Below are 57,671 nucleotides of genomic sequence, written 5' to 3'. Positions count from 1 at the left end.
GCAGCACCAGGTCAGGCTCCGGCGAACCGGTCGACCAGCCACAGTCGATCATGTGGCCGGGGCCGCCGCCGGGGCGGTCGTAGAGGTTCTCGTTCCAAGCGGCCACTTCCATGACGTTCAGGGTCACGGGGAAGCCCTGGGCCTGAAGCATCGCCGTGATGACCTCGCCATACTCCTTGGTCTTGGGATAGAAGCCCACAGAGGTGATGTATTCGAGATCTGGCAGGCCCTGACCGCCCGGGAAGCCCGCCTCGGCCAGCAGGCGCTGGCACTCATCGGGGTCATACTCGGGATAGTTGTCCAGATCGATATAGCCGAACTTGATCGGCGAGATGAAGTTGGCCGACGGATGGCCCGATTCGCCCAGCACCTCGTAGATCAGTTCGCGATCGATCGCGTGGCAGGCCGCGCGCCGCAGAAGCGGATTGTCGAAGGGCGGTTTGGAGCAACGGAACCAAAGATATTTGTTCTCGACCGAGACGAGCTTGGAGATGCGGATGTCGTCACGGCCCGACAGCGTTTCGATTTGCTCGGGCTCGAGCCGCTCGATGATCGAGGCCTGGCCGTTCATCATCGACAAGAGCCGGGTGGTGGCGTCGCCGACGAAGGAAATGGTGACGCCCGGAACCTTGGGCGCGCCCTTGAAGTAGCCGTCAAAGGCGGTCAGCACCGTATCGTTGCCGCTCTGCTCGGAAAAGCGGAACGGGCCGGTGCCGTTGAGGCGCTGGGTCAGCGCGCCACTGGGGCCTTCGGCGATGTCCTTGGCCGATATCATCGGCAGATATGCGGCCAGGAAAATGAAGAGGCTGGCCGAATAGCCGCCCTTGCTCGTGTCGACGATGACCGTCAGATCGTCGGGCGTCGTTACCTCGAAACTGTCGGTGGGGCCGGGATACCACTGCGCCGGACGGTCGGGCTGTGCGCCATATTCGAAGGTGGCCTTCACGTCGGCGGACGTGAACGGGTGACCGTCATGGAAGGTCACGCCGTCGCGCAGCTTGATCTGAAGCCTGCTGCCGTCCAGCAGTTCCATGGATTCGGCCAATTCATAGACCATCTCGCCCGGATCGTCGGGCCGCATCGGCGCACGGGCCAAAAAGCCCATCACGAACCCCTCGATGATCTTTTGCGACAGGGTCGTGTGCGCGGTCGGGTCCCAGTTGCCGGTGATGTTTTCCGCCGACAGGAACGTGATCGGCTTGCCGGTCTGGGCGAAGGCCGAAGAGATGAAGAAGTCCGGGTTGAGCTGTTGGAAACCGGCAAGCGCCCCCGCGCCTGCCAAGAAAGTTCTGCGCTTAATCATGTTGTAGCCTCCTGTCATTTGTCCGTTTCTGGGGTGCTGGATGGCATCTGCGCCGTTCGGCGCTCATCATGGGTTGGTGCCTTACGGCGCGCGCAACAAAGCGCAGATCTCCTCGTGCAGTTCGGTGCTGGCGGCGGCCACCACGTGACCCTCGGAATGCAGCGTCAGCGGCGCTCCCTGCCAGTCGGTCATCACGCCTCCGGCCGCTTCGATGATCGGCACGATGGGTACGAAATCATATGGCTTCAGACCGGTTTCGATCACCGCATCGAGATGGCCGGCTGCGACCAGTCCGTATGAGTAGCAATCTCCGCCCAGCCGGGTGATGGCGGCTCTTGCCGCCAACCGGTCAAAGGCCGCGCGCGCCTCGGGCGCATAGGCATTGATCGCCGTGGCGCCGATCGACGCCCGTGCAAGACGCGTGCACCCGCTTGTCCGGCAAGGTCTTTCGTTGAGCCAGGCTTCGCCGCCCGCGCACCCGATCCAGCGCTCGCCGGTAGCGCTTGCCTCGATGGCGCCGATCGACGGAACACCTTCGTTCAGCAACCCGAAGAGCGTACCGAAAAGCGGTGATCCGGTGGCAAAAGCGCCCGTGCCGTCGATGGGATCGATGACCCACAGGCGAGGCCGGTCGAGACCCGTCGGCGGCATTTCCTCGCCGAAGACGCCATCGTCGGGCGCGTGCAGGGCAAGCATCCGGCGCAGATGGTCTTCGATCTCCCGGTCAGCCCGCGTGACGGGAGAAGCGTCGCTTTTCATCGTCAAGCCGATGTCTTTTCGAAAGTAGCGAAGCGCGATGGCGCGCGCGGCGTCTGCCATGTCGTCCAGCAGCGTGAGATCGGCCTCCATTGCCCTGCCTGCCGACTTTCCCGCCGTCATCGTCACGACCGCATCTCCTAAAACACTCGTTATTCCACAATTGCCACAAAAATCCACTTGGTCAACAAAAATCAGCACGGCCTTCAGTTTCGGCTTTGAATCGCCGCCAAACCCGACTAATCGGTGCAAAAAAACACAGCACTGGCCTGTGAAAATCTGCGCAACGCGGACCCCTGTTTGTGGTATGTGGGTTATGCAACCGCGCCAAATGCCCAATTATCGGGCAAGTTGCAGAAAGGAATTGCAGTTTTGTGGCATACTCAAAGGCGCGCAAAGATTCTCGCGATTCTGCGGGAATCGGCCAATGCGCGCACCGCCGCCATCGCCGAGGAACTGGGCGTTTCGCGCGAGACCATTCGGCGTGACCTGTTGGCCATGCAGGATGAGGGGCTGCTGGCACGCGTTCATGGCGGCGCCATTACGGCGGACCAGGAATCCGAGGCCGATTTTCAGAAGCGCAAGACACTCAACTGGGCGGAAAAAAGCGAGATCGGACGCAAGGCGCTGCAACTGGTCGAGCCGGGGATGACGGTCTTCGTGGATGCGGGCACGACAACCATGGCGTTTGCCCGCGCGCTGCGAGACGGCCCCGATGTGCAGGTGATCACCAATTCGGTCGACGTGGCCCAGACGCTGAGGCGGCACAGCATCCTGGTGGGCGGCACGATCTTGAGCGATGTGCCGGCCACCTTCGGTGAACTGACGCTGGCCGAGATCGGCCGTTTCATGGCCGACCTGGCGATCCTCTCGCCCACCGCCGTCCACCCCAAACACGGTGTGATGTATTATGAGTTGCATGAGGCGGAGGTGGCGCGCGCCATGGGCGCCAAGACCAGCAAGGTGGCGATCCTTGCAGACAGCAGCAAGCTCGACCGCACCAGCCGCGTGCTGATGAGCGAAGTCGGCAACATTGACTGGCTGGTGACCGACGCAAAGGCCGACCCCGGCGTTCGCCAGACGCTGGCCGACCTCATTCCCGCCGTTCTTTAGCTGAGCTGGTAGTCGAGCCGGTTCAGTGCGATCAGTGGCTGCCGCCGGTCCGGCATGATGTCGGAGAAAAGCTGCAGCGAGAAGCTCAGAAGCGCCGTGTTGGCCGGCTGTGGCGAATGGGTCGAGAACCAGTCATCGACCGCATTGCCGGTGTCCGACGGGATCGTGCCGGCATAGGCGAACAGCGGACGATAGAACATCGGCACCAGCGACACGATGTCGTCCGGCGACAGAGGGCTCGACGGGCCGTTGGCGGCCGCCAGCCGATAGCCATAGCGGCCCGACAGCTTCTGCTGGGTCTCCGCGCCCGTCGGCGGCTTTCCCAGCACATCGGTAAACAGGGTCGTCAATCCTGCCGGCAGTTGCGCCGTGGTGCCGGTGCCGAACAGGATCGAGCGATCCCAGGTCAGTTCCGGCACGGCCAGATTGGTGAAGTTCAACTCCGGCGTGCTGTAGACGAAGGCGTCGGCTGTCTCCTTGCCCGGAACCAGATTCTGGTTGCGCCGGATCGACAGGCTGGCGCGGGCATTCTGGTAAACACTCACATCGAGATCGTCATACCAGATCACATAGGTGCGCCGGCCACGATCCGGCACGGGCTCCTGGAAATTGTAGAAGATGTCCTGCGGCGTGCCCGAACCGGACGTTTGCGGCTGCAGCGGCTTTACCTTCCCGTCCGTATCGATATAGCCGAGCGACGGTATCTGCCCGCCCGGTCCCCATGTGTTTGTGCCGGGCGCGCGGATCAGAACGATCGCATCGAGCAGCGATTCGCCGTCGGCGCCCGAGCGCGTCCGCTTCTGCAGGCGGAAACGGTAGCTCTCGTCCGGGACCAGACCGTCTCCGGCACCCGATCCGCCGCTGCCATCGTTCTGCACAAAGCCCCAATTGTCGGCGACGTTCTTGGCGATGTCGGCGATGGCCGCCACCGCCGACCGGGCGGGCGCCGCGGCCGCGCCGCCATCCGTCAAAAGCGTTGCGAGGTCCGCCTTGATCGCCGCTGCATTGGTCGCAAATTCTGCGAGCGCTTGGAACGGGTCGGGCGGACCGACATCGAACATTGCCATCATTGGCGGACGGCGGAAGTTGAGGCCAATCGTGATGTTCGCCGTATCTTGCGCGGCGAGCTGCATCTCCAACGAAGCATAGTAGGACCAAGCCTTGGCCTTGGTGATCTGCTCGTCAACCGGCAGGTTCGGATCGACATCGCCGGGCGTGTAGGTGGCAACCGCACGCTGGTTCACCAGCCGGGGACTGGACGGATAGGCCCTGAGCGGGATCGGTATGTCCAACTGTCCGATATCGGTGCTGATCACCGCCCCGCCCAAATCCGCAGGCGTCTCCGGAAGCGGGTCGAGAAAGTGCAGCCATTTGGAGGTCTCATAGCCGTCGACATAGGCGGCCTGCTCGACGGCGAATTCCAGCGCGGTGATGTCGAACGCCAGATTGAGGAACAGGCGCCGGTAGTGGGCCCGGTTCTTGACGCTCAGCAGCATGGTCAGCGCACCGTCGCCGGAGACGAGATCGATCTTGCCCGGTGTCAGGCTGTATTCGGGCACCCAGCGCGCCGTGTGCATCACGGCGCCATCGGCCAGCACCGCCTGTTCGGCAATCATGCCGGCCAGTTCTTCCACCGTCAGCGATTCCGCGGCGGCCAGTTTCGACAGGCTCGATGTCTGCGGCGTCACCGTGACGGCCCGGCCCTTGAGATAGACGGTGCCGGTCAGAAGACCGTCCACATCCATGTTGGCAATCGCCAGATAGCGCAGGCTCACATCGAGCGCGTCCGCCATGGTGGTCAGCGTGTCGCCGAAACCGGCAATGGCGGAGTAACCATCGATGGTCAGCTTGACATCGTCGCGGAACAGCGGGGCCTGTGTCGCAAACGCTTCGGCAAAGCCTTCTGGCGTCGTCTGCAGCGTATCGATGCCGGTCGCCAGCGTGTCGTGCGCACCGATCTGCCAGTCATGATTGTTCAGCGTCAGCGTCGTGTCGGTCGCCAGAATGTTCGGCGTGGCGGCCACCAGTTCGATGACGCCGACGACGGAAATGCCAAAGCCGGTGGCCAGCGCCTGAAGCGTCGTGGTGGTCGACAGGCTTTTGCCGGGCGCATTGGTCTTGCCGGTCAGCCGGTGGCCGCCCGCATCGCTTCCCGTGCTGGCGAAGTCCGCCTCGACATCGGTCGGAACCTGGACGACCGCATCGGTGCCGAAACCCTGCGACAGGTTCTGCCGCAATTGCTGACCAAGCAGGGTCTGCGCCTCGGTCAGGTCGATCGCATTGTCCGACTTTTCGATCGGCGTCAGTTGCGCGGCGATTTTCTCGGCGAGACTTTCCTTGGCCGCCACCAACCGGTCGAAATCGGCCGAGCCGCCGCCGGCGGCCGAAGTCGCCTGATAGGCAGGCGCGGCATAGTTGGGCGACAGCACCATGTCGACCGTCGCCAGGAAATCGACGGCCCAGTCCATCACGTCGACCGCCTGGAACATGGTCGGTGCTGTTTCCGAAAAGGGCGGCGACGCTCCCGACTGGTAGGTGCGCACACTGGCTTCGCGCGAGACCAGCGCGTTGGCGAGCGGCGGCAGCGCCAGATAGCTCGGCGCGGTGGCCGACTGGCCGATCTCCACCTTGCGGATCGCATTGGTGCCGGGCGACTGCCCCGGCGCGTCGAACCGGACGCCATACTGGCGCTGGTTGCCGAGGTTGGAGAGCGTGCGCTCGGCGGGTCCCGTGCCGCCCCAGAGCGCACCGGAATAGGCCGTCGCCAATGCCGAGCCGAACGCGGCGAGCGTGGCAGGCACGCCGCTCGAACGGGGCGGCACCGGGCTGGTGGCGCGCTGCACCTCGGGCACGCCCGCAAAGTTCGTGTCGATCTCGTTCGTTGGACGCGCGAGTGTGACGCTCGCTGAAAGCTGCGTGATCGTGTTGGTGACCGCCGGCGCTGCCGGCAGGGCGGCACCGAAGACGACGTCGGGCGGCGGCAGGATAATCCTCGCCGCCGGATCGATGATGGGCTGTGTCAGCAGGGCCTTGAGGAAATCGTCATAGGCGAGCGGCGCATCAAGCACTGCATTGACCGGCGCGAGAGAGTTGGCAAGCGTCTGCGACGGGCCGACCGTGAAAGTGTGGCCGTCGACGGTGAACTGCGCGCCCGCTTTCAGGAACCCCGAAAGGGCGGCATTGGCCTTGCACAGGCGCAAGGCGTCGCTCTGCGACGTGCTCAGGAAGGCGGTGGCGACCGCGTTCGGTGCCACCGCGCCGGTCGAGCCGGCCGATGCCGCAGGCGCCGGGCAGATCAGCACCGCACCGGCAAGCAACAGGCCCTGCTGATCGCCGATGGCGGCGATCAGCGCCGCCAGGTCCGGCCGGCTCTGGGCCGGGAATTTCAGCCGAAGGCTCGCGATGGAGTCCTCAGCATCAGTCGTCACGCTGCCCGATCCGGAGACCGTCACCGTCTGGCCCGGAACGAAGATGCCGGGAATGTCCTGGTTCTGCGTGCCGAGCGTGTCGGCGGTCGTCGCAAACAGCGTGGCCACATCGTCCAGTGTCACGCCTGGCTGGATGCCGTAGGCCACCGCGGCAAGCGGCGAGGGGTCCAGAAGCGCCGGCAAGAGAAGCACCGACCCCGTGGTCATCGCCGTTTGCTGATTGGCCGCGGCAAAATCGGCGATCGTGATGCCCGACAAATGGCCGAGGAAGCGGCGCAGGCTCTCGCCGTCCGGCACCGGTTCGCTGGAGCTTCCGGTCTGCATCCGCGTATTCTGAGTGATCAGGCCCGGAAGGGCGCCGTTCAGCGTGATCAGGCTGTCGACGTCGCCGCCAAACACCGCCGTGACGGTCTGCGCGACGGTCGCCGCCTCGGCCGTCAGGCGCCGGTCCACTGCATAGGTGGTGATCGTGCCGCCGACCGCGAAGAGATCGACGATCGACTGGTTGGCGACGGCGATCGCCTCGGGCGTCGTGGTCACGCCCGCATTGGCGAAATCGGCGACCAGCGAAACGAAGGTCGAGCCGTTCGTGTTGATGGAGACGCCGCCGGCGGCAAGCGTCAGATTGTCGGCGATCAGCCCCGGAACGTCCTGGTTGGCCCGACCGATGTCACCGGCCGTGCACTGCGATTCGGCGGCATAGGCGGCCAGCGTCTTGCCGGCGCTCAACGTGCCCGTGACCGGGGCGATGATAAGATTGGTTTGCGCGGGAACGATGGCGGTATCGGCATTGTGCCACTGCGTCAGAAGATCGTGCGCGCTGACGCCGACGCGCGTTGCGAAGGCGTTGAGCGTTTCATTGTGCTTGACCTGCGCAAAGGTCGGCACGGTGACCGGGCCCGGGAACAAGGCCGTTGCCGGGCGGTCGATATTGTCGCGCAGAAGATCGTCGGCGGGGACGGAATGCGCGCCGGTCACGTCCGACAATGTCTGCCCCGATGTCACCGAGTGGGTTGCGATGGGCAGCGCGGCGATCTGGCTGGTGAAGATGTAGGACGCCGACACATAGGCGATCAGCGGCGCGAGCGGCGGGCTCAGCGCACCGCTCGCGAGGCTCGTCTCGATGCTGACCGTAATGCCGGGCCGGCTGATCTGGTAGAAGGCACCGGCGAACTTGAGCGCATGGGCGCTGGCCGAACTGACCGCCTTTTCCGACGGCAGATCCGGTGCCGGCAGGTAGGAATTGATCTGCAAGGCACCGTCGATCTCGATCATCGCCGCCGGCGACGCGCCGCTGAGCGTGTAGGACCAGCTCGTTCCCGGCCAGTCGCCAATGGCGGACATGCGGTCGGTGTAGCGGTCGGCCAGCGTGACGTCCGACAGCGGATCGGAAACGGTCGCCTTGTTGCCGAAAATGTCATGCGCGGCAAAGCTCAGCGCCGCGCCCGAACTCGCCGAAACGCCCGCATAGGGGTCCTCGGCCGCGGCCGGCAGCCAGGGATTGTTTTGCGCGATCCGCCCGGCCGGCTCGGCGCGGGGAAAAAGGCTGAGCACCTGCTTGTAGAGGACGTCATCGCCGGTGCCGTGCACGTCGTCATCGGTCGGCGCCGGCCCCTGCGGCACCGCTTCGTTGCTGCCGGTGAAGCCGGAGCCGGCGCCGATCTTGTAGCCGATCAGCCCATAGAGCATGCCCGAGAGCTGCGCGGGCGTCGGATCGGTCCCGGGCAGCGGTGACGGATCGGTGCGTTCGATGGTGAAACCGGCGGTGCCCGGCGGAATGGTGGCGAGCCGCGTCGTTGGCGCGCCGGCGCCGGTCTGTTCGGCATAGATCTGGGTGGCGCTGGCATCGACATTGTCGCCGACGACGGCAATGTTGTTGAGCGCCAGCAGCGGCCCACCCGAGGTGGCACCGCTCGTCTGGCTGTTCAGAAGACAGACGATTTGGATGGTGCCGCGCCCGTTCTCGTCGAAGACGAAGTCGGGCAGACCGGCGCCGTCGGCGTCATAGTGCAGGTAAAAGCCGCCCTCGACGACGACGGAGGCCTCCCAGAGAAGCGTCAGGAAATCGGTCGCCTGCGAAAGGGGCGCGCTGTAGGTGGCCGCGCTCGGCGGATCGTCCTCATCGAGTTCGATGCCCTCGACAAAGACGTCCATCGTCAGCATCGGATCGCGGGTGACGGTCGACAGGTTCGTCTTCAGCAGCACGGTCTTGGTCGTGTCGACCGCATCGGACGCATAGCCCTTCGGCGTCGCGCCCGTCGCGTTGGGCGGATAAAGCAGATAAAGCGCGCCCGAGTCGCTGCCGGCCTGGACGGCCTGCGCCAGATAGGTCCAAAGATCGTAGAGCCGCTCGATGTCGCCCGCATCGGTGCCCTTGCACAGATAGAGCCCGTCCACCCAGTCACTGCCCAGTTCCGAGCCACCGCCGGGCGTGTCCTCGGCGGCGGCAGGCGTCGGGTTGGCAACACGGTGCAAGACGATCGGAAGCTGGATGGCCCACGCATAGGAGACCAGCGGATCGCCCTCGGCGTCCGGCGGCGCCGTCAGCGCGACGCCCTTGAGCGCGAAGGGCTTGTCGCCACCCGCATCGGCCAGCTTCTGCAGGTTGGACGGCAACGGCCAGAGGCTCGGTTCACCGGGCGCGCCGCCTGCGTTGGAGGCGGCAGCCGGCAGCGCCGGGCGCGCGCCGGCCTGCCAGTGCTGGGTGACCTGCATGTTGTAGTGCACCGGCGTGTCTTCGAAGTTCGAAAGCACCGCAGGCGCCTGCGCATTGAGAGTCACCGTGGCCGAGGGCAGCGCGGTCCCGAAGGTCGCCTGATCGACCGTCAGCGTGATGTCGGTGATCGTATTGGTCGCCAGCAGCAGGCCCGGCGACGGCGCGGCGTTCGCGAAGAGGCGCGGATTGCGCGGTGCGTGCACGGCAAGTTCGGCGCCGTCGAGCGCTCCGGCGACGGTCGCATCGGTGAAGCTCAGCCAGCTCACCGCCGCATGGCTCAGCGTCACGTCGATCGGCGTGGTCTGCGGATCGGTCCATGGGAACTGCTGACCGGTCAGGTCGGCGATTCCGTAGAGGGTACCGGTGAAGTCGCCCGCCAGCACCTGCGCCGGCGTCAGCCCGGTGAAGCTGGTGTCGTCGGGTGCCGGCGCGCGCAGTCCGTGCGCCAGGAAATTCGAGACCTGGGTGGCGATCGTGTTCAGTTGCGCCGTCGCCTTGAGGTCGGTGACGAACTGGTCGACCGGCAAGGCGGGCACGTCGCGGATGGTCAGATCGGTTCCACCTACGAAGATCGCATCGATCCCGGCGACAATGTCGACGAGATCGGCCATGCCGAGATCGTAAGCCGACGCCAACGATTGAAGCGACTGACCGGACGGGATCTTCGCGGTGAACGGCGCGATGTGCAGCGCGGTCAGCGGTGTCAAAACGTCCTTGTCGGTGTTGGCCGTGATCAGCGCATCGGGCGCCAGTCCCGGAAAGACGGTGCCGGCCAGTGCCGCGAACGTGTCGGTCGAGGTGATGGTGTGGTCCATCGCCGGGATCGGCGTTGGCGCGGTGACCGGCGGATCGTTGGAATTGTCCATCGCCTGATAGCGGGCGAAGGTTGCCGCGATCGTTGCCAGGCTGTCGCCGGTGTGGATCGTGTAGGTCGCGCTGGCGGCGGTGGAATTCAGATAGGCGGTCGGCACGCCGATCGGGGGCGAGGAGGGGCCGATCTGCGACCAGTCGACGGACGGATTGAGCGTCGAGATCGCCTGCTCGTACCAGTCGAGATTCGGGGCGCCCTCGATCCCCTCGTTGCGCACCTTGAAGAACGCGGTCAGGAAGTTCTGCGTATCGCCGGCGACCGGCGAATAGGTGAAAGCCGGGATCGACAGCGTCGTGCCCTGCCGCAGCAGGCTTTTGAGGTGCTGGCTGGCCGTGCCGATGGCAAGGCCGGTGAGCGGCGTCGACGCATCGACAAAAGGGATCGCCGCCGCGATCTCGTCGAGCGACTGGCCGGACCGGACCTGGTAGGCGAGCGCCGGCATGGCGATCGACAGATCGGTCGCGAGCGGCGCGGCGGGATTGTCCTCGGCGATCGACAGGGCCGTAACGCCGACCGGCACGTCCACGTCGCGGCTGTCGCCGCGCGCCGCCAGCGGGTTGGCGGCGGCCAGATGGCGCGGATGGTGGCCGGTCTGCAGTGCCAGATCGAACAGCGTTTGCCCGCGCGCCAGCGTGTGCCGGGCGGTCAGGACCGGGAACTGGCCGGCCAGCGTGTCGAGGCTCGGCCCGCCGGTCGCCGGATAGGTGTAGGGGTAGTTCTGCAGAAGCGCGAGCGCGCCCTGTACGGCGGCTTGCGTCATCAGCAGGAAGTATTCGCCGAAGATCAGTTCCGCCAGGCTGGCCGTGCCGCCGGGTGCGGACGGTGTGTTGTTCACCTGCTGCGCCGTCGTCGTCGGCATGCTGGCCACGTCGCGTGTCGCATTGGTCAGCAATTGCTGGAAATAGGCGGCAAGGTTGGTGGCGTAGGCGGCGCTGACCGGGTTGTAGCCGGCATAGTCCCGGTTGGTGGTGTCAGACCCCTGGACGATCTGCGCGGAGATGGCCGGACAAACGGGCACGAAGGTGCCGCTGGTGGTGTCGATCTGCGACGGCGGCGTGCCCTGCGGATAGGCGGCGATCTCGAAATGCAGGCTCTCATGCAGGAAGTTCGACAGATTGTCGTAACCGAACGTTGCCTGCTGGAACGCCGGGTCGGCCATTTCGTTCAACAGGTCTTCGAGCTGCAGGCGCGTCAGCCGGTCGGTCCCCGTCTTGCCGGCGCCGGCCGCCGCCGCCCAACGGAAGAACGCCTCGGCCATCGTGGCAAGCGGCGGATCGCCGGCGGCATTGACATGGTGCACATGGTCCGCCGTCGGGACCGCGCGTTCGGCATGGCCGTTCGCCTCGGGATCGACCGTGTTCTCGGCCATGAACCCCAGAACGAGCTGGGTCTGGTTGCCACTGCCGCTGCCGGTTGCGCCGTAAAGGCTCGCCGGATCGGCGACCGAGAACATCGGCAGGAACTGCAGTCGCGCGCTTTCCGGCGTGCCCGAACCGAAGACCGGGATCGGCGGCCAGCTTTGCGGTGTCTGGTCCAATCGGACCACGGCCGGATGCAGCGCGCGCATCTCGGCCATCCGCGTCACATGCAGGCTGCGATGGTCGGGGTGGGCTGTCAGGGACGGCAGGTGATGGCGGGCATGGCGCAACCGGGTCAGGCGCGTTTGCGGCCGCTGGCCGCGCTGCTGGCGCAAAAAGGGCTGAATTCCGCCGTCCGCCGGTCCGATCATGGCAAGGCGCGTCTCGGCGATCATCGCGCTCATATGGGCGTGCGGCACACGCTTTTCGCTGTTGCTGCCCTCGATCCACGGCGTCGCCGTCGCCGAACCGATGGTGAAGCTCTCCTCGATCGTCAGGCTGAAGCTGAAATGCACCCGAACGAACAGGATCTTGACGCTCGCCTTGGCGGTGACATCGACCTTCAGCTCGACTTCCGTCGGCTTGTGCGCCTCCAGAACCAGTGTCGCGCTCGCTCGCGCCACGATGCTGACCGACGCCTTGATGACGACGAAATCGACCGAGCCATATAGCGTGCCGACGATCCCCGCCGTGCCCTGCACCCAGAAGTAGAAACCCGGCTCGACGGCCTTGTCATAGGGTTCGAACGGCGCAAACACGCCCTCGAATATGCCGTAGACCTCGACCTTGAGCCCGGCCTTCAGGGGCCCTGCCTGAAAGTCCTTGCCCAGACCGACCGACAGGCCGATGCCGGCCTCGATCACCGGGTCGAAATCGCCATTGGTGATCTGCGGGACCCGGTCGGAAGTGGCGCCGGTCAAATAGGCGAAATAGAGCCCGCCCTCGCCGATGAACGGAAACACCTCGACGGCGAACGAGACCGAAAAATCCTCATTGTGCGGAAAGCCCAGATCGACCCGGAAATTGCCGTTGGTGAAGATGTCGACATGGATCATGCCGAGCGTGACGCTCACCTCGCCGAACTCGAGATGGCGGAACATGTCGGGTATGCGCAAATCGACCGACAGTTCGCCGATATCGTCGCTGATCTTGCGGTAGAGGAGTTCGAAGCGCAGCCCGTTGAGCGCGCCGCCGCGCTCGCCGGAGACCGCGATCAAACCGCCATAGATGACCGGATCGAAGAACACCGCCGACAGGGAGAACGTGCTCAGAAGCGTGGCGTCGAGCCCGAACATCCAATTGCTGTTGCCGTCATAGCGCAGGCTCGCCGCCGCCGGATCGGTCAACGGATTGCCGCTGCCGGATACCGGCTTCATCGACGCCTTCAGCGCGGTGATGACCTTTTCGACGGTGTCGAGATCGGCGACCGGCACCGACAGCGCGATATGCTGGCCCATGCCGACGAACCGCAGATCGATCAGTTGCGGGCCTTTGCCGGGCACTTCGGGCGCGTCGTCGTTGAGCACGTCCCAGGCCAGTGGCTCGTCGTCGTCGCCGAAACTCTGGCCCAGGAACTCGCCTTCGAGTTCGACAAAGACGCGTCCCTCGCCATTCACGCTCTTGTAGATCAGGCCGATCTTGTCGAAGCGGGCAAACTTCAGATCGAGATCGAGCCGGTAGGCGACGGCCACGTCGGACGTCGTCAGGTTCACCTCCAGTTCGAGGTTCTTGAAATTGATCTGGTAGAGAATGTCCCACGGCGCGCCGAGGCGCCGGTTCTCGCCCGGCAGCGCCAGATTGATCAGATATTCGAGGATCTCGCCGAACGACAGATCGCCCAGCCGCACGGTCAGGATGGTCTGCTTGTCCGCGCTGCCGGCGACCGTCTTCTGCGTCACCGTCGCCTGGATGCCGCGCTCCTTGTACCAGATGCCGAAGCTGAGCGCCGAATTGTCGGGCGAGAACTCGTAACCAGCCGAGATCAGAAGGTTGAACAGGCTGAACGTGCCCTGCACGTCGCCGGAGATCACCCACTCGCCGGCGGCATTCTTGCCCGCCTCGACGACCGGTCGTCTCGCCGGAAGATGCAGACCGCCATGCACGCCCGGGCCGGCGAGCTGCCTCGGTTGGACGGCCTGACCGATGCCTTTGGTCCCTTTCAGAGAAAGGGTCGCCGTCAATTTGAAGGTCGGGCTGCCCTGACCGTCGAAGACCTTGAAGTCCCAGGCGAGCGACATGCCGCCCTTGAAGGTGAACTCGACGGGATTGTTGGACGTGTCGGTGGCCAGCGTCGCCTGCAGGAGGTCGATCTGGAGCTGCGGAACGCCGTAGCTGCCGCCGGGAATGTTGCCGTCCGGGTACATGAAGGCGGTCAGGAGATTGGTGACGCTCAGCGTGCTGCCGCTCATCAGCCCGCCGCTGAACCCCCAGCCGGTATCGTTGCCCGGCGAAGAACCGGAGAAGTACAGCATCGCCTCGTTTATATGGGTGAAGGCGGTCAGGTCGGCCTGCAGAAGCTGGCCGTCATAGTCGATGTCGAAACTGATGCCGTCAAAGCCCAGCGAGATCAGTGAACCGCCATTGGCGCTGCCAAGATCGATGCTCCAGTCGGTCAGGATGTCGGTGCCGAAGCCGAAGGTGCGATTGAGGATGTCGGCGGAGAATTCGAGCCGCGAAATGTCCATCTCGATGGGCGGCTCGTAGCGCTTGCCGGTCAGCTTCTCCATCACCGAAGCCATCAGCGCCGAGACCGAAACCGTCACGCCCGGCTGCAAATGGGTCGACAGGTTCAGCGTCGGGATCGACAGTTCGGCCAGCATCGGCACTTCTTCGACGATGTCGAAGGCGGTGTAGAGCGAGCCCTGCGCCGCCGGCACCAAGCCGTCGCCGAAGCTCAGCGTCATCAGGCTGCCGATCTCCGAGACCGTCAGAATGTCGTTGGGCAGCAGCGGCCAAGAGCCGACATCCATCGCCACGTTGAAGAAGATCGCGTCGACCGTGGGAAGGGCGGCGCTGTCGGGGAAATAGAGCGAAAAGCTCAACTGCTTGAGCACCAGCGATGTGGCCGCCGGCACGGTGTCGGGAACCAGGGTGCCAAGATCGATGCCGCCGGTCAGGCTGTCGAGCTCGTTCCAGGAGGCGAGCGGCACCGTCAGTTCGCCCACCGAAAGCGTATGGAACTCGCTGGCCGGCAGCAGCGTCAGCGACAGGTCGAGCGTCTGGCCGCCAAAGGCGAGCGTGGCGATCAGGTCCGCCCGCGAGAACGGCCGCTTGATCGTCGTTTCCGACGGGTTGGCGGGGTCGTAATAGGGCAGTTCCTCGTAGAAGCTTGCAAGCGAAGCGCCGAATTCGAGTGCAATGCCCGCAAGGGTGATCGGCGCGGCGCCGGCCGGCGCGAGCGCGATGACCGGCATGTCGCCTTCCGACAGGTCGATCGTTCCCGCCACCGTGCGGCTGTCCGGTGTCGGCAACAGCGTCGCCCCCACCGCAAACGGACCCGTCGCCGACAACTGACCCTTGAAGTTGGCGAAGGGTTCGGCGGTCCCCGGATAGTCGCTGATCGACACCGCCGCACTGGTCAGCAGGAAGAACCCGTTCTCGAACGCGACACCGGCAAGGTCCGTGCCCTCGAGACCGTGCAGGCTGTTGCCGAGCGTCCAGCCTCCCGCCGGGGATGGAACCTCCGCGCGGATGTAGAGTTGAGGACTGCCGCTGGAATCGACCGAGAAACTGGCGGTCACCGGCAGGACAGTCTGCTGGCCCGATCCCGACCAGGGAAACAGCGTCGCATTTCCCTGATAGCGGATGATGTTGGCGCTCGGCTGCGACGGAAAGCTCGTTATGCCGGTGAGCGTGAGCGTGTCGCTCGCCAGAACCTTGTTGAACAGGGTCGCAATGTCCGGCCAATCGAGGCCGGACGGGTTCGAGATCGACGCGACGGGGATCGTCAGCGTGCCGGCGCCCGTGTCCTGGAACTGCTGAAGATCGGCAAAGAGCTGTTGGATGTTCATGCCGCCCTCACGTCGGAATCGTCGCGACCAGCGGCAGGTGGTCGCTGATGAAGATGTGTGTGAATTCGGCGGCGCGCCGGGCGTCCGTCACCGCCCCCGCTCCGAACTGCGCGCGCGTGGTCGCCCAATTGGTGAACGTGCCGCCCCAGGCGCCTGTGATGACGGGAAGCCACTTCTTGTACTTTGGCCGGTGCCTGGGCTTGAACTCGACATGTTGCTCGGGTCCCGTCGCCGCCATCCGCTGCGGCCAATAGTTGAACGGATTGGCGACCTGGGCCTCCATGTGGGCGAGGTACGCGTCGGTTTGCTCCAGCGGATCGCTGTAGACCCGGTTCGCCGGCAGCCGCGCGCCGTCGACCAGGAGCTCGTTCAGCAGATCGATCCGCTGCGCGGTGATCCCCGAGCCGGTCGGGTAGAAGACCAGATCGATCTTGTGGCGCAGATAGTCAGCCGTGTTCGGCCCGGTGATCGGCTGGTCGTGCGCGACACCTTCGACGATCTGAACGGTGGTGCGCCGCGCGGCGTCGCCTGCGGTGTGAAGCGGCCTCTCGGAGCACTGGGCGCCACCGCGGTAGTTGCGGTTGCGGTCTCGCGTGAAGTACTCGTACTCACCAGGCCAACTCGCCTGAGATTGCGACCAGTTAAAATCGCCACCGAAGACACATTTGGTCAACGCAACGAGTTGGTCGGCTTCCGGGAGGTTGTGTGCGTCAATGCCGTTGACCGCATAGAGCTCGCGCGCCAGCCCGCTCATGAACGCGCCCCATGACGACCGGACCTGGTTGCTCGGCGCGTGATAGACCCCGACCGGGCACAGCGTGTCGTGCGCATCGGCGAGTTTGAGCACCACATAGGCGGGACGCCGCGCCTTCTCCCACTGGATCCCCATGGCGTCGTACTTCGAAGTCGCCGGATAGTTCAGCTTCGGCCATGCCGCCATGAGTTGGTAATCGTCGGTGCCATCGTCATAGTCGTAGGGGAGCGTATGGACGCGGCGAAAACCGCCGGTTGCGCTGAACTTCTCGCGGCCGCCGCCGATGCGATTGTTGCCGGTCGGCCGGCCGCGCTGACTGATGTTCAAGGGAGAGCGGACGTTGGAGGGCGTCGTGCCGTCCGCAATAGGATAAAGCCCCCTTATCATCCGGAAAGTGGCGCGGGCCGCCCGCCACACCACGGCATAGCCCTCGGTGCGTGCACCGGTCCGGTAGATGATATCGGCGGCGGTTGTCGCCTCGTCGGTATCGCGGTGGGCGATGGCCGATCCGCACCAGCTCACCCGCCAGTCGCGCTGGCCGGCGGCATAGAGCGCATTGAGCTGCGTGCGCAGATCCTTGAGCGCCGTTTCCGGTGCTTGGTTCACCTCCTGAATCAAGAGAACGTCAATCGCATTGGCGTGCACGAACCGGGCGATGAACCGGTTGCGCAACGCATTGCCCACAGCAAGGCCCGCGCCATTGTACCGCCCCGATTCCTGGCCGTAATTCTGGATGTTCCACAGACAGACTTTGACGTTTGGCATCGCGCGGTCTCCTAGGTCGGGACCGTCGCGACCAACGGCAGATGGTCGCTGACAAAGATGTGCAGATATTCGGCGGCGCGCCGTGCATCGGTCACGTCGCCCGCGGCGAACTGGGTCTTGCTTTCGTCCCAATCGGTGAACGTGCCGCCCCAGGCGCCCGAGATGATCGGCACCCAGACCTGAACCCTCTTCTTCTTGCGTCTCTTGGTGACCTGGACCTGCGGCCCCGTCTCGGCATGAAGCCGTTCCGGCCGATCGTCGGGCGCATCGTCAATGCCGTCCTCGACCTCATCCATGTAATCGGCCACCGACTCCAACGGATCGGAATAGGTGCCGTCCGCCGCATCGTCGATCAGCTCGGTCAGGAGGTTGACGCGTTCCGCCCGCACTCCGGTTGCGGACGTATAAAAGATCAGGTCGATCTTCCATTTCAGGTAGGCGTTGGGGTCGGCGCTGTCGATCGGCGTGCGGTGATTGTCACCGAGAATCTGGATCGTCGTGCGCCGGGCATTGTCGCCTTCGGTCTCGCGCGGCGCAGCCCTGCGGCTGGCGCCGCCGTCATAGGACCTTGAGAACGGTGCGGTGAAGTACTGGTAATCGCCCGGCCAATCGTCCTGGTTCACCGACAGGTTGAAGTCGCCGCCGAAGACGCCCTTGCGGACGTAGACCAGATCGTCAGCCTCCGGCGCATCCGCGCCGTCGACCGTGTTGATCGCATAGATCTCGCGGGCGAGACCTGACATGTACGCGCCCCACGACGCGCGCGTCTGCTTGCTCGGTGCGTGATAGACGCACACCGGGCAGAGCAGCGTTTCGGCGTCGGCAAGCTTGAGCACCACATAGACCGGACGCCGAGCTTTCGCCCATTGGATGCCAAGCCGGTCGGCGCGCGCCGTCGGCGGGTAGCTGAGCCTGGGCCAGTTGTCCATCAAGTCGTAACCAGGCGGCGGATCGCGCGGCTGATACGGGTACTTCTGGTGGGTCATGAAGCCGCCGGTCGCACCGAATTCACCGTCCGTTTCCCCGGTCGGCCGGCCGCGCTGGCTCATGTTCAGCGGCGATGCCACCGCCGCGCCGCCCGGCCCGTTCGTGCCGGCGGCAATGTCGTAAAGACCGCGGATCATGGTGAAGCGCGCAGCCTGCGCATTGCGCCACAGAACGGCATAGCCCTCGGTGCGCGCACCGGTCCGGAATGCGACCTGCCGGGGCTGCTGGACCTCGTCCACATTGCCGCGGGCGATCGCCGATCCGCACCAGCTGAAGCACCAGTCCTGCGTCCCGCCCGCGTTCAGCGCGTTGAGCTGGCCCTGCAGGTCGGTGAGCGCGGCCGTTGCCGAACTGCTCACCTCCTGGATCAGCAGGACATCGATGGCGTTGGCGTGAACGAAACGCGCGACGAACGCATTGCGCATCGTGTTGGCACGATCGGTCACGTCGTAACCGTTGTACTTCTCCGAGTTCTGGCCGAAATTCTGGATGTTCCACAGACACACCTTGACGCTCGGCATCGCCTATTCCTTCTTGGCGTAAGCGGCATACCAGCCCAGCGCCCCCCGGTCGGTGGCGATATCCTGGGTGGCGGCATCGGGATTGCCGAAAAGGGCGATCGTGTTCTGGCCGGGCGGGAACTTCCAGCCCAGAAAGCGCAGATAGAAGTCGCGGAACCGCAGCACATAGGCCGGATCGGGCGGATCGGCCGTCGCGCCGTCCGCCGTCACATCAATCGCGTTGAACCCCAGATCGATCACCCCCTGGATCGGCATCAGCGACTTGACGCTCTCGACCCCCGGCAGCTTCAGGCCGACATTGACATCGGCGCCCGTCGCGGTCGGCGACCAGGCCACGAGTATGCCGGCACCGAGCGCCGGCGCCGACGACAGGGCGCCCAAAGTGCCCAGATCGACATTGAAGACCAGACCATACCAGGCGCCGCTGAACCCGGGCTGCGACAGCGGCGTTTCGAGCCCCAGATAGCCCAGATCCCTGGGCTTGCTGCCGGGCTGCCCCTCGATCAGCCCGCCGACCTGCAGCGGGAAGCGCTGGAAGAAGCTGGTCGGCCGCGCCTTGCTCGATGCGGGATCGAAGGAGATTTCACCGAGATTGAACCGGAACGTGCGCTGGTCGGGCGCACTGACCGGAAAATCCATGTCGACGGAAACGCCCGAAAAGGACAGATATCCGTCGGCCACCCGAACGCCGTTGCGGTCGAGCACCGGCCCGAACGAGAACGCATCGAAACGCGGCAGATCGGCGAACCGCAGCTTGCCCTGCAGCAGAAAACGGGTGCGCGTCGTCGCGCTGGTCGCCGTATCGGCGGTCGCGGTGACGAATTGCGCCTGGTCGAATTCGGTTTGCGTCAGAACCGAACTGTTGTCCGATCCGCCTTGCCCCACGCTGTCGGCGCCGAAGACGTTGGCGGCACCGGTGGCGAAGACATAGTGCCCGGACGTGCCCTGGCGCTGATAGCTGCCTTCGAGCAGGATGTTGTTGTAATGCTCGCTTTCGTAGAGCGTCACAAGTTGGCTGAAGAGCCGGTTGACGAACAGTTCGATCCGCCCGGCAAAATTGGCGATCGCCGAGTTGATAAACAGCACCTGCAGCAACAGCACCTTGAAGTCGAAATCGCCCTCGATATGGGCGATGTCCTCGGGCTGGTCGTAGTCGATGAGCCCGAAGACGGCGCTGTCGCCCTGCGAAAGCGTGCGGTTGCCGGCATCGATATCGATCGGCGTTACAGAGATGCCGACATGGTGGGCGCGGAACTCCTCTGGCGAAATGCCGGCGGCCAAACCCGACAGTTCCGGAGGAACCGAACTGAACGGCACGTTGGCGTTCAGGAACAGAACGCCCATCCATCCCGGATTGTTGACGATGCCGGTGACGAAGTTCGACAGCATGCTGGCGCCGCCATTGGTTTCAACGTCGGCGACGGCGTCGGAAATGATGCGATTGAGCAGCTCTTTCGTGTTCGCAAGTGACCCGTTCAGCTTGCCCACGTCCGGCCATGCCCATGCATCGGTGTTCTGCACGAAGTCATACAGACTGCCGGCGGCGAACTTGAAGATCATGATCGGCGGATGGGCTTGCTGGTCGGCCCAAAGCGTCGGCGACAGTCGGAAGCGCCAGCCCTCCACGTCGAGCTGGCAATAGACCGAGTATTTCGTCACGGTCGGAATGTACTGCGCATTGCCGCCGGTCAGGATGCCCTGCAGCATGGCCGTGAACGCGCTCAGCGAGGTCTGCGGCGTGCGGCCCTGCTGCTGAAGCAGCGTGACCACATCGGCCGGCACGGCCTCCGCGCCGCTCAGCCGGGTCAGGTCGCCGAGCACATCCTCGGTGATCCAGTAGTTCAGATCGATGTTCTGCAGCAACAGGGCGCCGTCGCAGGCGACCATGAAGAGCTGGTTGCTCTGGAGTGCGCCGCGAAACGTATCGCTGGGCTGGTTGAACGCGAGCTGCGGCAACTGCCCGGCCACCGGCGCCTTGCTGAGAATCAGCGACGTCATCGTGCCCGACTGGAACTGCGCGAGAATGCCCTGCGGCGTCACCGCCTCGAAGTCGGTTTGCGCCAGCATTGCCTCGGGGTGCGCGGCCAATGGCGCCTGATGCGCCTGAACGCCGAGTGCGGCCCGGCGCAGCGGGCTCAGAATCTGCGCTTCCAGCGCCTGGACGGTCGCCAGATCGTCTTCCTCGACGCCGGCATAGGGCACCAGCGGATATGCATCGGGCTGGCTTGCGCCGACATCCTTGGTCACCAGTTCAAGAAACGTCAGATAGGGCAACAGCGCATCGGCGGGCGGTCCTCCCCCATCGGGCCGGATATGAAAGAACGCGCCATCGCTGGGCTGCGCATAATACCAGGCCTCGCCGCCGGACGGCGGCGCAACGACCGCGTTGGCCGTGGTGGCGCGGTGCGACAGCGGCGTATCTTCCGGCACCACCGGCGCGCCAGTGGCTTCGTCCGTCTTCTGCGGCGGGAAATCGGGGGCGAAGGCGGGCTTGGCCGGATGAAACGAAACCGGCACCGAACCAGCGTCCGAAAAGCCGAAATATTCGATCCCGGAAATGCCGCCGGTAAGCCGCGCGGCGGGGGTCGCTGCGCCGCCGGGCGGCGTGCCGACATCCATGGTGAAGGCGCCGATCGGTGCCAGATAGAGCGGGTCGTCCGCATCGAGCGCGGTGCGTGAACCGGGCCGCCTGTGAAAGGCAAATCCGGCCGGAAGGCCGGTCGCCGCGTCGATGCCGTTGGGGGTCAGCGTGATGCCATAGCCAAGCTGCGATGTGTAGTGCGTGTCGTGGGCGGGGATCGAACTCCCGCGATAGGAAAGCTGGGTGCGCGCCGGGTCGAGAACCCCGGCCGGATCGCACAGGAACGAGATCGGGATCGCCGCACCGGTGCCCTTGAACAACGGATAGCGCAGCGAAACCAGATGAAAGCCGTTCGGGTCGCTCTGGTCCGGCACGCCGTAGCGAAACCCGACATCGAGCAGGTCGAGATCGGCAACGCCGCCATCGAGGCTGCCGTCGACGCGGAACGTTCCGGCTGTCGCTCCGTCGACCGACAGGACAACGGCGCCCTGCGAGACAGGAGCCAGGGGCCACGCCTTGGCATCGGTCACCAGTTGGAACGCGGGCGGCGCCGGGCTATCGAAGGAAAAACCATCGCCCCATTGGCCGATTGTCTGCCCGCCCGAAACCGTGAAACGGTAGGCGCCGAGAGCGAAGACGCTCGGCCGGTTGATCGTGCCGTCGGTCGCCCCGTCCGCCTGCGTGACGTAGAGCACCCGTTCGCCCCAGCCGCGGACGCCGGCATCGGACGTCTCCAGCCAGACGAAGCGGGCCCCGCCGCCGAGGCGCTCGGCCAGCGCGAGCACGGCATCGGTGAAGGCCGTCTCTTTGCTTGCGTCGGGCTTGATCGTGACCGTCACGTAGAACCCGCGATGGGTCAGCCACGTGTCGGCGAGCGACAGCGAAGCGGGCACGGATGCCGGATCGCCGAACAGCACCATGCCGAACGCACCCGCCGTCTCCCACGTGCCGCCATCGAGCCAGTAAAGCCGGGGTTCGTTGGCCGATTGTGTGAATTGGGCGTTGGTCACACGTCTCTCGCTCGTTGCTCGCCGCCCCGGTCGGCAGCATCGCCGGCCGCGGAAGAGCCGCGCCGGAGACCGACCCGGTTCAGGACTGCCTCAGCGACACTTGGTCTCCGCCGACGACCGGCATGTCCAATGGCCACATTGACGGCACCACGCCGCCCAGGGCCGTGTCGGTCAGATCGACGGGATCGAGGGAAAGGCCCGGAGCGGCAACGGGATAGGCAAAAAGGTTTGCCGTCGCGCGGCTCATCGTCAGGGCGCTCCCGCTCTCACCGCCGGCGAACGCGGCGAGCCCTTGCGTCGCAAGCGCCTGCCGCACCGTCGTGCCAAGCGGCGCCCACCGGTTTTCACCCTGCACCGCGAAGGCGACCAGCGGTGTGACGGCCGAACGGCCCCGGAAATAGGTCGCAAAATAGTCGGTGCCGGTCGGGAACGTGCCGGTCGAGGCATACTGGTCGGTGATCGTCGACAGCGTCTTCCAGCTGGTCGTGCCGATCAGCGTGACGTTGCTGGTCAGCGACGTCGAACCATTGCTGCCCGAACCGGTGAACTGCGCCGGATAGAAAAGGCGGTAATAGGCCTGGCGGTTCTGGTCGTCGAAAAAGTCGATCGCGCCGGCGGCGACAGGCCGGCCATTGTTGGCGTTGCCGCCACCCGGATAGACAAGGGACAGGAACGCATCGACCGAAAGGCTGCGCGCGGCACCCGTCGCCAGCGCGCCGCCGCCGCCTTGCGGGATCACATCGGCGAGATCGAACATTTCGGTTCCGAGTGCGAGGAAGCCGTTCTTCTCGCTGCTGCCGCCGACCACCGCCTGATAGAGCGCGTTCGACAGTTGCAGCCGTGTTCCCGGCGTCAGGTCGGCGACACGGATGCTGTCGTCGCGCCACAGGCCGTAGCGGTAGTAGAGCACTTCTTCGAAGGTCTGCGGCATGGCCTGCGCGATGATCTGCCGGATCAGGGCGATTGCCCAGGGGAAGACGCCGGTATCCTCGACATCGTTGAGAAACGAGACATAGTCGGTGCGCAATGCGGCGCGCACACCGCTCGATCCCAAAGTGGTCCAGACATCGTCGCTCAGGGTCAGCTTGTAGGGCAGCGTCGAGCCGCTGGGCGCCGGCTCGAGCTTGAAGGTCGGCGAAGCGCTCGACGGCACGGTCGGCGTGCCGGTGGTGAACGGCGAGGGCAGATAGAGCTCGATCGCATTGCCGTGCACGTCGGCCAGCGCCTGATAGGCGCCGCGCCGGAACACATAAGGCGGATCGCCCGCCGCTGGCACGCCGGCGCCATAGGCGTAACCGGCAAGCACCGGCGGCCTGGACGCTCCGGGCTCGCCGCTGACCGAAGCGGCGCCCGACGTCTTGCCGGACGCGGCACGCACGCTGACCGCGACACCGGCGCCGAAGGGATAGGAAATGCTCGCGCCCACATCGATTGTCGCCATCTCGCTGTCGCCGCCGGCGACGAACGTATCGGCGATGGCGGGGCTGCCGCCGGCCACCGAGACGAGATAGCCGCCGATGCCGGGACCGGGTCCAGGCTGCCAGTTCACATGCAGTTTCGTGCCTTCATAGGCCGCTTCGTCAAGCACCGGCACACCCGACGGCACAGACATGCGCGCGCTCGCCGGTGTCAGGCTCTTGGGACCGACGCCGGCCATTACCACGGCCACGTTGGCGCCATCGGGCACGCCGACGTCGATGGTGAAGGGTTGGGTGAACGCGGTCCCGGTCGCCGTGAACACCTCGCGTGCCAGAAGCCCGCCATCGGCCAGAACGTCGAGCCAGTAGATGTCCCCGCTCGTCTCGGTGCCAAGCGTGACGTTCACCGACAGCGTGCCGTCCTCGTAGTCACCGCCGGTGACCACGGCGGCCCCCTTGATCGGAACGCTCACCGCCGGCCCCGTGCAGAAGGCGTTGCGCGCTGCGATCGTCAGCGCCCCGGCTTCGAAGAACGCGTCCGGCGCCGGCCCGTCATAGGCGGACCCGGCAACGGTCAGGCTGGCGGCCGAGCCGGACGTCGGCGTTGCGGTGACGACAAAGCTGTCGGCCGCGAACGGGCCGCCCAACTCCCAGACCAGATCGGCGCGGCCTTCGCCAAGGCGCCCGGACAGAAGCTGCGGTGCCGTCAAAAGGAGATCCGCCCGCGCCGAGACCGGGCCCATCGCGACGCCATCGGTGCTGACCATGCGCGCCTGCAGGCGGTAGGGCTGGGAAGTATCGCTCGGCACGGCAAAGCTGACGCCCGTCGTCGAGGCATTGGCGAGAACCGAAGTCGTCGTGTCTCCCGTCAGCAGTTCGGCTTGGACGGTGGGCGAACCCGAGACGGTCCAGGCCGCTGTCACGGTCGATCCGGAAACGCTCACCGCGCCCATTTCGACGGCATCGGTCAGAATATTGACTGCGGTGGAGGCAGCGGTGTTGCGAAGCGGCGAGACGCCGACCAGCGCCACCGTGGCGCCGACTGCCGTCGCCGGATCGAGTGGAAAGGACAGGCTGGTTTCCGGACCGGCGGACAGGACGATCGGGCTGCCGCTGGAAGGGGTCACCGTCACCTGGTAGCCGGTCAAATAGGGCAGCACCGCCGCGGTCCACTGCAGATGCAGCACCGAGCCGTCATAGATGACCGACTTCAGAACCGGCGCGGCGATCGTTGGCAAGGTGATTGCTTCACCAGCCGAGACGACGCCGGTGATGATCCCCATCACGGGCGTGACAGTTGCCGTCCACGTCTTGGACAGATCCAGATCATACGGGATGGAGATCGGCATGGTCGGGCCGGCCGACACGGTGGCCGGCGTTCCGCCATTGTCGAGCGTGACGGTGTAGCCATCGACCGGACAGCCCGGATCGAAGTCGACATCGATCGTGATCGTCTTGCCGTCATAGGATGCCGACCTGATCTGCGCGGCGCCGAGCGGTACGGTCAGCCGTTGCGATTTCGGCCCCTGGCTGGTCTTGCCGCCCGTGGTGTTGATGATTGTTGCTTCGATTTCGTAGACGGTATTGCCCGCCGGCGTGATGTTGTCCCATGTAATGGCGGCAGGGGTGGCCGTCGCGGTTTTGGCGGTGCCGGCGACGCCGTTGGTGTAAAGCACCGCGCTCAGTTCCCGGTCGGTGGAAAGCGCGCCCGGAGTGACGAAGGTCGCCGCGATCGTGTTCTTTCCGCTCGCCAGCGTCACCGTCGCATCGACGATCTGCGGCGGTTGCGGCTCGATCGCCACCGCCGCGCCAGGGGGACCCACGAAAGCTCCGTAGATCACGCGCCCGGCGACCGCAGGCGAGGAGAGTGTGTCCAGCGCGCCGGTGACCAATTGCCCGCCCTTGTCGCCGGCTTCGGCTGCCGCAACAGTGTCGGTGCCCGACAACAGCAGGATTTCATAGCGCGGGGCGGCCACCACCTCGCCGGTCGGCAATGCGGGCAGGCTCCAGACGGCGCTCGCCTGTCCGCCGTCGAAACGGATCGCGGAGATGGCCGGCGATGCGGTCGGGACGATCTGCTGCGCGCTCACCGGGCCTGTCGTGAAGGGTGCGCTGAAGCCGCCAGCCGTCGCTCCGACGACAGGCTGGACGGCCGATATCCGGACCGAATAGGTCTGCTGCGGGTCAAGGCTCAGATTGGCGATGGTGGCTTCAGCATCACTGCCCAGGTAATAGTCGCCCGTCAGACTGCCGCTGGAATCGTCGATCAACTGCAGATAGATACCACCGATCTGCGCGCCGCTGGGGATCTCCCAGGTAAAATCGATGCTGGACGCCAACACGGAAAGCACGCGGACACGCGCCTGCTGCGTAACGACGGGTGCGGACGCGATGTTGGCGGTGTTCGACCAGTCCAGATCGGCCGGGTTTTGCCCGCTTCCCCCGAACTGGACCTGAATGATGTAGGACGGCCCGGCTGCAAGCGGCATCGCGTTGAGCACTCGCACGGTGTTGGCCGTCGACCCAGTGCCATAGCCGATGGGCAGGTTGTTCTCCAGAAGCCGGGCATAGGCGACGTAACCGCCCGTCACGCCCGTCGTGTTCAGATTGGCGGTCACCCCGGCCTGCGTGCTGGCCAGCGGGAGCGGCGCGAACGGATCCACATACTGAATGGAGGAGAAGGTGGTCGCCGGATCGATCGTTTCGCCGCTCATGTCTGCATCCCCGCGGCATGCACCGCCTGCTGTCTACGCCCGTGCACCAACCGGCGACGGACGCACGGGCCCAAACCCGCAAACGCTGCCGCCAAAGACCCTCCGCGCCGGGAACCGGTCACCGGCGGGCACGGCATGGTCAGAAGTTTCCGCCATACTTGACGTTGTCGTGCGCGATCATTTCCAGCGTGCTGGCGTAGTCGGTGTGATAGCGCTCAGGCAGGCGCGCCCGCATGTATTCGAGCGAACGCGTGTTGTTGCGGTGCAGCTGTGCCATGGCGTTGAAATCGCCGACCGCGATTCCGTTGGCGTAAAACGTGCCAACCTCAAGACTTCGACCAGCCTCCCGGTCCGTCTCGTCCACCAGCTTCAGGTTGCAGAAAATGCCGTCGTAGCGGGACTCCTCGCAGCTTGCCACGCTGTCGGTCCCGTCCCGTGTCAGCACCGCGTCACCCGGCTTCAGGTCACAGGCATGCGCAAGGCCGTCCGGCGTGACGACCGGGTGGCCGCCCGTCAAGATCACCGAGAGTCCGCTCTTCGTCATCAGTTCGAACACCAGGTCGACCGGATGCGGCGTGGCGCCGGCATTGTGGAGCGCCCGGGTGGTAGCCTCCACACCCAGCGACCCGCCATGCACGGTCCGGACGCGGGCCGTGTTGTCGACCTCTTCGAGCACCCGCTCGGCGCCGTCCGCCATCGTGACCGACGCCTCGGCGGCGATGCAATGCCACCAGAATTTGATGTTCGGGATCTGTATGCAGTTGACCGACGGCTGGTCGGGCCAATCATAGCTGCACACGTTGAACGTGAATGTCGGAGCCACCGGGTTGTTCACCGGAATGTTGAACTGGAAGTAGAAGCCCGACAGCGTATCGCGCGCTGGCCCGTAGGGCGGAAACTGCAATGATTCCATCTGGCTGGCGGCATCGAACGGATAGCTCCACGTCACCACGTTCGTGCTCGTGTCACCGGTGATCTGGGTCAGCAGGCCTTGGCTGCTTTGATGGTCGATCTTGTGCTGGGCGCTGACCGAGTAGAGTTGGGTCGTCACGCTCAGCCCTTGCGTGAACTGGTGGGTGTTCGGATCGACGTAATTGAGCGGCTGCTGGACGTTGACCGTCCCCGTGAACGGCACGAGCAGGATCGGTGTGTTCGACGTGTCCTGATTGTAGAAGTAATCAAGATCAAGGCCGGTCTGCGGACGGCCGAGACCGATCTCGATCTCGGTGTGTCCGCTCACCTTGATAACCGGATCGGTCACATCGGCGGCCACCGCCTGCGCGTTCAGCTCAATCGCCTGTGTGTTCGCGACCATGCCGAACCGAGGCGGCGTGCCCGGCGCGGCTTGCGAGTGGTAGAAGCCGACGCTCGTCATGTTCGCCGGCGCGGCCTTGGCGGTCGCCGAGCGTGTTGCCGCCGGCGCGTAGCCGCCACCGACGCGGTTGGCGTGGCCCATTGCCGCGATATCGCCCGTGTCAGAATCGAGCGCCAGCGCAAGGCTCCCGCTCATCAGTGCACCGCGCTTGTCCACATGCCACGCCCGGCATGTCGCCCGGCCCTGCGCGTCCTGACCCGCATCGACGATCTGGAGTGCCTGCGTGTCGTCGTCCTTGCCGGCGCCCGACTTCGCCGCGGCGTCGAGATCGTCGAACAGGGCGGGATGCGATTGCCTGGTTTTCCCCGTCAGTTTCAGGAAGGACGCAATTGCCGCCGCGTCCTCCTTGTCCGCGGGATCAAGCGTTCGCGGCACATTGTCTTTGGTCTTGTCGATGGCAGCAGCAATCACGGCCCTGTCGGCCCCGGAGACTTCAAACATAAATCAACCCCTCCCGAAATCGATAAACGATCAGGTCAAAAAAATGCCAACACGACGCGATACTTGTTTGCCGACGGCTCAAATTTATTCTGTATTTCCTGTACGCTACATCTGAATAGACTTTATGACAATCGGATTCTGGAATTCTTCAATCCAGGATCAGGGCTCAAAGCCGGAAGATGACGGTTGCGGCGATGCAGATGGCGCTCATGAACCTGTGGGCGCAGCTGTCGCAGCGGGTTGCGACGGGTCGCCAGCCCTTCAGCCTTCCGAACAAGCGTTCGATGACGTTGTGCTGTTCCCGCGCATGCTGGCGACGTCCGACCTGATGGCGATGCTGCCGGGCGGCGTCATCTGAAAGCGGTTCGCTTCCATCGGCTTCAAGCTTTGCCCGATGCCGTTCGAGTTCGCTCACCGGCGGGTCGAGATGATCTGGAAAGCCAATCGCACCAACGAGCCGAGCCATCGCGGGCTGCGCGGCCGGATTGGTGCGGCCTGTGAGGCGTTGCCGGGGATCGAGGGCTGAGCGCGTCGTGGTTGCTGTCGGTGGACGATGCCGGTGCCCGGATCAACGACCGGAGAACTTACCAGAGCGAAACCAGTCCGCGTTCCGGGCTTGGAAACTTGACGCCGAGCGAATTTGCGGCCCGGCTGAACGAAACCCGAAAGGTCGCATGAGGCGCGGACCAGAAACGGGGTGAGTTCCATACTCCCCTTTCGGCAGAGCAAAAAACGGCAGAGTTTTAACGGGGCCGAGACAAGATCATGGATGGCAGTGGGACGAACCGGACAGGCGGTATGGGTGCCATGTCACGGTCGACGCTGCTGCAACGAAACCGGCGGCAGCCGGTCATCCGCATGGCTCCAGTGCATCGACGAAGGCGCGCGCGCGTCTGGCAATGTCGTCCACGGTGTAGCTCGGCTTGAACAGCGCCGATCCCAGACCGAACCCGTCGATACCAACCGATCGGAAGTCGGCCATCGATGTTGGCGTGATGCCGCCGACGGCGGCGAGAATTGCATCCTTCGGCAGGACGGCGCGCATGGCTGCGATGCTGGTCGGCGATACCATCTCGGCGGGAAAGAGCTTCAGCAAAGACGCCCCGGCATCGAGCGCGGCGAATGCCTCGGTCGGCGTGCAAACGCCCGGACACCACCAAAGGCCGCGCGCCAAAGCATGCGTGCCAACCGCCGGGTTCATGTTTGGCGCAACGATGATGCGCCCTCCCGCATCGGCGACCGCATCGACGTCGGCACATGTCAGCACGGTACCGGCGCCGATGATGGCCCGGCCGCCATGCCGGTCGGAGATCCGCCGGATCGATTCGAGCGGGTCGGGCGAATTCAGCGGAACCTCGATGATCCTGAATCCGGCTTCGACGAGCACGTCCGTGACCGGCACTGCCATCGAGGGCTCGAGGCCGCGCAAGATGGCGATGAGGGGGACGGCGTCAAGTGCCGATCTGAGCGTATTCACAGGAGCAGCCCGGCCGACCGGGCAATCAGGAAGTGGCCCATGGCGACGATGTCGTCGGGCGCGCGCCGGCTGTCGACACCGGCGATGCCCAGCGCGGTTTCGTAGCGGTCCGCAAGGTCGTTTCGCCCGATGATGGTGACCCGACCATCCTTGTTGCCACGGTCGGCGCCGGCGGAAATCTCCGCACCGATCAGCAGGCCGGACAGATAATCCGCCACCATGGTGGGCGCGATCTTGCCCATCAGAGGCAGCGTGCGGACATGGAAAAGGTCGTGCAGCAGGCTCGACCGCTCTTTCAGGCCGGCCGTCACGCCTTGCTTGAAACCCTCGGCGCTGAACGGCCCATCTTCGATCAGTGCTCCCAGGATTGTGTGTCCCCTCAACGCGCTGAAGATTTCGCCCGTCATGTAGGTGGCATAGTCCTCGATCCGCCCGTCAACCACGCGAATCCACTTGCTGTGCGTGCCCGGCATGACAAAGACGCCGTCGGACATGCCGAGCGCCGAGGCACCGATGATCTGGGTCTCCTCACCACGCATGACATCGGGGCCGGATTCATGCTCGGTGGTCACGCCGGTAATGAAGGAAAGCTCGACGCCGCAGGCTGTACGGTGCGGGACGAGCGCGCGGGCCAGGTCGTCGGCACCGAGCGGCACGGTTTCGTATGGCGTTTCGACCCAGCCGTTCCGGCTGGTGATCATTCCGGAAGCCAGAACCGGCAGCCTGGCCTTGGTCATCCATTGTCCGACAAGATTGGCAAACACACGTTCGAAGTCCCCGTCGGGGACATGCATGATGCCTTCCGGCGAGGATACGCTGTCGAGCACTTCTCCGCCCGCGCCGATCAGAAATGCGCGGAGCGAGGAGGTTCCCCAGTCGATCCCGATGAGCACGGGCTCAGATACGGCCGAATTCATTCAGCAAGTCCTCGACCGTCTTGCCCTTAGCAACCCATTTGCGGGTCTCTTCTTCGCGGTCGGCCTGCTCCTGGGCGAGCGCGACGACTTCCTCGGCCTTTTCCAGCGGGACCACCGTGACGCCCATCAAATCGGCGACGACGAAATCGCCGGGGTTCACAACGACGCCGCCGCACTGGATCGTGACATTGATCGACAGTTCTTCCTTGCGGCCGGAAAACATGGTGTGAGTGCCGCGCGGCGTGATCGCGCGCGTCCAGATCGGCCAGCCAATGTCTTCCAGCTCGTCCGTGTCGCGACCGGCGCCGTCCACGATCATGCCGCGGATGCCGCGGTTCTGCGCCAAGCCGCCCATCAGGCCGCCACAGACCGATGTGTTCGGATCGCCGCCGGCGTCGACGACGATCACGTCACCCGGCTGGCCCATCTCAAGCGCCTTGAGCGGATCGACAAGGTCTCCCTTTGACAGTTGGACGGTCACGGCCTGACCGGTGACCTTGGCACGGAAGGCGGGCTTGATGCCGCTGTCCATCACGCCGGTGCGATACTGCACGTCGGCGAAGACCGCGGTAGCGGAATAGCAGGTCAGGACCTTGTCGAACTTCGCCAGAAGGTCGGGCTTGCGCTCGAACTCGTTGAACACCTTGAGCATTTCTATCTCCGTTAGTGAGCGTGGGCGACCAATGCCTCGGCATTGACCGGATAGTCGGGCTGCTGGCCCGTCAGCACCTTTGCCACCTGCGTCGCTGCCGTGACCCGCGCGGCGCGGATGGATTCCTCGGAATAGTAGGCAACGTGCGGTGTGATCAGCACGTTGGGCAGCGTGAAGAGGGGATTGTCGGCGGGCGACCATCGCGCGCGCTTGGCGGGCTCTTCCTCTGGATCATCCAGGCCCGCCGCTGCCAGTCTGCCATCGGTGAGCGCGCGAAACAGAGCCTTGTTGTCGACGGTCGGTCCGCGACCCGTATTCACAAGGATGGAGCCCTCTTTCATGGTCGCGAACTCCGGATCGGAAAGGAAATGGCGCGTGTCCGGGGTCATCGGCGCCTGCATCAGCACATAGTCCGACCGCGCAAGCAGTTCGGATTTCGACACCAGTTCGACTCCGTGCTGCGCGGCCACTGCGGCCGGCAAGAATGGATCATAGGCAATGATCTCGACACCAAATGCCCTGGCGCGGGTCGCGATCGCCTGTCCGATCTTGCCAAAGGACACGACGCCCATGGTCCGGCCCCGCAGGCGGTAGACCGGCTGACCGCTTTGCCAGCGCCAGACACCGGCATGCGTCGCACGATCATAGTCGGGCAGCTTGCGTGCCAGTGCCAGCCACAAGGAAATGGCGTGGTCGGCGACTTCCTCGGTGCAATAGTTCTGCACGTTGGTGACGAGAATCCCCCTTTCGGATGCCGCCTCGACATCGACAATGTCAACGCCGACGCCGTAGCGGGCGATGACCTCGCACTTGCGCATCCTGGAAATGGTGTCCCGGCCGATGCGCGCATACTGGTTCATCATCGCGGCGCAGTGCGGAGCCGCATCGAAAAGGTCGTCTTCGTGCTTTGCCTGCAGCGCAATCACCTCCGCGCCCACTGCTTCCAGGATCTCGCGCTCCACACTGACATCACCGTAGTCGTAGTCCGTGATCACGACCTTCGGGCGGTCGGTTCGAGGTCGAAAGGCGTCATGCCTAGACATAGGCGCCCGCCGAATAGGTCAGCTCGTAGGAATGGCTGTAGAGTTCGAAAATGTTGCCGAACGGATCTTCCATGTAGACCATGCGGTAGGGCTTCTCGCCCGGATAGTACTTGCGCACCTGCTCCATGCGCTGCCGGCCGCCGAGTTTCTCGATAAGCTTGACCCGCCCTTCGACATCCTCGTCCTGGATGCAGAAGTGGAACAGGCCGCGCCGCCAATACTCGAAGGGACGCTCTTCCTCGATCGTGTTGGGGAACTCGAACAGTTCGATCCCGACGCCATCGCCCAGCGACAGATGGGCGATGCGGAACGAACCCCAGCCTTCGCCGAACACATCGTCGCACATCTGGCCGATGGCGCTGTCGTCGTGCTGGATCTCGGTCGGGCCCATGATGACGTACATGCCGAAAGCCTTCGAATAGAACTCCACCGCCTTTTCGAGGTCGGGAACGGTGATGCCGATGTGCGAGAATGTGAGCGCGGCCATGGGGGACTCCTTTTTTCGTGTGTCAGAGAATGCTGCGGACGATGCCGCCCTCTATCCGGTGGGCTGCACCGTTCGAGGCTGTGCTGGCGGAAATCGTGACAATCATGCGCGCCACTTCATCCGGCTGGACGAAGCGCTGGATGAGCGATGTCGGCTCGTCCGATGTGAAATAGTTGTCGACGATGGTTTCGAGCGGCTCGCCCTTCTGCGCGGCAAGCCCGTCGAAATAGGCGGCAACCCCTTCGGTCCATGTCGGACCGGGCAGGATCGAGTTGACGCGGACGCCGGTGCCCTTGGTCAATTCCGCCATGCCGCGGGTCAGCCCGAGCATGGCTGTCTTGGTCACCGAATAGTGGACCATCTGCGGCAGCGGCTTGACACCGGCTTCGCTGGCCATGTTGACGATCGAACCGGTGCCGCGTTTCAGCATGGCGGGCAGGAACACCCGGCTCATGCGCACCGCCGACATGACGTTGATGTCGAAGTACCGCATCCAGTCGTCGTCGGTCAGATCCTCGAACGGCTTGACCGAGAAGATGCCGACATTGTTGACGAGGATGTCGAGCTCACCGAGTTCCTGCGCGAAGGCGCAAAGCGCATCGGCATCATCGCTGTTGGTCAGATCGCCCGACTTGCCGCTCACGTCTCCGCTCGCGGACAGATCCTGCACGCAAGCCGAAACTTCTTCATCGGTCAGCCCGTGCACGATCACCCGGGCGCCCTCCTGCAGATAGGTGGCGGCCGTGGCCTTGCCGATACCCGACCCGGAGCCGGTGACGAGGACGAGCTTTCCTTTCAGACCGAGATCCATGTCAGGCGGCCTTCTTCTCGCTGGCTGTCTGTGCCTTTGGCGTGCGTCTGAAGATGCGCGCCATCAGCGCCGAGATCTCGGCGCGCCACATGTCGATGCCGACTGCGAGCAGGATGATCACGCCAAGAACGATGTTCTGGACCGAGGACGGCGCCGCGTTCAGGTTGAGGCCGTTCTGGACAATGACGATCGTCATGGCGCCCATCAGGGTCGCAAGGATGTTGCCCCGGCCGCCCGCAAGGCTGGCACCGCCCACGACCGCGGCCGCGATGGCCTGCAGTTCCAGCGTCTGGCCGTAGTTGGGCGATCCGGAGTTGAGGCGCGCGGCCATAAGGACGGCGCCCACAGCCGTCATGAAACCCGCAATGACGAAGGTTGTCGCCTGGACCTTCCTGACGTTGATGCCGGTCAGGACGGCTGCGGCGGGGTTGCCGCCGACGGCGTAGATCTCACGCCCGAGCTTGGTGAAATTCATCGTGAAGGCGGCAAGGCCGTAGAAGAAGACGAGGTAGAAAAAGGGCAGCGGAATGCCGATCAGCTTGCCGTAGAAGATCGGCTCAAGCGCGGGGTCGAGCGAGAAGATGGGCGAGCCGTTGTTGAACGTCAGCGCCAGCCCCCGGAAGGCGATAAGCGCGGCGAGCGTGGTGATGAACGACGGTATTCGCCCATAGGCGGTGATCAAACCGAGCAGCAGGCCGAGCGATGCGCCGATGATCAGGATCAGCGGAATCGCCAACGCAAGCGGCAAATCCATGAATTTGAGCATCTGCGCAAGGATCATCGTCAGCAGTGCCACCATCGACCCCGAACTCAGGTCGATGCCCGCCGCAAAGATCACGATGGTCGAGCCGATGGCGATCAATGCCACGATGCTGACCTGCAGGGACAGGTTGGACAGATTGCCCGGGTTCAGGAAGCGATCGGTTGTCAGGGCGACAATCAGGGCCACGATCACCATCGCGGCGAACGGGCCGATCAGTTGCGTATCGAATACCCGCCTCATGCGAGAGCCTCCTCCGGATGACGATGATTATGGTCGATGGGATCGGCGGACGCCCGGACGAGGTCGTCGTGGGACAGTTCCGCCGCATTCACGGTGCGCTTGATCGCGCCGTGCTGGACGATTGCGATGCGATCGCTCATGGCCAAAAGCTCATCGTGATCCGAACTGATCAGAATGATCGACTTGCCGGCGCGTGTGAGCTTGTTGATCAGCTTGTAGACCGCGATCTTCGCGCCGATGTCGATGCCCTGCGTGGGCTCGTCGAGGATCAGCACCTGTGCGTCGGAGAACAGCCAGCGCGCGATAACGATCTTTTGCTGGTTTCCGCCCGACAGGAAGTTGACGGTTTTTTCTTCCGCCTGGGACGAGATCTCCAAATCGCGAATGAGGTCACGGGTCCCCTTTTCCTCGGCTTTCAGATCGAGCACACCGAAACGGGCCAAGCCGCCGAGCGAGGCGGCGGTGATGTTGCCGCTGGCCCGGAAATTGAAGAAGAGCCCGTCGAACTTGCGGTTCTCCGGCACGAGCGCCAGGCCGGCCCGAATGGCGTCGGTCTCCGCCCGGAACTTCACCTTGCGACCGTTCAGCCGGACTTCACCGGCGGTCAAATCGTCAGTGCCGAAGAGCGCGCGCGCAATTTCGGTCCGCCCGCTGCCGAGAACGCCGCCAAGGCCCAAGACCTCGCCGCGATGAAGGGTGAACGATACGTCGGTGACGCCTGCGTTCGTCGCTAGCCCGCGGGCTTCGAAAACGACTTCCTGCGTGGCGTTACGCTCTTTCGGGTAGTGCTCTGCGATGTCTTCGCCGACCATCGCGCTGACGATCTCGGAGACATTGATCTTGGTTTCGCCGCTGGCGCGCACGACGCGGCCGTTGCGCAGGATCGTCACCTCATCGACGATCCGCTCCACCTCGTCGAGACGGTGGGAGACATAAAGGATCGCAACGCCACGATCGCGCATCTTGCGCAGAAGTCCGTGCAGGCGCTCGATCTCGTCTTCGCCGAGCGCCGCGGTCGGCTCGTCGAGGATGATCATCCGCGCATCCATCGCGACCGCCTTCGCGATCTCGACAAGCTGCTGCTCGCCGACCGACAAGCTGCCTGTGATCGCCTCGGTCGGAATATCGACTTCCAGTTCGGCCAGAACCGCAGCGGCGTCGGCGTGAACCTTCTTCCAGTCGATGACGCCGAAACGGGATCGCGGCATGTTGCCCAAAAAGATGTTCTCACCGACCGAAAGGGTCGGGACGATCGAGAATTCCTGGAAGACGGTTGCAATGCCAAGTTGGCGCGCGGCTTGGGGATCGGAGATGACAACCGGCTGGCCGTTGAACAGAATCTGGCCGCTGTCGGGCTGCTGCACGCCCGACAACGTCTTGATCAGCGTGGACTTGCCGCAGCCATTCTCGCCCAGAAGGCCGTGAATGGAACCGGCGAGCAGCTTGATGCAGACACGGTCATTGGCCAGGACGCCCGGATAGGCCTTGCTGACGTCGACAAATTCCCAAAGCGGGATCGGTGCGGTCATCGCCTTGTTCTCACCAGAAGGGCCGTAGGGCGGCGTTTCGCCCCCCGGCGGCATGCGCACACGCCACCGGGGAACAGGGAGGTTCTCAGTACTCTTTGGACGGCTGCGGGAAGAGCTTCTCGGGCTCCTGCAGGACCGCCAGTGCACCTTCACTGTCCTCGATCGTCGTCGGCGTTTCGATCCAGCCGCCGGGATAAGTCCCTTCAAGGGCGTCGAGCGTGGCATGCATCGCCGCCTTGCCCATCAGGAAGGGAGAGGTGTTCACCGTCGCCGTCACGTTGCCGGCAGCGATCTCCTCGAGACCGGACGTATCGCCGTCATTGCCGAGCAGCACGATGTCCGACCGGCCGAGTGCCTTGGCCGCGTATGACGCGCCAATGATCATGTAGTCGTTGGCCGCGAAGATCATGTCGAGATCGGGATGCGCCTGCAGGATGTCCATGCCGGCGGTGTTGCCGCCCTCGACGTTCCACTTGCCATCGATCGAGACGACGACCTCGAAGTTCTCATTGCCTTCAATGCCGTCGAGGAAGCCACCGACGCGCTCGGTCGAGTGGTAGCCCGGCTGCCCCTCGATGATGCCGACCTTCAGCGGCTCGCTGCCATAGTTCTCGATCGCCCAGTCGGCGATCTTGTGCGTGCCATTGCGCTGCGAGTAGCCCACAACGCCATGGATCGGGGTCGGAAAGTTCGGGATGTCGGAGTTGATCATCACGACGGCCATGCCTTTGTCGACCGCCTGCTTGAGAAGCGGTGCGGCGGCAAACTCGTCGTGCGTGCCGAAGATGATCGCGTCGACGTCCTGAGTAAGAACGTCCTGGATCATGCCCATCTGGCCGTTGATGTCCGCGCCGCTCTGCGGAGCCAGCATGAACACCTCTGCGCCTTCCTCTTCCGCGACGGCCTTGATGCCTTCGCCGATGGCGATGTAGTAGTTGAACTCCGTCGCCGGCGGCATGTAGGCGATCCGGAACGGCTCGTTCTTTGGAGCAATCGCGTCGATCGGCGCCTGGGCGCCCTCGGCCAGCGGTACGGGCGCCGGGTAGTCTTGGGCGAGCGCGACCGTTGCGAGAGCGGCAAGGCTCACGGCAAGGGTCGCCTTTGTTGCGGATTTCAGCATGTCAGTCTCCTCCTGAGGTGGGTTGGCTTATCCGTTGAAGGGAGCGTCAATCACTCCACGTACGCCGGGTTTGACGGCAAAAAGCCCGCCGGATTCCGGTTCTTTTCTGAGAGCTTCCTCGCCGCTCATGAGTCGCGACGTGGTTATGAAGAGCGTATCGAGGTCCGGACCGCCGAAAGCGCAGCAGGTCGGCTTCCAGACGGGCACGTCGATCACGCGGTCGATGCTGCCGTCGGGCGCCACGCGGACGACGCGGCGGCCTTCCCATTCCGCGTTCCAGACGCCGCCCTCGGCATCGACGCACGAGCCGTCCGGCAAGCCGGGCTCGGCGGCAAACGAACAATGGAGCCGCCGATTGGAGACCGTGCCTGTCGCCTGGTCATAGTCGAACGCAACGATCTCACGGTCGGGCGTGTCGGCGAAGTACATCACCGACCCGTCCGGCGAGAAGCACGTCGAATTGGCGCACGACACACCGTCGAACAGTGTGCGCACCTTAAGGTCGGTATCGATCGAAAGAACCGAGGAATTGGCCGCGCCGGACCCTTCATTCATACCACCGACGATCAGCCGTCCGACCCGGTCGGTCCGACCGTCGTTCAGGCGCGTTTCGGGATTGCCACGTTCGAAATGCGTGATCAGCGTTTCCTCGCCTGTCGCCAGATCGACGAGCGACACCCGATCGGCAAACGCCACGATCAGTCCGCCCCGGGCGCGCGGCGCAAAACAGCACACGCGTTCGGCCATTTCATGCCGTGCGGTGTCGCCGGAAGAGGGCTCGTAGGACCAAAGCGCGCGACCTTCGATGTCCGTCCACCAAACCATGCCGTCTGACGGGCTCCAGAAGACCCCCTCCCCGTGCTGGTTCCTGCAGTCAACGACCAATTGCGCTTGCATGGACGACCTTCCTCCCAGAGATCGTACTGATATCTAATATACCAGCTTGTATTATCTGGTGTATCAGATATTTTGCAGACCGCAACACTTTTTTTGAGAGACCGCCGATGGCCCTCGCGAGACCCAAGTCCCTGCGCGAACTCGCCCTTGAGTATCTTCGCAACCGAATCATCGACGGCACGCTGAAGATGGGGCAGACCTTGTCGGAGCGCGGCATCTCCGAAGAGCTAAGCGTTTCCAAGTCTCCCGTGCGGGAAGCGTTGGCGCAACTCCGTGATGAAGGACTGGTCAGCATCGAGCCGCAAAAGGGGGCCCGCGTCTTCACCCTGAGCGAAGCGGAAGTGACCCAGATTTGCGATTTCCGCCAGGCGATCGAGACGGCCGCCTTCGAACTTGCGCTCGCCCGCGATCCCGACGGGCTGGCCGGGGAAATGACCAAGGTCGTCGACGCGATGGAAGATGAGCGTGCCAAGGGCAATGAGAAAGCCTATCTCAAACTCGATACCACCTTTCACCAGATCATCTTCGAGCACGCGGGCAACGACTATCTGACCGCGAGCTACACGCGGTATGTCGGCAAGATCGCGGCCTTGCGTACCCATCTCGCCAAACTGCCGCAGCACACCGAGTTGTCGTTCCAGGAGCACCGCAAGATCGCGGCCGCGGTCCGAACCGGCAATATGGATGTGATCCGGAAGCTCCTTGCCGAGCACATCGACCGAACCCGTCAGGCCTACAAGAGCGCCACGATCGTCCTCGAAGGCACGGCCGTCGCCTGACCGCTCCCTGCTGGCTGAATTGAACGGGCGTTGCCATTGTGAGGCGCCTGCAACCCTTCTGGCGGAACCACGGACGGAATCCCTGACTCCGCGATGCCTCCTGACTGATTGACATCTGAGATATCAGATGTCATATTTCAGTTGGGAGGAAGCATCTTGTCGTCAAGTGTCGGGCAGGCCGCGCAGGCGGTCCAACCTCTGATCCGCTTGGATTCGGTTCGCAAGAGCTTCGGTTCAAACACCGTGCTCGACGGCATCGATTTCGCGTTGCGCCCCGGTGAGATTCACGCACTTTGCGGCGAAAACGGCGCCGGCAAATCCACATGTCTCGGTCTTTTCTACGGTCTGCATCAGCCCAATGCGGGCAAGATCTACCGGGATGGCGAGGAGATGCGGATCGAGAGCCCATCGCACGCCCAGGCGCTCGGGATCGGATGCGTCTTCCAGGAACTCAGTCTTGCCGGCGCGCTGTCAGTTGCCGAGAACATCTATGCAGGGCGCGCGCCTTCGCGGATGGGCATCGTCGACTGGCGAGAGCTCCGCCGGCGCGCTGAAACCCTGTTGTCCGAATTCGGCCTCGACATCGACGTGTCGCGGCCCGTCGACAGCCTCCCCATCAGTTCGCGCCAGATCATCGAGATCGCCAAGGCGCTTTCGCTGAATTCCCGAATTCTGCTGCTCGACGAGCCGACGTCGGCGCTCGCGCCGGACGAAGTGGACGCGCTGTTCCACGTCCTGCGCGGTCTCACCCAAAAGGGGATCGGCATCGTCTACGTCAGCCATCACATGTCGGAGATCTTCCGCATTGCCGATCGGGTGACCGTGCTGCGCGACGGTCGCCGGATCAGCACCCGGCCCGCCTCCGAAACCTCGCAGGAGCAGGTCGTCGCGGAAATGATCGGCAGCGCTCATCCCGGCGATGTCCAACGCTCCGGAACCGCGTCGCACCGCGAGGTGCTGCGGCTGGAGGCGCTTTCCCAATCCGGCCATTTCGAGGACATCTCGTTTTCGGTGAAGGCCGGCGAGATCGTCGGGCTTGCCGGCCTGATGGGTGCCCGGCGCAGCGAGATCGTCCGTTCGATCGTCGGGCTCATGCACGGCGCGACGGGGCAGGTGCTGCTCAAGGGGCAGCCTGTCCGGTTTCCTTCTCTCCGCGACGCGATGGACGCCGGCGTCGGCTTCGTGCCCGAGGAACGCAAGACCGAGGGCCTGTTTCTCGATCAATCGCTGAGCGACAATCTTGTCGCGGCCAGCCTTTCCGACCATGCCTCATTCGGGATCATGCGCCCCGAATCCATTCGCCAGGCCAGCCGCTCAGCCATCGACGCGTTCAGCGTCAAGACGCGCGGCGTCGGCGAACGCATCGGCGCGCTTTCCGGCGGCAACCAGCAAAAGGTGATGCTGGCCAAGTGGCTCAAGCGCGCACCCGACCTGCTTGTCGTCGAGGAGCCGACCAAGGGCGTCGACGTTGGGGCAAAGTTCCAGATCCATACCGAACTGATGCGCTGCGCTGCCAACGGCATGGCGATCATCATCGTCTCGTCGGATTTTCCCGAGCTCGTCTCGCTGTCCAACCGGATCCTGGTGATCCACGAGGGCCGGCTCATGGGTGATGTCGCCGCTCATGATGCCACCGAAGACGCGCTCCTTCAGATGGCCGCCGGTCAACGCGCATCCATTGCGACGCCCGATCCCGTACACACAGGAGCCGCCTCGTGACCATCACTCTTCAGGCCGATGAACCTGAGCGCAAGCCGCTCTTCCGCCGGGTCCTGCAGGCGTTCATCGACGTCCGCGAACTGACGCTCATCGTCCTGATCGCCGCGATCATCATCGTCATGGCGAATGTGAGCCCGTACTTCTTGAGTTTCTCGAACTTCCGGGCCGTTGCCGTGGGCATGGCTCCCACGGCGGTCATCGTAATCGGCATGGCGATCCTTCTGGCCTCGGGCGGCTTCGACCTCTCCGTCGGATCGGTCATGGCGCTGTCGTCGACGGTTGTCGCCATGCTTCTTCTGGCCGGCCTGCCGATTCCGGTCGCCGTGATCTGCGGCCTTCTTCTCGGCGCCGTCGTGGGAGTGGTCAACGGCCTGCTTGTGACCGGGCTTGGAATCAACCCGCTGATCGCGACGCTCGGTACCATGTCGATCGCGCGCGGCATCGCGCTGGTCCTGACGGAGGGCTTTTCCGTCTCGAGCCTGCCCGCAGCCTTCGGCTGGATCGGCAAGGCCGATCTTGGCGGCTTTCCCGTCATCGTCATCGTGACGATCCTGCTCGTGGTCGTTTTCGACCTCGCCGTCCGGCACACGCGCTTCTTCCGCCAGGTCTATTTCATCGGCGCCAACGAGAAAGCCGCAATGCTCTCGGGCATCAACGTCAACCGCGTGCGGATCATCGCCTATGCGCTGACCGGCGTCCTGGCGGCGTTTGCCGGTGTGCTGCTCGCCTCGCGCCTGATGAGCGGCACGCCCACGGCCGGCAACGGCCTGGAGCTTCAGGTGCTGGCCGCGGCCGTCATCGGCGGCGCGTCGCTCCGCGGCGGGGAAGGAACGATCCTCGGGGCGTTCCTTGGCGTCGTGTTCGTCGCACTGATCAACAACACCATGACCATGCTGGCCGTGTCGATCTACTGGCAGATGATCGTCATCGGCACCGTCCTCGTCTGCGCCGTTGCGCTCGACATGCTGATCCGAAGCAAGCGGGCCTGATGCCCGCTTCAATTCCGGCAACCGCAATCCACGACCACTGATCCAACAGGGAGACCACGATGACTGATCTGAAATTAAACCGCCGCAACCTGCTCACTGCCGGCGCGGCCGCCGGGCTGGCATCTGCCTTCGGCCTGCCAATGCTGTCGAAGCAGGCGTTCGCCCAGGGCGCCGGGATGGAATACGTTTTCCTGTCTGTCGTGACGCAGGTGCCTTTCTGGGTCGACCACCGCGCCGCGCTCGAGGATGCAGCCGATGCCCTGGGTGTGAAGACCAGTTTTACCGGCCCGCTTGATTTCGACACCGCCGCGCAGGCGCGCCAGCTCGACGAGTTGATTGCGCGCCGGCCTGCCGGCCTGCTGATCTTTCCGGGCGATGCGGCGGCGATGGCGCCCGGTATCGACCGGGCGGTCGAAGCGGGCATTCCCGTCGCCTGCTGCACCGGTGACGTGCCACAGAGCAAGCGATCCGTCTTTCTGGGGATCAACGGGTTCAACGCCGGCAAGATCGGCGGCGAAATGCTCGCCCAAGCGATAGGCGGCGAAGGCAAGGTGATCCTCGGTACGTTCCCGGCCCCGTCCGTGCTGGAGCGTGTGGAAGGCTACAAGGCCATCTTCGCCGAAAAATACCCCGGCATCGAGGTCGTAGACGTTGTCAACGACAAGGCCGATCCGTCCTATGCGCCGACGGCCTACCTTCAGGCCATCCAGGCCAATCCCGACATTGTCGGCATTGGCGGCACCGACGGCGACAGCGGCAAGGGTGCCGCGATCGCGGTAAATGAAGCCGGCCGGGCCGGGGACATCAAGATCGTCGCCATGGACCGCAACGACGACATGCTGCCCTATATCGAGGACGGCACGATTCACGGAGCCGTGGCTCAGAAATCCTACATCGAGGCCTTCCTTGCGGTGCACATGCTGCATTGGCAGAACACGGACGGCATCAAGGTCGTTCCGGACTGGAAGGCCGCCGGGATCAACCCGCTCCCGGAGAGCGTCGACACCGGCGTGATGCCGATCACGGCGGACAACGTCGCCCAGTTCAAACACGCCTGACGACAAGAACCGGCGCAACCATCGTTGCGCCGGTTCTGATACGTTCCTTTCATGTCCGGGATCTGGACCGTCCTGTCGCTCGAAAAAGGCGACCTCGAACTCAAGCTTCTGCCGGGCATCGGCGGACGGCTCTGGGACATTGTCTTTCGTGGCCGATCGCTTCTGTTTCAGAACCCGGACCTCATTGGCCGTGCCGTCGATCTGAACGCGCTCGGAGAGCTGCCGACGCGCTCACCGCAGTTCGGCTTTCCGCTTTGGGGCGGCGAGAAAACCTGGATCGCACCGGATTCGGCCTGGATCGGCGGCGCGCCCTTCCCGATGCTCGATTCCGGACCCTATGGCGTTGAATCACAGACATGCGACCGGATCGCGATGGCCAGTGAGAACTGCCCGCTGACATCGCTTTCCGTCCAGCGGCGCATCACGCTTGCGTCGGAAACCGAATGGTCGATCGAGCATCAGATCACGAACAAGGGCGCAGCGGCCCGCCATGTGGGCATCTGGTCCGTGATGATGATCGACCATCGCGCATCGATCGGTGTGGCGACCTCCGCGCCAACGATCGAGCCCGTCTTCGGGAACGCCGGAACGCTTGTCCAGCCGGCCGACGCGGGCATTGTGTGCACGTGTGCGGAGCGGCAGGAGTTCAAGGTCGGCCTGCCGAACCCCGATGGTCGCACGCTGATCCGGTTCGGCGACGGCGACACCTGGCTTCTGTGTGCGACCGACCCTCAGGAAGAGGCCGATGCCTGGGCCCACGGCCATCCGTTCGAAGTCTTCAACTCGGGCGACTATGCCTACTGCGAAACGGAATGGCACTCCCCGGCCAAGACGCTTGGACGTGGAGAGGCGATGTCGTTCCGCCAGACCTTCCGGATCTGGTCAGGCGATCAGGTGCCCGGTGACATCGGCCTTGGGCCGTCTGATCAGGAGTTGATCACATGCATGTTCTGATTACGGGCGCTGGCGGCCACCTCGGCCGCAAGCTCTTCGACGCGCTCGAGGCCAAGCCCGGTTACGCCGTCAGCGGCATCGACATTCGCCCCACGGACCATCCGCGGATCCACACCGCCGACCTGTCGTCCGAGCCGGTCTGGGCGGACCTGTTCGAGGGTGTGGACGTTATCGTGCACCTTGCCGGCGACCGCGAGCCGGGCGCCACCTGGCCGTCGGCGATCAAGAACAACATGGATGCAACGCTCACGCTCTATCACCACGCCGCGGCCAGGGGCGTGAAGCGGGTCGTCCTTGCCAGCTCGAACTGGCTTCACGGCGACAAGCGCTTCACCGGCGATCGGCTGGATTCAACAACGCCGCCCGGTCCGATCAACGCCTACGGCATGTCGAAGCTCTTCTGCGAACGGACCGGCGCTTATTTTGCCGAGCACCACGGTCTGTCGGTCGTCTGCCTGAGGATCGGCTGGACCCAGTGGACCCACGACAACCGTCCGGGCCCACACATGGCGATGGGGCGATGGGGCCAGGAGATGTGGCTGAGCGACCGGGATTTCCTGAGCGGAATGCAGGCCGCGATCGAAGCGGCCGATGTCGACTTCGCGGTGCTGAACCTGATGTCGGACAATCCCGGCATGCGCTGGGACATCAGCGAAACGCGCCGGCTGATCGGGTATGAGCCCGAAGATGGAAGCCCTGCAAAGATCACGATGGCAATCCGCCTGACGTCAGCGCTGAAGAAGCTGGTGACCGTGACGCTGCCCAACGCGATCGATAAGCGGCACCCTGACTGGTAGCCGCGGGGATGAAGCCGCGCATGGCGCGGCGTCGAAGAACGGCGCCCCCGGAATCCGAGGCGGCAAATGGCCCAAACGGCAACTTCCGCCAATCAGATGAAAAGCGCGTGCGCATGCCCATCAGGGCCGCGATCCGCGCGTCGATGCAAGGGCCGGCTGTATATCAGCGGCTTCCGCTATCGAGCCAAATCCTCTCTTGCGAAACGCAGTCGGCCCATACATTGCCGCCGGTTGCGGGCATGAGCTTATGAACAATCTTACGGTGGCTTCCGGCCGGCAGCATCCGCTGCCGGCATCTCGGCGCCGGAGAATTTTCCGCTCTCAAGGATCAGCCACGCTCGGCCAGCATTTCGACAAGATCTATGTCCGCCCGTTCGGTCAGCGAGACATAGACAAAGGTGATCGTCTCGCGTGCACTGACCATTGCCGAGGGGTAGGGCAGGTGCACCAGTTCGCGGGACGCGAACGCCGGCGACGCGGTCCCCATCTGCCATCTTGTTTCGATAGAGACATCGACAAGATGCATCCGCAAGCCATCGGCTCCCGTCCGGCTTGTCGGGATACCGGCAAGCTCCAGAAATGCAGGCTTGTCGTCAGACTTGCGAAACCCGTCAATGAACGATGCGGCCAGCGACTGCAGCCGATCGTCACGCTCCTTGTCCGGATCGACGTGCACGTGGCTGTGCATGTGGTCATGGGCGTGATTGTGCCCGACACCGTGGCCATGATCGTGGTCGCCAGACATCATGTGAGCTCCCAACCTTGTCCGCCTTCAACATCGGGGCCGGGCGGAACACTCACGGGCTTGTCGATGATGCCCTTGTGGGAACCAAGCTTGCCGTGGCTGACAAGCGTTCCAAGAACATCGACGATCACACGTGTTGCCAGCAGCGCTGTGATGTCGGACGTGTCGTAAGGCGGAGAAACCTCTACGACTTCGAGGCCGCAAATGCCTTCCTTGGCAACCAGCGAGACCAGCTCCAGCGCCTCGCGCGGAAGAAAGCCGCCGGGCTCCGGCCAGCCGGTACCGGGTACAAAGCCGCAGTCGACGCTATCGATGTCGAATGAAACGTAGACTGCGTCAGCATCCTTCCAAGCAAGCTCAAGCGCTCGGGCCGCCGTCTCGGCAAGACCCAGTTCCTCCACGTCGCGCATGGTGAAGATGTTGGTGTTGCGCTTGCGCGCCTCCATCACGCCTTCGCGGGGCACCTGCCAGCCGCCAATCCCGACCTGGACAAGGTTCACCGCCGGGACATTGGCGAGATCAGTCGCGTGGAACCATGGGGTGGTGTGCATCCGCTCATCCAGATCCTTTTCCTGGATGTCGATGTGGCGGTCGAAATGGACGATACCGATGCGTTTGGACGTGCATTGCGCGATGCCGCGCACGCATGGAAAACCAATCGAGTGATCGCCGCCGATCATGATCGGAAGCGCACCCGATGACGCCACATGGCTGACCGCGCGGGTGATCTGGTCAAAGGTCTTTTCGATGTTGGCGGGAATCGTAAAGACATCGCCGACATCGCACAGAGTCATTTGTTCGCGCAAATCGATGCCCATCTCATAATTATAGGGCGTGTAAAGGGCGGAAATCTTGCGCACGCCCTGCGGTCCAAAGCGGGTGCCGGGGCGATAGGTCGTGCCGCCATCAAACGGAATGCCGATGATTGCCGCGTCGTAAGCACCGACCTTGGTCGCGTCTTCGATGTATGGCGCCTTGAGGAACGTGTTGATGCCCGCGTAATGGGGCAACTCGCCGCGCGCAAAGGTCGGGATCGACTTGTCTTCCAGGCTGTCGGATCCTGTCAGCCCCATGCGCAACGCCCACGCGCGCTCTTGCTGCCAGGCGGCCGAGGGCAACTCGCCTTCTTTTTCCGCCGCTTTCCAGCCACGCATTTGCAGCTTGTCGAAGTCGGGGTGATGAAAGCGCTGCGGAGCCGGGCAGCCGATACCGCCGGCTTTTTGCCCTGACCGTGAGGGCCCAAATTCAGTTGATGTGCGCATGGTTGGCTCCGATGTGATTATTCGGCGGTTGTTGGATCAGTTCGTTGGCTTCAGGCACATCTGCGCGTGAGGCGGAATCGATCGGAAGATCGTAGGTGATCGTCGCGCCGTAGCGTTCCGGTGCATGGGGATCGTGCCGTGTCTTGTCGAAAACCAACAAACGCGTGCCCAGCTTGAACGCTTCATGAATGTCGTGTGTCACCATGAAAACCGTCATGCCGCGCTCCTTCCAGAGTTCGAGCAGAAGCTCGTGCATGTCCAGACGAATTCCCGGATCCAGCGCGCCGAACGGCTCGTCGAGCAAGAGCACATCGGGCTTCTTCAGAAGCGCCTGGGCTATGGCAAGGCGCTGTTGCATCCCGCCGGAGAGTTGCGCGGGGTATCGTTTTCGCGCCGCAGCCAGTCCGATCTTGTCCAGCGTCTCGGTCACCCGTTCGCGGGCCTTGCGTCGCGCGGCGCCGAAGCTGCGCGCGGTCAAAGCACTGCATTCGAATTCCTCGGCGAGGATCAAATTGTCTTCCACCGTCAGATGCGGGAAAACCGAGTATTTCTGGAAGACGATCCCGCGTTGCGGTGTCGGCTCGCGCGGCAACGGTTCGCCGTCGATCAAAATGTCGCCGCCACTGGGATGCTCCTGAGACAGCAACATGCGCAGAAAAGTGGATTTGCCGCAGCCTGACGCACCAACAATCGTGCAGAAGCTGCCTCGTGCTATATCGATGCTGACGCGCTCCAGAACGATCGTGTCGCCATAGGACTTGGTCACGTTGCGCACGCTGATTTTGGTATTGCCGACGTTCCGGGTCACAGGCTTCCCCCCTGCAAGTGCGCCCAGCGGAAGGCACGCATCGACAGCAGCAGCAACAGCCTGTCGATCACATAAGCCAGCAGGGTGATCCAGATGACGTAAGGCAGGATGACATCCATCGCGAGAAACCGGCGCACGAGAAAAATCCGGTATCCGAGCCCCGATGTGGACGCGATGGCTTCGGCCGAAATCAGGAAGATCCAGCCAGGCACAAGACCCAGACGCAAGGCCGTGATCAGCCTTGGCAGAACCTGCGGAAGCACAAGCCTGGTCATCATTTGCCAGGTGTTGGCGCCAAGCGTCTGTGCCTTGATGACCAGTTCGCCGGGAATTTCCATCACGGCCTGCGCCGTCGCCCTTGTCATCACCGGGGCGGTGCCAAGCGCGACCAGCATCACCTTGGACGCTTCTCCCAAGCCGACCACAATGAAAAGGATAGGCAGAACGGTGATCGGGGGGATCAGTGAAATCGCCGAAATGTAGGGCGCGAGTGCTGCCCGTATGTGCGGAACGAACCCGATGAGAATGCCTGTGATCAACGCGAATGCAGTTGCAACAGCCATACCAAATCCAAGCCGCCACAGGCTGTCGAATGTATCGACCCAGAGAACGAGATCTCCGGTTCTGCGGTCTGGAACTGCGGCCAGGCGCCAGAACGTTGCTGCCATCTGCTCGATCGACGGCAGCAACTTGTCGGCGGGATTTTCCAGCCGTCGGAAATGGCTGGCCACGGCATAGATCACAATGGTTGCCGCGAACGGTGTCGCAGCCAATGCCAGCCCCAGAACCCGGCCGGGTGTACGGTTGATCAAACGCATGGACGGTTCAGATCGAGGCGATCAGAGTTCGCCGTTCGCCGCCATTTCCATGTAGCTGGTGTCGAACCGCAGTTTCACGTTGCCTTCGTCACCGAAAACGGAGCCGTCGGGGAACTCGACGCCGACAAACTCAGGCGATGGCGCGCCTTCGCCGAGAATGCCCTTGTCGAACAGAAACTCGGCAACGAACTGCATGGTCTGCGGCAGCTCCGGCGATTGCGTGAACTCCACCGCCGCGGCCGGCTCGTAGAACATTTTCGTCGTTGCAAGCTGTGCGTTGTATCCCGCCAGATCGGTTCCCGAGGCATCGGCCATGGCCGTCAGCGCTGCCTCATCGCCAGCCGCCATCAGGCCCATCACTTCATACCATGCGCCGGTCAGGGCCTTGCCAAAATCCGGATTGGCCGCCAGCGTTTCGGTATTGACCATCATGATATCGATGATCTCGCCGGGGATGTTGGAGGAGTCAAACACCTTGGTCGAACCCGGTGTCGCTTCGATTTCCGAAAGCAGCGGATTCCATGTCACCACAGCCGTGACGTCGTCTGTCGCGTAGGCGGCAATCATGTCCGCATCGGATGTGTTGACAACGGTTAGGTCGCGCTCGGAGAGTCCGGCACCATCGAGCGCGCGCGCCAGCAAATAGTGCGAAACGGACAGTTCCACCAAGTTGACATTCTGGCCGGCCAAGGCTTCGACGCTGTCACCCTCCTTGAGGACAATGCCGTCGTTGCCGTTCGAGAAATCACCGACGATAAGCGCCGTGGTGTCGACGCCACCGCCGGCCGGAATGGAAAGCGCATCCATGTTTGTCATGGAGCAGCCGTCGTACTGGCCCGCCGTGTACTGGTTGATCGACTCGACATAATCGTTGATCTGTACGATCTCGACATCGATTCCGTACTTGTCGGCCCATTTGTCCATGATGCCGGATTCTTCAAGATAGCCCCAGGGCATCCAGCCGACATAGATCGACCAGCAAACGCTGAACTCGGTTTTCTCCATGGCATTGGCCGGTTGACCGACTGCCAGTGCCAACATGGCCGCCGACGCCCACGCCGCCGCTTTGAGTGTCTTGATCATCATGGTCTCGCCTCTCCGCTCGTTCGGCTTGGCCACATGGTGTGGCCACCTGTTGAAAGAGGTTCGAGCACGCAGACCGGGAGGAGGCTCGCGTGCGCAAACCTGTGCAGATATCTCCCGGGATTTTGCCCCGCCGTGTTTCCGACCTTCACCGGCCGGATGGTACCTCTCGGACCTGCACCCTTCAAAAAAGAGGATCGGAACCCTAGGCACCCGCTGCACACAGGAACAAAAAGCAAGCCGCGTGCCAAACGCATATCGGGGCAGCATTGGGCGCAAATGGCGCTCAGGCGTCGACCGGTTGGCCTGTTTTGTGTGCAGCGCGCTTCAAATTGATGCACCGATTGATGCAAGCGTTCGCGGCCTGATCGAAACCGAAAGACGATTGGCTTGCTGAGGGTGCCGCGCTTGCGCAATCGGATGACCGTCGAGAACCGATTTGGCCACGGGCCGCAAAATGCCTGTTGCGAACACAACCGGCCGAGCAAGTGCGCTCTTCCAATCGGCCAATCGACGAAAAGCTTTCGATGGACCTGCTCGATGCGCAGTGAGCGGCGAGGCGAAACACGCTTTGGCCCGCACCTTACGGATCAGTCCACATCCACCTGTTCTGCTCCCAGATCTTTTCACCGATGCGGCAGTCCTGTTCGCCGCCGGGCAGATCCAGAATGCTGCCGCTCGTGGGTATGATGCGGGCTGGTGATGAGGGTCCGCCTGCCAATTCGAGAACGATCTTGCGTCGCACGGCTTCGGGAAATTCGTCCCATGACAGGACCGGTATCAGGAACGCACCGGGGCCGCCAATGACGCAATCCCGGTAGTAAAGGTCCAGCCGCTCAATGTCGAACTGGCTGTAGATGCCGTCGCGCGTCATCAGTGGTAGGCCGTTGATGACAATGCCGGACGAAAGCGCTTCATCGCGGGCCCGGACGACATATGGCCCCTGATTGTTTGGCCCGTCGCCGGAAATGTCGATGATCCGCCGGCTGCCGGAATAGGCGTTGGTGTCTATTGCGCTGACCGCAAAATTGATCCCGCCGGAAATGGACGTGCGGCTCATGGACAATGAGGCGTGGGCAAGCAGTTGTTCGGCGAACGCCTGTGCGTCTGCGCGCTCCTCGATCAGCGTCCAGTCCACCAGGATCCTCTGATCGTACTGGCCCGCCCACTCGACGTACTGGATCGCCACGCGGCCGAGCAGGCCGTCGCTTATTGCGTCAATCACCTCATCGCTGACCAGGGCTTGCGCATAGCCGCGACGCTGGATGTCGAGTTCTGCCGGAGACATGGAGCGCGAGACATCGACGGCGAGCACGAGTTCGGCATCGACCTGAATTGTCTCTGCGCGCAAAGCAGCCGTCAGCAGCAGCCAAATGGACATCGTTAGGATCAGGCTTTGGAGGCTTAAGCGCATGTGTCAGTGCATATCTTTTGCCAAATTCCGTCAATTCACGAATTTCCGGCCGCAGAAGCCTGACCCGCCCGAACCAGCTCTGGCAAACCGACTTCACCGAACTCAAGGTGGTCGGCCGGGGCTGGCTCTACCTCTCCACCATCCTCGACGACCACAGCCGGCACATCATCGCCTGGCGGTCTTTTAAGGCGATGCGCGCCGGAGACATGACCGCGATCCCGGAGGATGCCCCGGCTGCCTCCGGATATGACAGCGCCGTCGTCGCCGACCGCCCGCGGCTGCTCACGGAGAACGGATCGTCCTATATCCCGGGAGACCTCGCCGTCTGGCTCGAAACCGAGGGCATCGACCACGTCCGCGGCGCGCCAAGCATCCGCAGAGCCAAGGCAAGGTCGAGCGCTGGCGCCTGACGCCGAAGCACCGGATCGTGCTCGAGAACCACCCCTTGCCCGGGGCGCTCGAGGAAACGAGCGCCGCTTTCGTCGGTCACTACAACCATCGGCGCTACCAGGAGCGCCTCGGCAGCCTCACCCCCGCAGGCGTCTACTTCGGCAGGGCGGAATCCATCCTCGGGCAACGCAAGGAGATCAAGGCAAAGACGATCGGGACACGCCGCTTGCTGCATGGTCAGACGGCGGCATAGACCGAACCGCCAACGAGCCAGAGCCTCCGCTCCCGCTCAGCCCGTCGTGTCCCCAATCATCCGGCGACGGACACGCATAGAGGCAGCGCGGAGCACCGCCCGAGACCTTGGATCATGCGGTGGGGATCGGTGATCCGGGCGGACCGCGTGGCGGACACGCTTGCGAGGACCACCTGTGAGGTTGGGGCCGACACGCTTGTCATCGGAAAACCAAGTGCGCAGCACGTCCCCTTCAATCAGAAACATGCGGTTGGCCTTGGACCATTCGGATTCGCCGTCCTTCAGTTCTGGCGACAGTCGACCCGCAATCGAGGGCTCTCCTCCATGAATCGGACATCGGCGCAATGCGCCGCGGCTCGCCAAAACGAGCAAATTCGGCAGGCTTGTATACCCCGATACAGCGCGCTCGGCGTCGACCTTCAATGATCGGCAACATCGCGTGGCGGCTCTTGCCGTACGGTCGATCCAAGGAGGAAACGTCAACATGAAACAGACAGCTCTGGCGACGGTAACTGCCGTCGCGCTTTCCATCTCGTCGTTCGCTTCGGATGCCCGCTCGGAAGAGATCATGCGGATATCGAGTTGGTTGCCGCCGAGCCATGTGAACACCGAGATCTTTCCCACCTGGATCGAATGGATCGAAGAGGCCACCGACGGCCGCGTCACGGGAACGATCGAATATGACCTGGCCTCGCCGCCCAACCAGATCGACATCGTCACCGATGGCGCGGCGGACGCAGCCTGGATCTTCCATGGCTACAATCCCGGTCGCTTTGTCACGACGAAGCTCATCGAGCTTCCCGGCCTGTCCGGCGACGCCGAGGCGAGTTCCGTTGCCCACCAGCGCGCCTACGAAGCACATCTGAGCGCCGCCGGCGAACATGACGGGGTCGTGGTCGCGGCGATGATGACGCATGGGCCGGGCCAACTCTACATGCGAACGGTCCATGACGGTCTGGAGGCGCTCAGCGGTGCCAAGATACGCATCGGGGGCGGCGTTTCGGCCGACGTCGCGGAAGGCCTTGGCATGGTGGGTGTCCAGGTGCCCGCGCCACAAGTCTATGAAACGCTCGCCGGCGGTGTCGCAGACGGCGTGATGATGCCGATCGACACCAACAAGGCCCTGCGGCTGTACGAGGTGGCACCGCAGACCTACATCATGCCCGGCGGCTTCTCTCGCGGCTCCTTCGCGCTGATCCTGAGCGAGGCCTTTCTCGCGCGCCTGAGCGAGGAGGACCGTGAGGCGGTCCTGTCCACCACAGGTGAGCGGCTCGCGGCGATGGCCGGCGCGGCTTGGGCCAGAGCCGATGTCGCCGGTCTCGAACTGGTGGAGGAGGTGACCGCTATGCACACCTTCTCCGAAGCGGACCAGAACGCCTTCGCCGAAATCGCCGCCGAGATTCGCCGGCAGACGGTCGATGCGGCCGCCGGCCGCGGCGTCAACGCCGCCGCCGCGCTCGAACTGATCGAAGAAACGATGCGGACCTACCGCCAGTGAGCGACCGCGCCAACGGCGGCGTCCGGTCGAACGGGAACCGGACCGCTTTGCGCTGGGTCGCGCGGTTGCCGCTCTACGCGGGCGCCCTGATGCTTCTGGTGATCCTCGGTCTGACGGTGGTCGATGTTTTCGGCCGCTACATCCTGGATGCGCCGGTGAACGGCAAGACGGAACTGACCCGGCTGATGATGGGGACGATGATCGCGCTGGCGCTGCCTGTTGTGTCGGCACGCGACCAGCACATCACGGTCGATCTGTTCGACGGCCTGTTCGGTCCGCATCAGGCGCGCCTGCGGGATGCGGCAATCAACGCCGTTTGCGGCGTGTCGACCCTGATCCTCGCCTGGTGGGTCATGTTCCGGGCCGAACGGCTGATGAAATGGGGCTATGTCAGCGATTTCCTTCACCTGCCGCTCTATCCGGTGGCGTCCTTCATTGCGCTCATGGTCGCGGTCACCGGCTGCGTTCTGCTCGTCAAGGCGGTGCTCGGCCCCGTCGCCAAGCCGCACGCCCGCGGTGGCGATCCGATGCCGCCCCGGGTCTAGCTCGAGGACACCGTTATGACGATCTCGCTTCTCGGCTTTGTGGCCGTCATCGTACTGGCCTTCCTGCGGGTTCCGATCGCCTTTGCGATGGGGCTGGTCGGCGTCGTCGGATTTGGTTGGTTGAACGATTGGAAATGGACGGCGGCCTTGTCGCCCGCGGCAGGTACGGTGCTGGATTCGGTGCAGACCGAAACGCTTTCGGTCCTGCCGCTGTTCATCTTGATGGGGCTGCTGGTCAGTCAGGCCGGGCTTGCGAGCGAACTCTACCGCGCCTCCAACGCCTTTCTGGGACACAGGCGTGGCGGCCTGGCGATGGCGACGGTCATCGCCTGCGGCGGATTTTCCGCGATATCCGGATCGTCACTTGCCACGGCGGCGACGATGTCCAAGGTGGCCATGCCGGAGATGCGCCGGTACGGCTATGACGACCAGCTCGCCACCGCGTCGATCGCCGCCGGCGGCACGCTCGGCATTCTGATACCGCCGTCCGTCATCCTGATCATCTATGGCGTGATGACCGAACAGAGCATCGAAAAGCTCTTCCTGGCCGGCGTGATACCGGGGCTGGTGGGCATCCTTCTCTATCTGGCCGCCGTCCGGTTCATCGTCTGGCGCCGCCCCCATTTCGGACCTTCGGGGGCACGTTCGGATTGGCACGCGCGCGCCGCAGCGGTGCGGAACGTCTGGCCGATCGTGCTGCTCTTCACCGCGGTGCTGGGCGGCATCTATCTGGGCATCTATACCACGACCGAGGCGGCAGGAATCGGTGCGGCCGGAGCACTGGTGATCGCGCTCGTGCGTCGCAAGCTCGGCGGCAGAGCGTTGCTCGATGCCCTGATCGAGACCCTGCAAACGACGGCTTCGCTGTTCGCGGTGCTCATAGGAGCGGTGATCTTTCAGCGCTTCGTCGTTCGCGCCGGTCTGCCGGAAGCGCTGCTCGAGGTCGTCACCGCACTCGATGTCGGCCCGCTTGCCGTCATCTTCATGATCCTGCTTGTCTACTTCCTGCTCGGCTGCGTGTTTGAAAGCCTGTCGATGATGCTGTTGACGGTGCCCGTGTTCGCGCCGGTCGTCGCGGGACTGGGCCTGTTCTCCCAATATGGCGCGATGGGCGAGGAACTCTCGCTGATCTGGTTCGGCATCTTCGTGGTGGTGGCAACCGAAATCAGCCTCATCACGCCGCCGGTTGGGCTCAACGTCTACGTCCTGAAAGGCGTCATCGGCGACGTGGCGACGGGAACGATCTTCAGGGGCATCACGCCCTTCTGGGCTGTCGATATCGTTCGGCTCGTGCTTCTCGTCTTCATACCTTACATGGCGATCGCCTTGCCGTTGACGATGCAGAACTGAGGGGCCCCACCGATGGCGGACAAAGCAAACATGTCGCTCACGTTCCGAACCCTGTTCCGCCGCTTCACGACCGGGGTGGCAGTGGTCGGTGTCGCCGGCGGCGACGGCCCGGTCGGCGCGACGGTAAACTCGCTGACGGCGGTCAGCCTCGACCCGATGCTCTTGCTGTTCTGCGCGCGGAACGGCAGTCGAACCGCCGGCCACATCCAAGAGACTGGTGCGTTCTCCGTCAACATCCTGACCGCCGAGCAGGAGGCGGTCTCGCGGCACTATGCCGGCGAGCCGGGCGACAAGCCGGACTGGACATGGCACGCCTTTGACGAGACGGTCCGACTGGAGGGCGCCAATGCGACCTTCGTGTGCCGGCTGGAACGGGTTCACGCCGCAGGAGATCACGCCATCATCGTCGGCCGGGTCACCGACATGGCCGGACCGGAAACCCCCGGGACTCCTCTTCTTTATCACGGTGGCGGTTACGCCGCGCTCCCCTGGCCCGGCGAGGCGCCGGAACCGGTCGAACCCGTCAGCTTCTGGTGGACCGGCTAGCCGACATCCAGCCGTTCGGCATGGGCCGGCGAAATGACGAAATAGCCGTCATCGAGATAGAGGGTCCCGCTCTCGCGCATGCGTTTGAGGGTCCGCGTGACGGTCACACGCGAAACGCCGGTCATGGCGGCGATCATTTCGTGAGTCAGTCTCGTGCGCACCATATTGCCCTTGGCGTGACGCGTGCCGAACATCTCGCCGAGCCGCGTCAACAATTCGAGCACGCGCTCCTCGGGCTTGTTCGAGACCATTTGCTCGAGGCGAAGCGCCAACACACGCTGCTTCAAGCTCGTCAGCCGCAACAAGATCAACGCGAACTCGGGGTGCTCGCGAAACAGATCGGGCAGCCTGCGCGCCTCGAACTCGAGGACCGTGGTCGGCTCGGTCGCCACCGCGGACGAGAAGCTGGGTAAACCCGCAAAAGCCGTCGCCTCGCCGCAGATCGTGTCGGGGCCCATTTTTTCAAGCACGATCTCGACGCCGTCGATGCGGAAAATCGATATCTGAACGAGCCCGCTGACGACGAAATAGAAGCTGTTGCTCGGTTCGCCCTGCGCATAGATCTGCTCGCCGGCCCGGAACGTCTTTTCCCGCACCAGATGTCGCAGCTCCGAGATCATCGAAGCCAACTGGTTCGGCATGCGCCACGTGGCTTCCGGCTTACCGGTCATCTTCATTGCCTGCCTGCGGGAACCGAACGCTGACAGTATCCGGCGATACAGCGCCGACGATCATACTGCACATATGGTTCCCTAGCACACATCGAACGAGCGAGGGAAACGTCGGAATGGCTCTGCAAACTCTCCAAACGCACGACGCGGACGGCGACGATTGGACCGCAGGCGAAGAGGTTGTCGCCAAGGCAGCGTCCGCCGTTCCATGGCTGCTGGACCAAGCGGGCCGTGTGGACCGCGACCGGACGATCCCGGACGACGTCGCGGCGGCACTGATCGAAACCGGCATTTTCAGGCTGGCCCAGCCAAGGCGTTTCGGCGGGATGGGCGCATCGCCGAGCCTGATGTGGCGGGCGGTTTTCGAGATCGCGCGCGGTTGCGCGTCCTGCGCGTGGATCTCGGGGCTGACCTGCGCCAATCTGCTGGTCGTCGGGCGCTTCTCCGAAGCGGCGCAACAAGAGGTCTTTGCACCCGACAGTTCACCCGTCGTGCCCTTGTTGACCGGCGGTGTCGGTCACGACATCAAGATCGAAACGCGCGATGACGGCATCATGCTCTCGGGCAAGTGGCGCTATGCCTCCGGCATCGATCTCGCCTCCTGGGTCGGCCTTCTCGTGAACCCCGCGCCGACGGACGGTCGCGCCGAGCCCGTTCTGGTTCTCGTGCCGGCGGACGCGTTCACGATTGACCATGACAGTTGGCATGTCATCGGCATGCGTGGCACGGGCAGCAAGAACATCGTCCTGGAAAGCGCGTTCGTGCCGCACCACCGGATGATGGACTGGGCGGCTCTTCAGGTTGGCGAGAAGCATGCCTCCTGTCCCAACGACGAGCCGGCCTATCGGTTTCCGCTGAACGCGCTCCTCGCCATGTCGGTGATCGCGCCGACGCTCGGCGTCGCCTCGGCGGTGGCGGAGGAATATGCCGCGATCGTCAGCCAGCGCGTGCAGTCGAACGGTCAGGGGAAGCAGGTCGCCGACAGGTCCTCCCATGTCGATCTCGCCGCCGGCATCGCGACGATGGACATGCTGCGCAACGTCCTGATCACAGAGGTCGAAGCGATCGAGCGCAAAGTCGAACGCGGTCAGACGCTAAGCTTGGAGGATCGCGCACTCCTGCGGATGAAGATCGCCATCGCCGCGCGCAAAGGCCTGTCGGTCGCACAAGAACTGTTTGCCGGTGTGGGAGGCAGCCTGCTGCCGGAAGGAACCCGGATCGAACGGCAGTTCCGCGACCTCCATGCGATGAGCAGCCATTTCCTGTTGCAGCCCGACCCGATCGGTGAGGCCTATGGCCGCTTGCTGCTGGGGCTGGATCTGCCCGCCGGCGCTCGCCTTTGAGCATCTTTGGGGCCGTGGATCGACACCGGCCCTCGCCAACACACGAAACCCCAGCAAGAGGCACGCCATGACCAAGACAACATTCAACCCCGAAGACCCCGCCTTTGCGACGCCCGACGGCTCGACGATCTTTGCCAAGTTCGGCTACTCGGCGGCCGTGCGGTCCGGCGATCACGTCTTCGTCGCCGGACAGATCGGTCTCAATCCCGATGGAACGGTACCGGACGATGACGAGGGGCAGATCGTCCGCGCATTCGAACGGCTTGAACTCGTGCTCCGGAGCGCGGGATGCGGCATGGAGCATCTCGTCGAACTGGTGTCCTATCATGTCGGCTTGCAGGGCCATCTTTCGCAGTTCGTCGAGATCAAGAAGCGGTTCGTCCCTGAACCGCATCCAACGTGGACCATTCTCGAAGTCGCCGGCCTGGCACGCCCTGGTCTCGTGATCGAGATCAAGGCCGTGGCGGCCCTGCCGTCGAGCTGATCCCTGATGGCGAATGGTGCTGTCAGGTCGCGTTCCGTCGGCTCTGCCGGACGGTATCTGCTGACGTGTGGGACGATCTACCGCCATGCATGGGACGACCGTCCGGCG

The 57,671-nt window shown here is 63.9% G+C and carries 40 protein-coding genes, 2 pseudogenes and 1 riboswitch (2 of these 43 running past the window's edge); of the genes and pseudogenes, 16 read left to right on the top strand and 26 right to left on the bottom strand.

The window, feature by feature from the left end; all coding sequences use genetic code 11:
* Together ACOQOU_RS07750 and ACOQOU_RS07745 are read right to left on the bottom strand one after the other, a co-directional pair.
* On the bottom strand, nucleotides 1-1,303 hold the 5' portion of the coding sequence (locus ACOQOU_RS07750) for an ABC transporter substrate-binding protein (protein ID WP_109765523.1). The gene continues 263 nt to the left of window position 1, outside the view; the window shows 1,303 of its 1,566 coding nt (coding positions 1-1,303); its start codon is at nucleotides 1,301-1,303; its stop codon lies beyond the left edge, outside the window.
* 81 nt (nucleotides 1,304-1,384) lie between these two features.
* Complete coding sequence (locus ACOQOU_RS07745) at nucleotides 1,385-2,260, bottom strand: inositol monophosphatase family protein (protein ID WP_420578866.1); 876 nt, start codon at nucleotides 2,258-2,260, stop codon at nucleotides 1,385-1,387.
* Nucleotides 2,261-2,431: 171 nt separating this feature from the next.
* Here ACOQOU_RS07745 and ACOQOU_RS07740 point away from each other — a divergent pair, with 171 nt between their 5' ends.
* A complete protein-coding gene (locus ACOQOU_RS07740; RefSeq protein WP_306024904.1) occupies nucleotides 2,432-3,172 on the top strand; it encodes a DeoR/GlpR family DNA-binding transcription regulator in 741 nt (246 codons plus the stop codon).
* On the opposite strand, the gene ACOQOU_RS07735 is transcribed toward ACOQOU_RS07740, so the two are convergent.
* The 7 genes and pseudogenes from ACOQOU_RS07735 to ACOQOU_RS07705 all read right to left on the bottom strand — a co-directional run.
* Entirely contained in the window at nucleotides 3,169-15,555 is a 12,387-nt protein-coding gene (locus ACOQOU_RS07735) for a hypothetical protein (RefSeq protein WP_306024905.1), read from the bottom strand. The genes ACOQOU_RS07740 and ACOQOU_RS07735 overlap by 4 nt on opposite strands.
* Nucleotides 15,556-15,562: 7 nt before the next feature.
* Complete coding sequence (locus tag ACOQOU_RS07730; RefSeq protein ID WP_306024906.1) at nucleotides 15,563-16,993, bottom strand: hypothetical protein; 1,431 nt, start codon at nucleotides 16,991-16,993, stop codon at nucleotides 15,563-15,565.
* Nucleotides 16,994-17,085: 92 nt separating this feature from the next.
* Nucleotides 17,086-18,582, bottom strand: a complete 1,497-nt coding sequence (locus ACOQOU_RS07725) for an endonuclease/exonuclease/phosphatase family protein (RefSeq protein ID WP_306024907.1) — start codon at nucleotides 18,580-18,582, stop codon at nucleotides 17,086-17,088.
* A 3-nt stretch (nucleotides 18,583-18,585) separates the two neighbouring features.
* Nucleotides 18,586-22,173 (bottom strand): hypothetical protein, encoded by a 3,588-nt coding sequence (locus ACOQOU_RS07720; RefSeq protein WP_306024908.1) that lies wholly within the window; start codon nucleotides 22,171-22,173, stop codon nucleotides 18,586-18,588.
* A 79-nt stretch (nucleotides 22,174-22,252) separates the two neighbouring features.
* Nucleotides 22,253-26,305 carry a hypothetical protein gene (locus ACOQOU_RS07715; protein WP_306024909.1) on the bottom strand — a complete coding sequence of 1,351 codons (4,053 nt, stop codon included), beginning with the start codon at nucleotides 26,303-26,305 and terminating at the stop codon, nucleotides 22,253-22,255.
* A gap of 139 nt (nucleotides 26,306-26,444) precedes the next feature.
* On the bottom strand, nucleotides 26,445-28,121 hold the full coding sequence (locus ACOQOU_RS07710; RefSeq protein WP_109765509.1) for a hypothetical protein: 1,677 nt from the start codon (nucleotides 28,119-28,121) through the stop codon (nucleotides 26,445-26,447).
* A gap of 166 nt (nucleotides 28,122-28,287) precedes the next feature.
* Nucleotides 28,288-28,413 (bottom strand): annotated as a pseudogene (locus tag ACOQOU_RS07705) (IS5/IS1182 family transposase); the annotation flags it as partial.
* Between the two features lie 102 nt (nucleotides 28,414-28,515).
* On the opposite strand from ACOQOU_RS07705, the gene ACOQOU_RS07700 reads away from it, so the two are divergent.
* The gene (locus ACOQOU_RS07700; RefSeq protein WP_306025181.1) at nucleotides 28,516-28,647 is read left to right on the top strand and encodes a hypothetical protein; all 132 of its coding nucleotides are present in this window, start codon (nucleotides 28,516-28,518) and stop codon (nucleotides 28,645-28,647) included.
* A gap of 324 nt (nucleotides 28,648-28,971) precedes the next feature.
* Here ACOQOU_RS07700 and ACOQOU_RS07695 read toward each other — a convergent pair whose 3' ends face one another.
* From ACOQOU_RS07695 to ACOQOU_RS07650, 10 genes are read right to left on the bottom strand one after another with little or no spacing between them, the layout of a single operon-like run.
* Nucleotides 28,972-29,598, bottom strand: a complete 627-nt coding sequence (locus ACOQOU_RS07695; RefSeq protein WP_306024910.1) for a 2-dehydro-3-deoxy-6-phosphogalactonate aldolase — start codon at nucleotides 29,596-29,598, stop codon at nucleotides 28,972-28,974.
* Nucleotides 29,595-30,515, bottom strand: coding sequence for a 2-dehydro-3-deoxygalactonokinase (locus tag ACOQOU_RS07690; protein ID WP_306024911.1), 921 nt, complete (start codon nucleotides 30,513-30,515; stop codon nucleotides 29,595-29,597). Before ACOQOU_RS07690 ends, ACOQOU_RS07695 begins: the two co-directional genes overlap by 4 nt.
* Entirely contained in the window at nucleotides 30,496-31,167 is a 672-nt protein-coding gene (locus ACOQOU_RS07685) for an RraA family protein (RefSeq protein WP_306024912.1), read from the bottom strand. Before ACOQOU_RS07685 ends, ACOQOU_RS07690 begins: the two co-directional genes overlap by 20 nt.
* 11 nt (nucleotides 31,168-31,178) lie before the next feature.
* Nucleotides 31,179-32,162, bottom strand: a complete 984-nt coding sequence (locus ACOQOU_RS07680; protein ID WP_306024913.1) for a C-terminal binding protein — start codon at nucleotides 32,160-32,162, stop codon at nucleotides 31,179-31,181.
* 40 nt (nucleotides 32,163-32,202) lie between these two features.
* Nucleotides 32,203-32,697, bottom strand: a complete 495-nt coding sequence (locus ACOQOU_RS07675) for a lactoylglutathione lyase family protein (protein WP_306024914.1) — start codon at nucleotides 32,695-32,697, stop codon at nucleotides 32,203-32,205.
* A 22-nt stretch (nucleotides 32,698-32,719) separates the two neighbouring features.
* Nucleotides 32,720-33,508: an SDR family NAD(P)-dependent oxidoreductase gene (locus ACOQOU_RS07670; RefSeq protein ID WP_306024915.1), complete on the bottom strand. Its 789-nt coding sequence runs from the start codon at nucleotides 33,506-33,508 to the stop codon at nucleotides 32,720-32,722.
* A gap of 1 nt (nucleotide 33,509) precedes the next feature.
* Nucleotides 33,510-34,511, bottom strand: a complete 1,002-nt coding sequence (locus ACOQOU_RS07665) for an ABC transporter permease (protein ID WP_109765495.1) — start codon at nucleotides 34,509-34,511, stop codon at nucleotides 33,510-33,512.
* Nucleotides 34,508-36,187 carry a sugar ABC transporter ATP-binding protein gene (locus ACOQOU_RS07660; protein WP_420578865.1) on the bottom strand — a complete coding sequence of 560 codons (1,680 nt, stop codon included), beginning with the start codon at nucleotides 36,185-36,187 and terminating at the stop codon, nucleotides 34,508-34,510. Before ACOQOU_RS07660 ends, ACOQOU_RS07665 begins: the two co-directional genes overlap by 4 nt.
* A complete protein-coding gene (locus tag ACOQOU_RS07655) occupies nucleotides 36,126-37,160 on the bottom strand; it encodes a sugar ABC transporter substrate-binding protein (protein ID WP_109765493.1) in 1,035 nt (344 codons plus the stop codon). The genes ACOQOU_RS07660 and ACOQOU_RS07655 overlap by 62 nt, the downstream gene beginning before the upstream one ends.
* A gap of 27 nt (nucleotides 37,161-37,187) precedes the next feature.
* Nucleotides 37,188-38,057, bottom strand: coding sequence for an SMP-30/gluconolactonase/LRE family protein (locus ACOQOU_RS07650; protein WP_109765491.1), 870 nt, complete (start codon nucleotides 38,055-38,057; stop codon nucleotides 37,188-37,190).
* A 107-nt stretch (nucleotides 38,058-38,164) separates the two neighbouring features.
* Between ACOQOU_RS07650 and ACOQOU_RS07645 the strand changes: the two genes are divergently transcribed.
* From ACOQOU_RS07645 to ACOQOU_RS07620, 6 genes are all read left to right on the top strand, one after another.
* Nucleotides 38,165-38,836: a GntR family transcriptional regulator gene (locus ACOQOU_RS07645; protein ID WP_109765489.1), complete on the top strand. Its 672-nt coding sequence runs from the start codon at nucleotides 38,165-38,167 to the stop codon at nucleotides 38,834-38,836.
* Between the two features lie 156 nt (nucleotides 38,837-38,992).
* Complete coding sequence (locus ACOQOU_RS07640; RefSeq protein WP_109765487.1) at nucleotides 38,993-40,555, top strand: sugar ABC transporter ATP-binding protein; 1,563 nt, start codon at nucleotides 38,993-38,995, stop codon at nucleotides 40,553-40,555.
* Nucleotides 40,552-41,544, top strand: a complete 993-nt coding sequence (locus ACOQOU_RS07635) for an ABC transporter permease (RefSeq protein WP_109765485.1) — start codon at nucleotides 40,552-40,554, stop codon at nucleotides 41,542-41,544. Before ACOQOU_RS07640 ends, ACOQOU_RS07635 begins: the two co-directional genes overlap by 4 nt.
* Before the next feature lie 59 nt (nucleotides 41,545-41,603).
* Complete coding sequence (locus ACOQOU_RS07630) at nucleotides 41,604-42,602, top strand: substrate-binding domain-containing protein (RefSeq protein WP_109765484.1); 999 nt, start codon at nucleotides 41,604-41,606, stop codon at nucleotides 42,600-42,602.
* 51 nt (nucleotides 42,603-42,653) lie between these two features.
* Nucleotides 42,654-43,556 (top strand): hypothetical protein, encoded by a 903-nt coding sequence (locus ACOQOU_RS07625; RefSeq protein ID WP_306024917.1) that lies wholly within the window; start codon nucleotides 42,654-42,656, stop codon nucleotides 43,554-43,556.
* A complete protein-coding gene (locus ACOQOU_RS07620) occupies nucleotides 43,544-44,353 on the top strand; it encodes an NAD-dependent epimerase/dehydratase family protein (RefSeq protein WP_306024918.1) in 810 nt (269 codons plus the stop codon). Before ACOQOU_RS07625 ends, ACOQOU_RS07620 begins: the two co-directional genes overlap by 13 nt.
* Before the next feature lie 328 nt (nucleotides 44,354-44,681).
* Here ACOQOU_RS07620 and ACOQOU_RS07615 read toward each other — a convergent pair whose 3' ends face one another.
* The 6 genes from ACOQOU_RS07615 to ACOQOU_RS07590 form a co-directional block, all read right to left on the bottom strand.
* Nucleotides 44,682-45,101: a hypothetical protein gene (locus tag ACOQOU_RS07615; protein ID WP_306024919.1), complete on the bottom strand. Its 420-nt coding sequence runs from the start codon at nucleotides 45,099-45,101 to the stop codon at nucleotides 44,682-44,684.
* On the bottom strand, nucleotides 45,098-46,360 hold the full coding sequence (locus ACOQOU_RS07610; RefSeq protein WP_306024920.1) for an agmatinase family protein: 1,263 nt from the start codon (nucleotides 46,358-46,360) through the stop codon (nucleotides 45,098-45,100). The genes ACOQOU_RS07615 and ACOQOU_RS07610 overlap by 4 nt, the downstream gene beginning before the upstream one ends.
* Nucleotides 46,344-47,168, bottom strand: coding sequence for an ABC transporter ATP-binding protein (locus ACOQOU_RS07605; protein WP_306024921.1), 825 nt, complete (start codon nucleotides 47,166-47,168; stop codon nucleotides 46,344-46,346). The genes ACOQOU_RS07610 and ACOQOU_RS07605 overlap by 17 nt, the downstream gene beginning before the upstream one ends.
* The gene (locus tag ACOQOU_RS07600; protein ID WP_306024922.1) at nucleotides 47,165-47,986 is read right to left on the bottom strand and encodes an ABC transporter permease; all 822 of its coding nucleotides are present in this window, start codon (nucleotides 47,984-47,986) and stop codon (nucleotides 47,165-47,167) included. The genes ACOQOU_RS07605 and ACOQOU_RS07600 overlap by 4 nt, the downstream gene beginning before the upstream one ends.
* A 21-nt stretch (nucleotides 47,987-48,007) precedes the next feature.
* Nucleotides 48,008-49,069 (bottom strand): putative urea ABC transporter substrate-binding protein, encoded by a 1,062-nt coding sequence (locus ACOQOU_RS07595; protein ID WP_109765774.1) that lies wholly within the window; start codon nucleotides 49,067-49,069, stop codon nucleotides 48,008-48,010.
* Between the two features lie 112 nt (nucleotides 49,070-49,181).
* A riboswitch (guanidine-I (ykkC/yxkD leader) is annotated at nucleotides 49,182-49,289 on the bottom strand.
* 363 nt (nucleotides 49,290-49,652) lie between these two features.
* A complete protein-coding gene (locus tag ACOQOU_RS07590) occupies nucleotides 49,653-50,450 on the bottom strand; it encodes a DUF1194 domain-containing protein (RefSeq protein ID WP_306024923.1) in 798 nt (265 codons plus the stop codon).
* A gap of 95 nt (nucleotides 50,451-50,545) precedes the next feature.
* On the opposite strand from ACOQOU_RS07590, the pseudogene ACOQOU_RS07585 reads away from it, so the two are divergent.
* From ACOQOU_RS07585 to ACOQOU_RS07565, 5 genes and pseudogenes are all read left to right on the top strand, one after another.
* Nucleotides 50,546-51,126 (top strand): annotated as a pseudogene (locus ACOQOU_RS07585) (transposase); the annotation flags it as partial.
* Between the two features lie 484 nt (nucleotides 51,127-51,610).
* Nucleotides 51,611-52,624: a TRAP transporter substrate-binding protein gene (locus ACOQOU_RS07580; protein WP_306024924.1), complete on the top strand. Its 1,014-nt coding sequence runs from the start codon at nucleotides 51,611-51,613 to the stop codon at nucleotides 52,622-52,624.
* Nucleotides 52,621-53,169 carry a TRAP transporter small permease gene (locus tag ACOQOU_RS07575; protein WP_306024925.1) on the top strand — a complete coding sequence of 183 codons (549 nt, stop codon included), beginning with the start codon at nucleotides 52,621-52,623 and terminating at the stop codon, nucleotides 53,167-53,169. The genes ACOQOU_RS07580 and ACOQOU_RS07575 overlap by 4 nt, the downstream gene beginning before the upstream one ends.
* Before the next feature lie 15 nt (nucleotides 53,170-53,184).
* Entirely contained in the window at nucleotides 53,185-54,519 is a 1,335-nt protein-coding gene (locus ACOQOU_RS07570; protein WP_306024926.1) for a TRAP transporter large permease, read from the top strand.
* Nucleotides 54,520-54,549: 30 nt separating this feature from the next.
* Entirely contained in the window at nucleotides 54,550-55,065 is a 516-nt protein-coding gene (locus tag ACOQOU_RS07565) for a flavin reductase family protein (protein WP_306024927.1), read from the top strand.
* Here ACOQOU_RS07565 and ACOQOU_RS07560 read toward each other — a convergent pair.
* Nucleotides 55,062-55,736, bottom strand: coding sequence for a Crp/Fnr family transcriptional regulator (locus tag ACOQOU_RS07560; protein WP_158585206.1), 675 nt, complete (start codon nucleotides 55,734-55,736; stop codon nucleotides 55,062-55,064). The genes ACOQOU_RS07565 and ACOQOU_RS07560 overlap by 4 nt on opposite strands.
* 116 nt (nucleotides 55,737-55,852) lie before the next feature.
* On the opposite strand from ACOQOU_RS07560, the gene ACOQOU_RS07555 reads away from it, so the two are divergent.
* From ACOQOU_RS07555 to ACOQOU_RS07545, 3 genes are all read left to right on the top strand, one after another.
* Nucleotides 55,853-57,079 carry an acyl-CoA dehydrogenase family protein gene (locus tag ACOQOU_RS07555; RefSeq protein ID WP_109765457.1) on the top strand — a complete coding sequence of 409 codons (1,227 nt, stop codon included), beginning with the start codon at nucleotides 55,853-55,855 and terminating at the stop codon, nucleotides 57,077-57,079.
* A gap of 67 nt (nucleotides 57,080-57,146) precedes the next feature.
* A complete protein-coding gene (locus ACOQOU_RS07550; protein WP_109765772.1) occupies nucleotides 57,147-57,563 on the top strand; it encodes a RidA family protein in 417 nt (138 codons plus the stop codon).
* 6 nt (nucleotides 57,564-57,569) lie between these two features.
* Nucleotides 57,570-57,671, top strand: the 5' end (the start) of a protein-coding gene (locus ACOQOU_RS07545) for an amidohydrolase (protein WP_420578864.1). Its footprint extends 1,524 nt past the window's final position; 102 of the gene's 1,626 nt are visible here — the first part of the coding sequence; the start codon lies at nucleotides 57,570-57,572; its stop codon lies beyond the right edge, outside the window.

Origin of the sequence: Oceaniradius stylonematis (genome assembly GCF_965223445.1) — a bacterium.
GTDB lineage: Bacteria > Pseudomonadota > Alphaproteobacteria > Rhizobiales > Rhizobiaceae > Roseitalea > Roseitalea stylonematis.
Note: the sequence above shows the minus strand (reverse complement) of the source record. Positions and strands in the feature narration are given on the sequence as shown.

What these genes read in the sequence shown, in the direction of transcription:
- ACOQOU_RS07550 (WP_109765772.1), top strand. Translation starts at nt 57,147, where the DNA reads ATGACCAAGACAACATTCAACCCCGAAGACCCCGCCTTTGCGACGCCC.
- ACOQOU_RS07555 (WP_109765457.1), top strand. Translation starts at nt 55,853, where the DNA reads ATGGCTCTGCAAACTCTCCAAACGCACGACGCGGACGGCGACGATTGG.
- ACOQOU_RS07665 (WP_109765495.1), bottom strand. Translation starts at nt 34,511, where the DNA reads ATGAGGCGGGTATTCGATACGCAACTGATCGGCCCGTTCGCCGCGATG.
- ACOQOU_RS07570 (WP_306024926.1), top strand. Translation starts at nt 53,185, where the DNA reads ATGACGATCTCGCTTCTCGGCTTTGTGGCCGTCATCGTACTGGCCTTC.
- ACOQOU_RS07650 (WP_109765491.1), bottom strand. Translation starts at nt 38,057, where the DNA reads ATGCAAGCGCAATTGGTCGTTGACTGCAGGAACCAGCACGGGGAGGGG.
- ACOQOU_RS07620 (WP_306024918.1), top strand. Translation starts at nt 43,544, where the DNA reads ATGCATGTTCTGATTACGGGCGCTGGCGGCCACCTCGGCCGCAAGCTC.
- ACOQOU_RS07710 (WP_109765509.1), bottom strand. Translation starts at nt 28,121, where the DNA reads ATGTTTGAAGTCTCCGGGGCCGACAGGGCCGTGATTGCTGCTGCCATC.
- ACOQOU_RS07625 (WP_306024917.1), top strand. Translation starts at nt 42,654, where the DNA reads ATGTCCGGGATCTGGACCGTCCTGTCGCTCGAAAAAGGCGACCTCGAA.
- ACOQOU_RS07590 (WP_306024923.1), bottom strand. Translation starts at nt 50,450, where the DNA reads ATGTCCATTTGGCTGCTGCTGACGGCTGCTTTGCGCGCAGAGACAATT.
- ACOQOU_RS07565 (WP_306024927.1), top strand. Translation starts at nt 54,550, where the DNA reads ATGTCGCTCACGTTCCGAACCCTGTTCCGCCGCTTCACGACCGGGGTG.
- ACOQOU_RS07675 (WP_306024914.1), bottom strand. Translation starts at nt 32,697, where the DNA reads ATGGCCGCGCTCACATTCTCGCACATCGGCATCACCGTTCCCGACCTC.
- ACOQOU_RS07630 (WP_109765484.1), top strand. Translation starts at nt 41,604, where the DNA reads ATGACTGATCTGAAATTAAACCGCCGCAACCTGCTCACTGCCGGCGCG.
- ACOQOU_RS07600 (WP_306024922.1), bottom strand. Translation starts at nt 47,986, where the DNA reads ATGCGTTTGATCAACCGTACACCCGGCCGGGTTCTGGGGCTGGCATTG.
- ACOQOU_RS07735 (WP_306024905.1), bottom strand. Translation starts at nt 15,555, where the DNA reads ATGAACATCCAACAGCTCTTTGCCGATCTTCAGCAGTTCCAGGACACG.
- ACOQOU_RS07610 (WP_306024920.1), bottom strand. Translation starts at nt 46,360, where the DNA reads ATGCGCACATCAACTGAATTTGGGCCCTCACGGTCAGGGCAAAAAGCC.
- ACOQOU_RS07560 (WP_158585206.1), bottom strand. Translation starts at nt 55,736, where the DNA reads ATGACCGGTAAGCCGGAAGCCACGTGGCGCATGCCGAACCAGTTGGCT.
- ACOQOU_RS07670 (WP_306024915.1), bottom strand. Translation starts at nt 33,508, where the DNA reads ATGGATCTCGGTCTGAAAGGAAAGCTCGTCCTCGTCACCGGCTCCGGG.
- ACOQOU_RS07715 (WP_306024909.1), bottom strand. Translation starts at nt 26,305, where the DNA reads ATGAGCGGCGAAACGATCGATCCGGCGACCACCTTCTCCTCCATTCAG.
- ACOQOU_RS07595 (WP_109765774.1), bottom strand. Translation starts at nt 49,069, where the DNA reads ATGATCAAGACACTCAAAGCGGCGGCGTGGGCGTCGGCGGCCATGTTG.
- ACOQOU_RS07655 (WP_109765493.1), bottom strand. Translation starts at nt 37,160, where the DNA reads ATGCTGAAATCCGCAACAAAGGCGACCCTTGCCGTGAGCCTTGCCGCT.
- ACOQOU_RS07685 (WP_306024912.1), bottom strand. Translation starts at nt 31,167, where the DNA reads ATGCTCAAGGTGTTCAACGAGTTCGAGCGCAAGCCCGACCTTCTGGCG.
- ACOQOU_RS07615 (WP_306024919.1), bottom strand. Translation starts at nt 45,101, where the DNA reads ATGATGTCTGGCGACCACGATCATGGCCACGGTGTCGGGCACAATCAC.
- ACOQOU_RS07645 (WP_109765489.1), top strand. Translation starts at nt 38,165, where the DNA reads ATGGCCCTCGCGAGACCCAAGTCCCTGCGCGAACTCGCCCTTGAGTAT.
- ACOQOU_RS07580 (WP_306024924.1), top strand. Translation starts at nt 51,611, where the DNA reads ATGAAACAGACAGCTCTGGCGACGGTAACTGCCGTCGCGCTTTCCATC.
- ACOQOU_RS07700 (WP_306025181.1), top strand. Translation starts at nt 28,516, where the DNA reads ATGCCGTTCGAGTTCGCTCACCGGCGGGTCGAGATGATCTGGAAAGCC.
- ACOQOU_RS07690 (WP_306024911.1), bottom strand. Translation starts at nt 30,515, where the DNA reads ATGAATTCGGCCGTATCTGAGCCCGTGCTCATCGGGATCGACTGGGGA.
- ACOQOU_RS07725 (WP_306024907.1), bottom strand. Translation starts at nt 18,582, where the DNA reads ATGCCGAGCGTCAAGGTGTGTCTGTGGAACATCCAGAATTTCGGCCAG.